This window comes from Marinobacter sp. F4206 (genome assembly GCF_019392195.1).
In the GTDB taxonomy this organism is placed as follows: domain Bacteria; phylum Pseudomonadota; class Gammaproteobacteria; order Pseudomonadales; family Oleiphilaceae; genus Marinobacter.
Map to the genome: position 1 here is coordinate 169,973 of NZ_JAHXKI010000004.1, position 57,671 is coordinate 227,643.

44 protein-coding genes and 2 tRNA genes (2 of these 46 running past the window's edge) are annotated in these 57,671 nt (G+C 57.0%); 32 read left to right on the forward strand and 14 right to left on the reverse strand.

Going from position 1 to position 57,671, the window contains the following annotated elements; all coding sequences use genetic code 11:
• The 3 genes in view from KZO34_RS16775 to der are tightly spaced (at most 58 nt apart) and all read left to right on the forward strand, a layout consistent with a single transcriptional unit that may run on beyond the window.
• On the forward strand, positions 1 to 457 hold the 3' portion of the coding sequence (locus KZO34_RS16775) for a YfgM family protein (RefSeq protein ID WP_219478003.1). It extends 197 nt beyond the left edge of the window; the window shows 457 of its 654 coding nt (coding positions 198-654); its start codon lies beyond the left edge, outside the window; it ends in the stop codon at positions 455 to 457.
• Complete coding sequence (gene bamB / locus KZO34_RS16780; RefSeq protein ID WP_219478004.1) at positions 457 to 1,629, forward strand: outer membrane protein assembly factor BamB; 1,173 nt, start codon at positions 457 to 459, stop codon at positions 1,627 to 1,629. Before KZO34_RS16775 ends, bamB begins: the two co-directional genes overlap by 1 nt.
• 58 nt (positions 1,630 to 1,687) lie before the next feature.
• The gene (der, locus tag KZO34_RS16785) at positions 1,688 to 3,109 is read left to right on the forward strand and encodes a ribosome biogenesis GTPase Der (RefSeq protein WP_219478005.1); all 1,422 of its coding nucleotides are present in this window, start codon (positions 1,688 to 1,690) and stop codon (positions 3,107 to 3,109) included.
• Positions 3,110 to 3,136: 27 nt separating this feature from the next.
• Here the strand turns inward: der and pta are convergent, their stop codons facing one another.
• Genes pta through KZO34_RS16800 form a run of 3 tightly spaced genes read right to left on the reverse strand, consistent with a single transcriptional unit; the run spans position 3,137 to position 8,951 of the window.
• Positions 3,137 to 5,290, reverse strand: a complete 2,154-nt coding sequence (gene pta / locus KZO34_RS16790) for a phosphate acetyltransferase (protein WP_219478006.1) — start codon at positions 5,288 to 5,290, stop codon at positions 3,137 to 3,139.
• A 26-nt stretch (positions 5,291 to 5,316) separates the two neighbouring features.
• On the reverse strand, positions 5,317 to 6,513 hold the full coding sequence (locus tag KZO34_RS16795; RefSeq protein ID WP_219478007.1) for an acetate/propionate family kinase: 1,197 nt from the start codon (positions 6,511 to 6,513) through the stop codon (positions 5,317 to 5,319).
• 20 nt (positions 6,514 to 6,533) lie between these two features.
• Positions 6,534 to 8,951, reverse strand: coding sequence for a bifunctional diguanylate cyclase/phosphodiesterase (locus KZO34_RS16800; RefSeq protein WP_219478008.1), 2,418 nt, complete (start codon positions 8,949 to 8,951; stop codon positions 6,534 to 6,536).
• Between the two features lie 241 nt (positions 8,952 to 9,192).
• Here KZO34_RS16800 and ccoM point away from each other — a divergent pair, with 241 nt between their 5' ends.
• Entirely contained in the window at positions 9,193 to 9,342 is a 150-nt protein-coding gene (ccoM, locus tag KZO34_RS16805) for a cytochrome c oxidase subunit CcoM (protein WP_219478009.1), read from the forward strand.
• A 38-nt stretch (positions 9,343 to 9,380) separates the two neighbouring features.
• Here ccoM and KZO34_RS16810 read toward each other — a convergent pair.
• From KZO34_RS16810 to KZO34_RS16820, 3 genes are all read right to left on the reverse strand, one after another.
• Positions 9,381 to 9,456: transfer RNA gene (locus KZO34_RS16810), tRNA-Glu, on the reverse strand.
• A 111-nt stretch (positions 9,457 to 9,567) separates the two neighbouring features.
• On the reverse strand, positions 9,568 to 10,470 hold the full coding sequence (locus KZO34_RS16815) for a TIGR01777 family oxidoreductase (protein ID WP_219478010.1): 903 nt from the start codon (positions 10,468 to 10,470) through the stop codon (positions 9,568 to 9,570).
• Positions 10,471 to 10,527: 57 nt separating this feature from the next.
• Positions 10,528 to 10,899, reverse strand: a complete 372-nt coding sequence (locus KZO34_RS16820) for a sirohydrochlorin chelatase (protein ID WP_219478011.1) — start codon at positions 10,897 to 10,899, stop codon at positions 10,528 to 10,530.
• 97 nt (positions 10,900 to 10,996) lie between these two features.
• On the opposite strand from KZO34_RS16820, the gene KZO34_RS16825 reads away from it, so the two are divergent.
• The 7 genes from KZO34_RS16825 (at position 10,997) to KZO34_RS16855 (ending at position 17,074) form a co-directional block, all read left to right on the forward strand.
• Positions 10,997 to 11,599, forward strand: coding sequence for a DUF924 family protein (locus tag KZO34_RS16825; RefSeq protein WP_219478012.1), 603 nt, complete (start codon positions 10,997 to 10,999; stop codon positions 11,597 to 11,599).
• Positions 11,600 to 11,705: 106 nt separating this feature from the next.
• On the forward strand, positions 11,706 to 12,437 hold the full coding sequence (locus KZO34_RS16830; RefSeq protein ID WP_219478013.1) for a TetR/AcrR family transcriptional regulator: 732 nt from the start codon (positions 11,706 to 11,708) through the stop codon (positions 12,435 to 12,437).
• 220 nt (positions 12,438 to 12,657) lie between these two features.
• The gene (locus KZO34_RS16835) at positions 12,658 to 13,308 is read left to right on the forward strand and encodes a murein L,D-transpeptidase catalytic domain family protein (RefSeq protein WP_257900496.1); all 651 of its coding nucleotides are present in this window, start codon (positions 12,658 to 12,660) and stop codon (positions 13,306 to 13,308) included.
• Positions 13,309 to 13,457: 149 nt separating this feature from the next.
• Positions 13,458 to 13,533 (forward strand) — tRNA-Gly (locus tag KZO34_RS16840).
• A 135-nt stretch (positions 13,534 to 13,668) separates the two neighbouring features.
• Positions 13,669 to 14,463, forward strand: a complete 795-nt coding sequence (locus tag KZO34_RS16845; protein WP_219478015.1) for an MOSC domain-containing protein — start codon at positions 13,669 to 13,671, stop codon at positions 14,461 to 14,463.
• An 8-nt stretch (positions 14,464 to 14,471) separates the two neighbouring features.
• Positions 14,472 to 16,409 carry an ATP-binding cassette domain-containing protein gene (locus KZO34_RS16850; RefSeq protein ID WP_219478016.1) on the forward strand — a complete coding sequence of 646 codons (1,938 nt, stop codon included), beginning with the start codon at positions 14,472 to 14,474 and terminating at the stop codon, positions 16,407 to 16,409.
• Positions 16,406 to 17,074 (forward strand): DUF6901 family protein, encoded by a 669-nt coding sequence (locus KZO34_RS16855; RefSeq protein WP_219478017.1) that lies wholly within the window; start codon positions 16,406 to 16,408, stop codon positions 17,072 to 17,074. Before KZO34_RS16850 ends, KZO34_RS16855 begins: the two co-directional genes overlap by 4 nt.
• A 61-nt stretch (positions 17,075 to 17,135) precedes the next feature.
• On the opposite strand, the gene KZO34_RS16860 is transcribed toward KZO34_RS16855, so the two are convergent.
• Positions 17,136 to 17,567, reverse strand: a complete 432-nt coding sequence (locus tag KZO34_RS16860) for a universal stress protein (protein WP_219478018.1) — start codon at positions 17,565 to 17,567, stop codon at positions 17,136 to 17,138.
• Positions 17,568 to 17,720: 153 nt separating this feature from the next.
• Complete coding sequence (locus KZO34_RS16865) at positions 17,721 to 18,539, reverse strand: hypothetical protein (RefSeq protein WP_219478019.1); 819 nt, start codon at positions 18,537 to 18,539, stop codon at positions 17,721 to 17,723.
• 443 nt (positions 18,540 to 18,982) lie between these two features.
• Between KZO34_RS16865 and fadB the strand changes: the two genes are divergently transcribed.
• From fadB to topA, 3 genes are all read left to right on the forward strand, one after another.
• The gene (gene fadB, locus KZO34_RS16870; RefSeq protein ID WP_219478020.1) at positions 18,983 to 21,130 is read left to right on the forward strand and encodes a fatty acid oxidation complex subunit alpha FadB; all 2,148 of its coding nucleotides are present in this window, start codon (positions 18,983 to 18,985) and stop codon (positions 21,128 to 21,130) included.
• A 33-nt stretch (positions 21,131 to 21,163) separates the two neighbouring features.
• Positions 21,164 to 22,339 carry an acetyl-CoA C-acyltransferase FadA gene (gene fadA / locus KZO34_RS16875; RefSeq protein WP_219478021.1) on the forward strand — a complete coding sequence of 392 codons (1,176 nt, stop codon included), beginning with the start codon at positions 21,164 to 21,166 and terminating at the stop codon, positions 22,337 to 22,339.
• A 270-nt stretch (positions 22,340 to 22,609) separates the two neighbouring features.
• Positions 22,610 to 25,246, forward strand: coding sequence for a type I DNA topoisomerase (topA, locus tag KZO34_RS16880; protein WP_219478022.1), 2,637 nt, complete (start codon positions 22,610 to 22,612; stop codon positions 25,244 to 25,246).
• Positions 25,247 to 25,295: 49 nt separating this feature from the next.
• Here the strand turns inward: topA and KZO34_RS16885 are convergent, their stop codons facing one another.
• Together KZO34_RS16885 and gltA are read right to left on the reverse strand one after the other, a co-directional pair.
• On the reverse strand, positions 25,296 to 26,171 hold the full coding sequence (locus KZO34_RS16885; protein ID WP_219478023.1) for an NAD(P)-dependent oxidoreductase: 876 nt from the start codon (positions 26,169 to 26,171) through the stop codon (positions 25,296 to 25,298).
• 156 nt (positions 26,172 to 26,327) lie between these two features.
• Complete coding sequence (gene gltA / locus KZO34_RS16890; protein ID WP_219478024.1) at positions 26,328 to 27,602, reverse strand: citrate synthase; 1,275 nt, start codon at positions 27,600 to 27,602, stop codon at positions 26,328 to 26,330.
• 477 nt (positions 27,603 to 28,079) lie between these two features.
• Here gltA and sdhC point away from each other — a divergent pair, with 477 nt between their 5' ends.
• The 13 genes from sdhC (at position 28,080) to rluB (ending at position 43,309) form a co-directional block, all read left to right on the forward strand.
• Complete coding sequence (gene sdhC / locus KZO34_RS16895; RefSeq protein ID WP_219478025.1) at positions 28,080 to 28,454, forward strand: succinate dehydrogenase, cytochrome b556 subunit; 375 nt, start codon at positions 28,080 to 28,082, stop codon at positions 28,452 to 28,454.
• Entirely contained in the window at positions 28,448 to 28,792 is a 345-nt protein-coding gene (gene sdhD / locus KZO34_RS16900; protein ID WP_219478026.1) for a succinate dehydrogenase, hydrophobic membrane anchor protein, read from the forward strand. The genes sdhC and sdhD overlap by 7 nt, the downstream gene beginning before the upstream one ends.
• A 3-nt stretch (positions 28,793 to 28,795) precedes the next feature.
• The gene (sdhA, locus tag KZO34_RS16905; RefSeq protein ID WP_219478027.1) at positions 28,796 to 30,568 is read left to right on the forward strand and encodes a succinate dehydrogenase flavoprotein subunit; all 1,773 of its coding nucleotides are present in this window, start codon (positions 28,796 to 28,798) and stop codon (positions 30,566 to 30,568) included.
• 14 nt (positions 30,569 to 30,582) lie between these two features.
• Positions 30,583 to 31,287: a succinate dehydrogenase iron-sulfur subunit gene (locus KZO34_RS16910; protein WP_219478028.1), complete on the forward strand. Its 705-nt coding sequence runs from the start codon at positions 30,583 to 30,585 to the stop codon at positions 31,285 to 31,287.
• 313 nt (positions 31,288 to 31,600) lie between these two features.
• Positions 31,601 to 34,438 (forward strand): 2-oxoglutarate dehydrogenase E1 component, encoded by a 2,838-nt coding sequence (locus KZO34_RS16915; protein ID WP_219478029.1) that lies wholly within the window; start codon positions 31,601 to 31,603, stop codon positions 34,436 to 34,438.
• 25 nt (positions 34,439 to 34,463) lie between these two features.
• Positions 34,464 to 35,684 carry a 2-oxoglutarate dehydrogenase complex dihydrolipoyllysine-residue succinyltransferase gene (gene odhB, locus KZO34_RS16920; protein ID WP_219478030.1) on the forward strand — a complete coding sequence of 407 codons (1,221 nt, stop codon included), beginning with the start codon at positions 34,464 to 34,466 and terminating at the stop codon, positions 35,682 to 35,684.
• Positions 35,685 to 35,719: 35 nt separating this feature from the next.
• Positions 35,720 to 37,162: a dihydrolipoyl dehydrogenase gene (gene lpdA, locus KZO34_RS16925; protein WP_219478031.1), complete on the forward strand. Its 1,443-nt coding sequence runs from the start codon at positions 35,720 to 35,722 to the stop codon at positions 37,160 to 37,162.
• A gap of 195 nt (positions 37,163 to 37,357) precedes the next feature.
• The gene (gene sucC, locus KZO34_RS16930; protein ID WP_219478032.1) at positions 37,358 to 38,524 is read left to right on the forward strand and encodes an ADP-forming succinate--CoA ligase subunit beta; all 1,167 of its coding nucleotides are present in this window, start codon (positions 37,358 to 37,360) and stop codon (positions 38,522 to 38,524) included.
• A complete protein-coding gene (gene sucD, locus KZO34_RS16935; RefSeq protein WP_219478033.1) occupies positions 38,524 to 39,396 on the forward strand; it encodes a succinate--CoA ligase subunit alpha in 873 nt (290 codons plus the stop codon). The genes sucC and sucD overlap by 1 nt, the downstream gene beginning before the upstream one ends.
• 118 nt (positions 39,397 to 39,514) lie before the next feature.
• Entirely contained in the window at positions 39,515 to 40,729 is a 1,215-nt protein-coding gene (locus KZO34_RS16940) for a tryptophan--tRNA ligase (protein ID WP_219478034.1), read from the forward strand.
• 55 nt (positions 40,730 to 40,784) lie between these two features.
• A complete protein-coding gene (locus KZO34_RS16945; RefSeq protein ID WP_257900497.1) occupies positions 40,785 to 41,618 on the forward strand; it encodes a segregation and condensation protein A in 834 nt (277 codons plus the stop codon).
• Between the two features lie 51 nt (positions 41,619 to 41,669).
• A complete protein-coding gene (scpB, locus tag KZO34_RS16950; protein WP_219478035.1) occupies positions 41,670 to 42,299 on the forward strand; it encodes an SMC-Scp complex subunit ScpB in 630 nt (209 codons plus the stop codon).
• Between the two features lie 38 nt (positions 42,300 to 42,337).
• Complete coding sequence (gene rluB / locus KZO34_RS16955; protein WP_219478036.1) at positions 42,338 to 43,309, forward strand: 23S rRNA pseudouridine(2605) synthase RluB; 972 nt, start codon at positions 42,338 to 42,340, stop codon at positions 43,307 to 43,309.
• 3 nt (positions 43,310 to 43,312) lie between these two features.
• On the opposite strand, the gene KZO34_RS16960 is transcribed toward rluB, so the two are convergent.
• Positions 43,313 to 44,239: a GGDEF domain-containing protein gene (locus KZO34_RS16960; RefSeq protein ID WP_219478037.1), complete on the reverse strand. Its 927-nt coding sequence runs from the start codon at positions 44,237 to 44,239 to the stop codon at positions 43,313 to 43,315.
• A 289-nt stretch (positions 44,240 to 44,528) separates the two neighbouring features.
• On the opposite strand from KZO34_RS16960, the gene KZO34_RS16965 reads away from it, so the two are divergent.
• The 5 genes from KZO34_RS16965 (at position 44,529) to KZO34_RS16985 (ending at position 54,930) form a co-directional block, all read left to right on the forward strand.
• A complete protein-coding gene (locus KZO34_RS16965; protein WP_219478038.1) occupies positions 44,529 to 45,212 on the forward strand; it encodes a GntR family transcriptional regulator in 684 nt (227 codons plus the stop codon).
• Between the two features lies 1 nt (position 45,213).
• The gene (gene smc, locus KZO34_RS16970; protein WP_219478039.1) at positions 45,214 to 48,714 is read left to right on the forward strand and encodes a chromosome segregation protein SMC; all 3,501 of its coding nucleotides are present in this window, start codon (positions 45,214 to 45,216) and stop codon (positions 48,712 to 48,714) included.
• A gap of 129 nt (positions 48,715 to 48,843) precedes the next feature.
• Positions 48,844 to 49,914, forward strand: coding sequence for a cell division protein ZipA (gene zipA, locus KZO34_RS16975; protein WP_219478041.1), 1,071 nt, complete (start codon positions 48,844 to 48,846; stop codon positions 49,912 to 49,914).
• A 74-nt stretch (positions 49,915 to 49,988) separates the two neighbouring features.
• Positions 49,989 to 52,022: an NAD-dependent DNA ligase LigA gene (gene ligA / locus KZO34_RS16980; RefSeq protein ID WP_219478042.1), complete on the forward strand. Its 2,034-nt coding sequence runs from the start codon at positions 49,989 to 49,991 to the stop codon at positions 52,020 to 52,022.
• Positions 52,023 to 52,212: 190 nt separating this feature from the next.
• The gene (locus KZO34_RS16985; protein WP_219478043.1) at positions 52,213 to 54,930 is read left to right on the forward strand and encodes a hypothetical protein; all 2,718 of its coding nucleotides are present in this window, start codon (positions 52,213 to 52,215) and stop codon (positions 54,928 to 54,930) included.
• Here the strand turns inward: KZO34_RS16985 and KZO34_RS16990 are convergent.
• From KZO34_RS16990 to KZO34_RS17000, 3 genes are all read right to left on the reverse strand, one after another.
• A complete protein-coding gene (locus KZO34_RS16990; protein ID WP_219478044.1) occupies positions 54,927 to 55,556 on the reverse strand; it encodes a CBS domain-containing protein in 630 nt (209 codons plus the stop codon). The genes KZO34_RS16985 and KZO34_RS16990 overlap by 4 nt on opposite strands.
• An 83-nt stretch (positions 55,557 to 55,639) precedes the next feature.
• Positions 55,640 to 57,517, reverse strand: coding sequence for a bifunctional tRNA (5-methylaminomethyl-2-thiouridine)(34)-methyltransferase MnmD/FAD-dependent 5-carboxymethylaminomethyl-2-thiouridine(34) oxidoreductase MnmC (gene mnmC, locus KZO34_RS16995; protein ID WP_219478045.1), 1,878 nt, complete (start codon positions 57,515 to 57,517; stop codon positions 55,640 to 55,642).
• 4 nt (positions 57,518 to 57,521) lie between these two features.
• Positions 57,522 to 57,671: the end of a peptidylprolyl isomerase gene (locus KZO34_RS17000; protein WP_219478046.1), read on the reverse strand. It continues 468 nt past the right edge of the window; only the last 150 of its 618 coding nucleotides appear in the window; the start codon falls outside the window, past its right edge; the stop codon is at positions 57,522 to 57,524.

Sequence of the window (57,671 nt, forward strand, 5' to 3'; positions counted from 1 at the left end):
GCAGGCCGACGAAAACAGCGGAGAGACCGTGAAGTTCGTGGCGAAAACTCTGCGGGAGGATTACTCCGACAGTGCCTATGCGGTCTACGGCAACCTGATTCTCGCGAAGCAGCAACTGATGGACGATGATTCGGCGGCGGCGATCGATTCCCTGACCTGGGCACTCGACCAGAGTGGTGAGCATCAGGCGTTGGCCCTGGTGGTTCGAAGCCGCCTGGCGCGCGCCCAGTTTGAGGCGGGACACTACGAGGATGCGCTGGCTACCATCGACTCCGCGACAAGCGCGGATGCGTTCGAAGCGATTTTTTCTGAGCTCCGCGGAGATATTCTTTTGGCGCAGGGCGACAAAGAAGGCGCACGTGAAGCCTATCTGGCAGCGCGCGAGCAGAGTCAGCAGGGTCGCAGTGGCCTCTTGCAGCTCAAGCTGTCGGATCTCGGTGTCGGGGAGGACGCCTGATGCGATTCCATCGCAACAGGTTTGTGCGTGCCGGACTTGTGAGCGGTTTGCTCGCTGTCGTGGGGCTGACCGGTTGTAGTACCACCGACACTTTTGAGCAGCCCGTTCCGGTCCCTGACATTGAAAGCTCCGTGGAGTTCAAGTCGGTGTGGAGCATGTCGGTTGGCGACGGTCATGACGAGGATTTTCTCTACCTGTCGCCCCTGAATACTGGCGATATCCTCTATGCGGCCTCTGCTGATGGCGAGCTATATGCGGTGCAGGCTGCCGACGGCAAGGTGGTCTGGGAGACCGAACTTGACGATCGAATTTTTGCCGGGGTCGGCGGTGACAGTGAGCGGCTTTATCTCGCCACGAGAGAGGCCGATCTTCTGGCGCTCTCCCGGGAGGACGGTAGCGAACTATGGCGTGCGCCATTGCCGACGGAAGTTCTTGCAACCCCCCAATCCAATGGCCAGTTGGTGGTTGCCCAGACTACCGATGGTCGCGTCCTGGCGTTTGATGCGACGAGTGGTGAGAAGCTCTGGCAGTACGACGGTGTGGTTCCGGTTCTGTCGATTCGAGCCGCGGCGGCGCCACTGGTCGGTGGTGACGTGGTCCTTGCATCTTTTGCCAACGGCAAGCTCATTGCGTTGAGTGCAGAGGCCGGCCAGCCAATTTGGCAGTATGAGGTCGGGCAACCCCAGGGGCGAACCGAACTGGAGCGACTGGTAGATATTACCGGCCAGCCGTTGGTGCTCGATTCGGCCGTGCTGGTCGTCGGGTATCAGGGCAAGCTGGCCCTGGTGGACATCAGGACCGGTCAGGAAATCTGGAGCCGTAAGGCATCCAGTCTGTATCCGCCGATGATCGGCAATGGTGAAATCTACCTGGCATCGGCCAACGGTGACATAGTGGCGTTGCGGGGCTCCGACCGCCGCGAACTCTGGGTCCAGGACCGACTGTCCTGGCGTCAGTTGACGCAACCCATGGTGGTGGACGATTACCTGGTTACCTCGGATTTCGAGGGTTACCTGCATATTCTCTCGCGGGAAGACGGCAGCCTGCAGGGGCGGCTCGAATTCGATGATGAGGGTATACGCGTACCGGCACAACGCCTGAGCAATGGTAACCTGCTCGTTTACGGTAACAGCGGTGACATGGCGGTTCTCAGGATCCGGCCCATTGAATGAACACTTTCCAGCCCGGTACAGCAACCGGGCTGTTTTCCTTTTTGCATAGCGACTTATTATGACCCCAGTAATTGCCCTGGTCGGCCGCCCGAATGTTGGCAAGTCGACCCTGTTTAACCAGATGACCCGATCCCGGGACGCCCTGGTCGCGGATTTTCCGGGACTGACCCGTGACCGGAAGTATGGTGAGGGCAACTATGAGGGTCAGCGATTCATCGTTATTGACACTGGCGGCCTGACCGGGGACGAACAGGGACTGGACGCGGAAATGGCCCGGCAGTCCTTGCAGGCGGTGGAAGAGGCCGACATTGTGTTGTTTCTGGTGGATGGCCGTGCCGGTCTGACGGCTGGTGATGAGACCATTGCCAACCACCTTCGGCGCTCCGGCAAGCAGGCCCACCTGGTCGTCAACAAAACCGACGGTCAGGATCCAGACATTGCGGCAGCAGACTTCTACAGTCTCGGCTTCGACTCGACCTTCCTGATTGCAGCGTCCCACAACCGTGGGATTCGGTCCATGCTCGAACTGTTGCTGCCGTCCGAGGAAGAGCGCGAGGAAGAGGATCGTGCCGATCGATACCCCGGCATCCGGATCGGCGTGGTGGGTCGCCCCAACGTGGGCAAGTCAACACTGGTCAACCGGATGCTCGGCGAAGACCGGGTCGTGGTGTACGACATGCCGGGCACCACCCGGGACAGTGTCTATATTCCCTATGAGCGGCAGGGGCACGAATACACCCTGATCGACACCGCAGGCGTTCGTCGCCGAAAAAACGTCCGGGAAACGGTTGAGAAATTCTCGATCATCAAGACCCTGCAGGCGATTGATGATGCCCACGTCGTCATCCTGGTCATAGATGCCCGGGAAGGGCTGGTGGACCAGGATCTTCATCTCATCGGCTTTGTCCTTGATGCCGGACGTTCGCTGGTCATTGCGGTTAATAAGTGGGATGGGATGGATCCGGAGGACCGCGCCAAGGTGAAGGAGCAGGTACAGCGCCGCCTGGATTTTCTGGACTACGCCGACAAACACTATATTTCTGCGCTTCACGGTTCGGGCGTTGGGGTGATGTACGAATCCGTCCAGGCTTGCTACGAGTCGGCCATGGCAAAGTGGCCGACGAATCGCTTAACCGCGATCCTTCAGGATGCCGTTGCCCAGCACCAGCCACCCATGGTTCACGGCCGCAGAATCAAGCTCCGGTTTGCCCATCAGGGTGGATCGAATCCCCCGGTGATTGTCGTCCACGGTAACCAGGTGGATGCCTTGCCAGGGGCCTATAAACGTTATCTTGAAAATACCTTTCGCAAGGTTCTGAAGGTAACCGGTTCTCCGATTCGCTTCGAATTCAAGGCGGGCGAAAACCCGTTCGCGGGCAAGGTGGATCGTCTCACTCCCCGTCAGAAGGTCAAGAAAGACAACGACCTGAAGAAGGGGAGGCGGATCAAGAAAACCCGTCAGAAAAGCCTGAAGCGGTAATCCCGGGCCGAATTTACCCGGCCCGACTCACTCCGATTTAGCCGCTGCCACCTGTTTTGCCTGAACCGCGGTTAGTGCGATGGTGAACACGATATCCTCCACCAGGGCGCCGCGGGACAGATCGTTAACGGGTTTCCTCAGGCCCTGAAGCATGGGGCCAATACTGACCACGTTCGCGCTTCGCTGAACGGCCTTGTAGGTGGTGTTGCCGGTATTCAGGTCCGGAAACACGAAAACCGTCGCCTTCCCCGCAACCTTGCTGTGAGGCGCCTTGCTCCTGGCAACGCTCTCGATGGCAGCGGCATCGTATTGCAGGGGCCCGTCGATGATCAGGTCGGGGCGACGTTCCCGGGCAATCCGGGTCGCTTCCCGTACCTTGTCGACGTCCTGACCGGTGCCGGATTCGCCGGTACTGTAACTGATCATGGCCACCACCGGATCGATACCAAACGCTTCTGCTGATTCCGCGCTCTGAATGGCGATATCGGCCAGTTCCTCCGCGTTGGGATCCGGATTAATGGCGCAGTCGCCATAGACGACCACCTGTTCCGGTAAAAGCATGAAGAAAACCGAGGACACAACCTTGGCGTGTTCGTGGGTCTTGATCAACTGCAGGGCAGGTCGGACGGTATTGGCGGTGGTATGTATCGCGCCGGATACCAGGCCATCGGCCTCATCCTGAGCCACCATCATGGTTCCCAACACCACATTGTCCTCAAGCATGGCTTCTGCCATATCCGGAGCCAGTCCCTTATGCTTCCGCAAGTTAACCATGGGCGCGATATAATTGCTGCGAACGTCGGCCGGATTGATAACCTCAATGTCGTCCGGCAGGGTCAACCCCTGATTGGTGGCTACGTTTCGGATCTCGGAAGGATCTCCAATCAAGACACAACGGGCCAGCCCGCGCTCGTGGCAGATGATTGCTGCCTGCACGGTCCGCGGCTCGCTGCCTTCCGGCAGGACGATTCGCTTGTTTGCTGCGCGGGCGCGCTCGGACAATTGATGGCGGAATGCCGGTGGCGACATCCGGTTCTGGCGCTGGACCTTCAGGTGCGCCTGGAGCCAGTCCGTATCAATGCGGGTGGCGACCATTTCCATGGCCTTTTCGATGCGATCCGGGTCGTCGACCGGAATCCCTGCCGAAAGATTCGCCAGCATATGCGCTGTTTCATAGGTGTTGTTCTCTGAACCCAGCACCGGCAGCCCTGTGTCCAGGGCCCGTCGGCACAGTTCGATGACTCGGGGGTCGGGCATCAGCCCGCCCGTCAACATTAGGCCGGCCAGCGGAACCCCGTTGAGGGCCGCGACCGCGGTGGTCACCACAATATCCTCGCGGTCTCCGGGGGTGACTAGCAGTGTTCCAGGCTTGAGTGTTTCGGTCATGTTGGGGATCGTTCTGGCGCAGACAGAGACGTTCTGGACACGACGGTTCTGCATCTGCCCCTCGCTCAGTACATCAATGTCAAGTTCACGGGCAATGTCTGAAACGCGCGGAGCCAACAAGTCCGGTTGCCACGGGATTTCCGCCAAGAGCCTGAAACGGTCTTCGCTGAACACCCTGCATTGCCGCCGGTAATCCGTTGTGTCCGGCGTCGGCGCCGACGACCGTTGCAGTGAAAGGCCGGATCGCTCTGGCTCACCGACCTTGTTGAGGATCACGGCAATCACGTCTGGATCGGAGGGATCGGCGAACAGCCTTGCCCAGAAGTCGAGTTCCTCGTCCAGCGTAGCGGCGTTGCTGTTATCCGGAGTGCTCACCAGGATGACTTCGGAGCCCAGATTGCGGGCGACCTCGACATTCAGCCGGGCAATGTAGGCTTCGCTCCGATCAGGGACAAGACCCTCAATGACCACGACATCCACGTCTTTTGCGACGCTCTGGTATTCACCGACAATATTTTCCATCAACAGGTCGGACTTGCCGCGATTAAGCAGGTGTTGGGCCTGTTTCAGGGAGATGGGGTCCGGTGGCTGCAGATGACTACGGGTGCGAACGAACTCAACCGAGGTGTCCTTGCCATCGTTGTGCAGGGTTTCTCCCTGATGGACCGACTGATGGAAAGGTTTGTAGAAGCCAACGCTGACGCCCACCCGCTCCAGAGCCCGGAGCAGGCCCAGGCAGACCGAAGTGAGGCCGGAGTTCATGGAAGTTGGTGCGATGAAGAGACTTTTTGCCATATTGGAATCCTGATAGGTGGAGGTGGTCACACCGTTTGAGTCGTTTCCGCGAGGCGGAGTGCTTCCCTGGCAATGACCAATTCTTCATTGGTGGGGATCACTAGTACCGGAAACCGGGAGCTGGCGCTATCGATGCGGCCGTCGCTGTATAGACCGTTGCAGTTATTCAGATCATGATCGAGCTCGAAGCCCAAAAGCCGGAGGTGGCTCAGGGTCTGATGTCTTACCCGGGAGCTGTTCTCACCAATGCCGCCGGTAAATACCAGGGCATCCAGGGTCGTTAAGGAGGCCATCATGGCGCCTACGTACTTGGCGAGCCGGAAACAGAAAACGTCGATCGCCAGTTCGGAGGGTTTGTGTCCGTGATCCGCAAGGTCGCACAGGGATCTCATATCGTTGGACTGGCCGGACAGCCCGAGCAGTCCGCTCTCTTTGTTCAGAACTTCATGAACTTCGGACGCGGGAATGCCTTTTCCGGCGAGGAAATCAAACAACCCCGGGTCAACATCGCCACTGCGAGTGCCCATGACCAGACCTTCCAGGGGGGTCAGGCCCATGCTGGTATCGACACTGATGCCATCGCGGATTGCGCTGATGCTGCAGCCATTGCCCAGATGTGCAGAGATAATCGATGTGGTTGCCGGGGTGCGATCGAGGAGTCGGGCGGCTTCCCGGGACATGAAATAGTGGCTGGTGCCATGGAAGCCGTATCGTCGTACCGCCCAGTCCCGGTAATAGGCCTCGGGCAGAGCATAGTGAAACGCTCTCGGTGGCAGAGTCTGGTGGAATGCTGTATCAAAAACGGCAACCTGAGGGACATGCGGGTACAGGTTGCGCGTCGCGGAGATGCCAGACAGATTTACCGGGTTATGCAGCGGCGCCAGTCCCGAGCAATCGGTGATGGATTTGATGACGTCTTCATCCAACAAGGCGGCTTCCCGAAAAGTTTCACCGCCGTGAACAACACGATGGCCAATAGCAGCGGGATCCTGCTTGAGGGTGCCCTGATTTCTGAAGGCGTCCATCAATGCCCTCAGGGCCGTTTGATGAGATGCACCGGAAGGCAGAGCGGTGGGCTCGTCGACACCCGCGATGCGGGCAAAGGCCTCGTCAGTGTCCAGTCGCTCAGCCAGAGCCGATACGATTTTCTCCAGGCGGCTGTTGAACACCGCAAGTTTCAGTGAGGAACTGCCGCAATTGACGACAAGTATGTTGGCTTCCATGGTTTCCAAGGTCCTGAGGATCAGATCTGTACGCGCTGATTGGTTTTGAGCCAGTTCTCGAAGTCACGCGCGGGCAGGGGGCGGCTGTAGAAGTAGCCCTGGGAGAAATCGCAGCCTTCCTGTTTGAGGAAATGGGTTTGAGGTTCCTCCTCGACACCCTCTGCAATGACGCGCAGCCCAAGGCTGTGGGCCATATTGATGATAGCGCGGACCAGGGACGCATCCTCGGGCTCCTTCATGACATCCTGCACGAACGACTTATCGATTTTCAGGGTGTCGAACGGATAGCTCTTCAGATAACTGAGCGCCGAGTAGCCGGTCCCAAAATCATCCACGGATAGTCGAATGCCGGCCCGGTCGAGTTCGCGAAGGATTTCCGCCGTTTCAATTGAATTGTCGAGGATCAGACGCTCGGTTATTTCCAGTTCAAGCTGGTCGGCCGCAAGGCCACTGTTCGACAGGGCGCGCATGACTGCGTCGGTAAAGCCCGGGTCGCGGAATTGCCGGGGCGATACGTTAACGGAGATTCCCACATCCCGTCCGGTTATCTTTTTCCACTCGACCGCCGCTTTGCACGCCTCTTCAAGAACCCATTCGCCGATGGGGATGATCAACCCGGTTTCCTCCGCGAGCGGAATGAAGCGGTCGGGCATGACCATGCCCATTGTCGGGTTGTTCCAGCGCAACAGGGCCTCGACGGAACACAGATTGCCGGAATCGGTATGGACGATGGGCTGGAAGTTCAGCTCGAACTCCTGCAGCTCGAGCGCCCGTCTCATGCGTGACTCCATTTGCAGCCGTTCGTGGGAAACTTCGGTCATCTCGGGTGCAAAGTGGGCGTAGGCGCTCTTGCCCTTGTGTTTGGCCTGGTACATGGCCGCGTCTGCATGCTGAAGCAGGGTTCCGCTGTTGTCGGAGTCGGTCGGGAAAATGGCAATGCCAATGCTGGTGGTGACGAACACTTCCTGGCCGTTAAGAATGTACGGCGGCTCGAACGTCTTCAGGATGCGGTCGGCTACCTGTGAGGAGGCATCGGGGCCGGTCAGGCCCGGCAGGATTACCAGGAATTCGTCCCCGCCGAGCCGGGCCACAGTACTGGTGCCCCTCAGGCAACTCGAAATTCGACGCGCGGCCTCAATCAGCAGGTTATCGCCGGCGTCGTGACCCAGGGTGTCATTGATGTGTTTGAAATTGTCCAGGTCCAGGAACATGACCCCGACCAGGGTGTTTTCACGCCGCGCCTGGGCCAGGGCCAGCTTGAGCCGGTCCAGCGCGAGCATGCGGTTGGGGAGGCCCGTGAGAATGTCGTAGTTCGCCTGACGCAATAGCTGTTGTTCGTAGCGTTTGCGAATACTGATGTCTTCCCCAAGAATCAGGTAGCCGGTGGCCTGGCCGGCAGCATCCTTGATGGGGGTGACGATCAACTGTTCCCAGAACCTTTCCCCGTTTTTCCTGACGCTGTTAACTTCGCCCTGCCACACGCCGACACGCTGTACCTGAAGCCGGATGGATTGCCACAGATGCCGGCTTTCGCGATTCTCAACATCGTTTTCGCCCAGTGATCCGGGGTGCTTGCCAATGATCGACTTGGCGTCATAGCCAGTCAGCTGAGTGAATTTCTGGTTGGCAAACTCGATTCGCCATTGACGATCGCAGATAAGAACCGAGGAGGGGCTCTGTTCGATGGCTTTGGAGAATTTGTGGATCTCGGCGGCATCCCGCTCCTGGCGAGCAAGATCGTCGTTCAGTCGCTCCCGCATCTGATTGATGGCATCGGTTACTCGCCCCAGCTCGTCATTGCGATTCGATGGCGTTTCAGGCCGGTCGAGGACTAGGGGGCGCGAGAGATTGGCGAGGCTGAAATCGCGTGCGTAGGCCGCCATGGTGGACAGATGTCGAGTCACGAAATGCTGGAAGATCAGGATGATCAGAATGGAGACGAAGAAGGTTTTCAGGAACTGGGTGGCCAGAATGATGCCGACCTTTCGTTCCATCTCCTTATAAACCCGTTCGAGGTCCGCGGTGACCGTCAGCTCGCCAAGCTTGAACATCTCATCACCCTGGTGGACCAGACTGAAGCTGTGGGAGCGGGTTTGGGAGCCTCGTGAAATATCGCCCATCACCAGCTCGGAGTCTGGCTCGATCCGCAACCTTAAATGCACGATGTCCGGGAGACTGAGTATCCCTTCCATTTGGGTTTGCAGCAGTTTCTGGTCCAGGGCCCAGAGACTTCTGGCCAGGCTGGACGCGTAGCCTGATTCGACAACCATCATGCGGTTATCAATTTGGGAGAGGTCTTTGCGATAGTCGGAGTAAATCTGGATGCCCGAAGCGATCAGGGTAAAGACCGAGCTGAACAAAAGTATCCACGCCAGCAGCCTGAAGGACAGGGGAGAGCTTTTTCGAAAACGTTGGAGCCGCGTCGACAGTTTTGGCATGCCGTGAACTTCTGCCACCCAGTCTGGTTTAGGGGAACGGAGGTGTCGTTACCTTTCCGACTATAGCAGCAGTTTCTTTTGATTGCCCTGCAAATACAGGAAAAATCGAGAGAAATGTGTCGGGGTTCAGTGTTTTGAGTGTGGTTTTCGAAACTGTTCCGTTGATATGGATCAATACCTCCGGGTCGAAGCCGGCGTAATCTGAACCCAATCAAGTAACTAATTGGTTGGAGAGCAAAAAATGTATATGGATGCTGTCGTTATCGCGGGGATTGTTGCTGTGCTGCTGGTACTGGGATTCTTTGTCGGCGTCGGGGTCTTTGTAATGAAAGACCAGAAGGCGCATGGCCGTGGGCCGGAAAAGCGGAAGCATGGCGGAAAGCCAGTCTGACAACCTTTCAGAAAAGGTTGCCATTAAAGGAAATGAAATGGCGTCCCCTAGGGGGTTCGAACCCCTGTTGCCGCCGTGAAAGGGCGGAGTCCTAGGCCACTAGACGAAGGGGACGCAACGTTTTCAAAACCTTGCCTCGTCGAGGTGGCGCGTATATTAAGTAAGGCTCCGGGGAGTGTCAACGCCTTTTTTGAAAAAAATACGTTGCGGGTCATCCGCTCCGCTTTACTGCACACAATCCGCCAGTGCCGTCTCGAGTTCGGGGTAGTGGAATTCGAAACCCTGTCCGGTCAGCTTTGCCGGGATCGCATGTTGCCCGGTCAGTAACAGGCGGGCCATTTCGCCCAGTGCAATCCTGAGAACCGGGGCTGGAGCCGGGAAAAGCGTCGGCCGGTGGAGAACTCTGCCCAGACAGCGAGTGAATTCGGCGTTGGTGGCCGGCTCTGGACTGACAACATTGTACGGGCCGGCAGCGTCCTTATTTTCAAGCATCCATATCAGTGCTCTGACAACGTCCTGTCGGTGCACCCACGGCATAAATTGTAGCCCGCTCCCCAGTCTGCCCCCGAGCCCCAGTTTAAAAGGCGGCACCATTCGGGCAAGGAAACCGCCTCCTGGACCTGCCACAACGCCGGTTCTGGATAGGCAGATACGGACCTTGTCTTCACCCAGCGCCAAGGCGGCATTCTCCCAGTCCCGGCACAGTCGATGAGTGAATTCGTCGTGGGGTGGGGTCTTTTCGGTAACCACCGACGACCCCTGGTCACCGTAAAAACCAACGGCAGAACCCGAGATCAGGACTTCTGGGAGCGTTTCCCAGGTGCGTATGACTTCCACAAGGGTTTCGGTTACACCGATGCGGCTATCGCGGAGTTGTTGCTTCCGTTTGTCTGACCACCGTTTATCGGCAATACCCTCGCCAGCCAGATTGATCACACCATGGAAGCCGGGGTGGGATCGGAGTTGCTTCAGATCCCGCGTTGGCTCAACCCGCCCGCAACCGGCTCTGACATCGTCGGCGGCCTGTCGGCTGAAGACGGTCAGGTCATAGCCGCGCGCAAGCAGCTCCCGGCAAAGAACCTTACCGATGAAGCCGGTGCCGCCGGTAATCAGAATGCGTTTACTCACCTGGTTTGTCCTCCATGGTCGTATCGCCTGTCGCAAGGTGCTCCATCAATTCTCTGTTCACTGGTCCGATGCGGCCAGTTGGTGAACCACGACGTCTTTGATGGCCTCTCCAAGTTGCGGGTTCTCCCCAATGGGCGGAGCGAGGTGAATGTGCACCTGGTGCGATTCCTCAAGGGCTTTGATCATGGCCGGAACATCCTTGCGAAGGTGTCGGCCGGCAGCAAGAAACAGCGGCACAATCGTGAACCTGGACACTCCGGCTGCCACACCTTCTGCCACTATGTCGTCAAGCGAGGGTTCCGCCAATTCCATATAGGCGATGCGGGAGTCCGATACCGCGTTCAGTGTCGGAGTGGCAAGATGCTCGAAAGTCTCACACCAGCGCTTGTCACTGCTTCCGTGTGCCAACAGAATAATGCGGTTGCTCATCAGCTCTCCTGAGTCATCGTAGTTCGGGGGTCCGTCGTAAATCTCCACCGCGCACGAGAGCGGTGTGCAGACCTTAAAAATAGCAGGGTGAGGGTTAATGTTCGATTGGAAAGAGATTCTGGATTTCTGGTTTGGAGAACTGGATGGTGAAGGGTTGCCGGACCGTGACCATCGTAACCGGTGGTTCCGGTCCGACCGACGGTTCGATCAGGAGATTCGCCGGCGGTTTCTTTCCATGGTTCTGTTCGCCTCGGAACAGGGCCTGGATCATTGGCGGAGTGAAGCGGGTGGAGTTTTGGCTGAGATCATCCTGCTGGATCAGTTCTCCCGGAATATCTTTCGGGGTGCGGCCATGGCCTTTGATCAGGACGTCCAGGCCCGAAAGCTTTGCAGGCAGGCAATGAACAAGGGGCAGGATATTTCTCTGGTGCCGGTTCAACGGGCATTTCTCTACATGCCGCTACAGCACTCGGAGCGTCTCGAAGATCAGCGGATATCTGTGGAGTGCTACGAACAGCTGTCTGCTTCTACGTCGGGTATTCTCGGTGATTTCCTGGAAAGCTTTGCCCAATCTGCGCGGGATCATTGTGCCATTATCGAGCGTTTCTCTCGCTTCCCTCATCGAAACAAAGTGCTTGGGCGAACCTCGACTGATGAGGAAAAAACCTACCTCTCCGGCGGCCGACGATTCGGTCAGTAAGCTAACCATTCCGGCGCGTCAGAATTGCAGAGCCTATCAAGTTTTGGGGTCTCACATTCCGTCATACTTTACAGGAAACCAGCGAAGAGCACTGATGGAACGGCACATGGCACAGGAACAGGCGGGGTCTGGCGGAGAATGGACTATCAGGTCAAATCTGAGCGACGGTGAGCAGTCGCCCGGCTACCGGGGGCGTCGGGTGGCAAGGGCAAAAAGCGAAGTACGCAGGCGTGAAATACTGGAGGCGACGTTGAGGATCGCTGCCCGGGACGGTATTCGCGGAATCAAACACCGTTCGGTTGCCAGAGAGGCGAGTGTCCCTCTCGCGGCCACAACGTATTACTTTCGTGACATCAATGAGCTGATCAGTGACGCCTTTCTGTTTTTCGCAGAAAAGGCCAGCGCTGACCTCCAGGCTTTCTATGACACGATAAACCTGGTTCTGGATAGCCATTCGCCAGAACAGCTATCCCGGACAAGCCCTGACCGCTGGAACATCGCCCGGCGTCTTTCGGCTATTGCTACGGCCTATTTGGAAAGCCAATTCAAGGAAGGGCGCGAGCGCATTCTTGCAGAACAGGTTTTTCTGATGGAGGCGTTGCGTGATGAGCGACTGGCGAAGCTGGCGCGAAGCTATCGCCAGGCCTGGATGGCTGGGCTGGAGCAACTGTTAAAACGCCTGGACTCACCTTTGCCCCAGCGGGATGCCGCGTTGATCGTGAACGTGGCTCTGGGTATGGGGTACGACATTCTTCTCGGCTTGCCCGAGGGCGAGGAAAATTCCCTCCAGAAAGCGGTCGACAGAATTGTCGATCTGGCCCTTGGCGTTGGTGTCTAGGAGTATCTGACACTGTATGTTCTTAACGATTTGTATAGCAATTGTACAACTTGAACGGCGCAACAATTTTGCCTGATAGAATGCGCGACACTTCTTGAGGGGTGGGTGCGCAATCCGCGTGCCCCCAGCGTTTTATTGGGGGAGCTGGATGTTCTGTTTGGGACGATGTTTGCGCCCTGGTCTCGCGATCGCACTCTGTACCGTTTTTCCATTGCCAACAATGGCCACCACTCTTGACGACGACTTGCTGGCGCGTTTGGCCTCGGCTGCCCCGATGCTTGATGGCGATGTGCTTCATAGCGCCTTCAACGCCTCCCGTTGCGCCGTCTCCTCTGGCGTCGAGATGCCTGAACGGTTGGCGGTGATCGATTTTTCGTTGCCTTCCGGCGAAGAGCGGCTTTGGATATTCGATCTGGCTCGCGGTGAATTGGTGCTGAGGGATCTGGTTGCTCACGGCGAAAACTCGGGTACGTTCCAGTCAACGGATTTTTCCAACATAGAGGGCAGTCATCAGTCGAGTATTGGCCTGTTTCGGGGTGCCGAATCGTATTACGGCAAGCATGGCTATTCACTGCGACTTGATGGTCTGGAACCCGGTTTTAATGATCTCGCCCGTCAGCGGGCTATTGTCATCCACGGTGCGGATTACGTGAATGAATCCTGGGTGACGAGGTACGGCCGGATTGGCCGGAGTCATGGGTGTCCGGCTGTCGACAATGAGGTTGTAGAGCGGGTGGTGGAAAATCTTAAAGGCGGTCAGCTGGTGTTCAAGTACTACCCGGACCAGGAATGGCTTCACAGCTCGGGTTTCCTGAATTGTAACGGTGGCGATGTGGCAACCCAGGCTGAGGCTGCCGGAAATCAGGGCTGACCCGATGATGCCAAGGCCAATTCTGGTCGTTCGATAACCAGTTTATGTTCAGGGCGAAAAGCACGATAAAAAAGTTAGGAAAAGAGGTTGACGCCCGCCGTCTGATCCGTAGAATACGCCTCCGTTGTCGGTATCAACCGTTCAGCATTGCGGGAATAGCTCAGTTGGTAGAGCACAACCTTGCCAAGGTTGGGGTCGCGAGTTCGAATCTCGTTTCCCGCTCCAGATTTTAAAACCCGGTTTCGAAAGAAACCGGGTTTTTTCGTTTCCGGAGCTCTCAAATTCGGCGTTACTCGGGCTGCTCAGGTATAATCGCCCCCCCAAAATGCTGCATGACGACAGATCTGGAGGCGCTCCCACATGAATGTTCATTCGCTCTGGGTTTATCCGGTCAAATCCCTCGCAGGTGTCGCAGTGCAGGAATTCGTGCTGGACGATTTCGGTCCGGCCGGGGATCGGCGGTGGATGATCATCGATGAGGATCGGAATTTCGTGACTCAGCGAAGCCAGCCTGAGCTCGCGACGATCCGTGTTTCCCGGGTTGATGGTGACGTAGAAGTCGAGATACCGGGGCAGGGCCGGCATCTACTCCGCCCCGGGAAGGGCTCCCTGAGAGCGTTGGTATGGCGAGATTGGGTTCAGGTCCTTGTCGCTCAGCCTGAGGTCAATGAAGCACTCAGCCGTTTTTGCGGCAAGCCCCGGAGATTTGTCTTCATGCCTGATCAGTCCTTTCGGAGGGTGGATGCCAGTCGTGTGCGGGATCTGCGTCGCGTCAGTTTTGCCGATGGTTTTCCCCTCCTGATAACAAACCGGGCCTCCCTCGAGGAGCTGAACGGGCGCCTGGATACGCCGGTGGAGATGCGCCGGTTCCGGCCGAACATGGTCGTCGATGGCGCCGGACCGTGGGAGGAGGATCATTGGCGGGCTCTTGGCGTGGGAGATATCTCGCTTGATCTGGTCAAGCCCTGTTCGCGCTGCGTAATGACAACCGTCGATCCGGATGCGGGTGTCAAGGATGGCTCTGTCCAGCCGCTAAGAACCCTGTCGCAATACCGGCGCACCGAGGATGGTGTCATCTTCGGCATGAACGCGATTCACGAGTCGGCAGGCCGGGTCCGGGTGGGCGATCCGGTCACAATCACCAAAACGGAGTAAAACCTAACGTGCCATTATTAACGTTGGATTCAGTGTCCCTGGCCTTCGGGATGCAGCCATTGCTTGATCAGGCAACGCTGGTCGTGGAAGCCGGTGAGCGTGTGTGTCTCCTGGGACGGAACGGGGAGGGCAAATCGACCCTGCTGAAAATCGTAAGTGGCGACGTTGTCTCCGATGGTGGTTTGGTGCGTCTGGAGGATGGCGCGGTGCTGGCAGTGCTTCCTCAGAACCTGCCGACAGAGGATGCTCGGACAGCTTACGATGTGGTTGCCGGTGCCTTTCCGGAAACGGGCGATCTGCTGACTGAATTCCACCGTCTGTCCCAACAGGCTGATGAAGCCAGTCTTGACCGGATGATGAAGGTTCAGGAGCGATTGGAGGCGCTGGATGGATGGCGCCTGGATCAGAAGGTCACCACCATTCTGGCCCAGTACGGTATCGATCCCGAGCGTCGCCTGGATACGCTGTCCGGAGGTTGGCAGCGCCGCGTGTTGCTGGCGAGAGCCTTGGTCGGTGAGCCCGATATTCTCCTGCTGGATGAGCCCACGAACCACCTGGATGTGCCCGCCATTGCCTGGCTTGAAGAAGCCCTCGGGCAGTTCCGGGGTGCAATGCTATTTGTTAGTCACGACCGGGCGTTTATTCGCCGCATGGCAACCCGGATTGTGGAATTGGACCGGGGGCAGCTTGTCAGTTTTGCGGCAAACTACGACAAGTATTTGCAGCTGAAGGAGAAAGCTCTCGAGGAGGAGGAGCGTCAGAATGCCCTTTTCGACAAGCGCTTGAAGCAGGAAGAGGCCTGGATTCGCCAGGGCATCAAGGCTCGGAGAACCCGCAACATGGGCCGGGTTCGGGCTCTCAAGGCCATGCGTGAGGAGCATCGTCAACGTCGGGTTCGTGGTGGAACGGCCAGCTTTGCCGTTGAAGATGCGGCGCGTTCAGGCAAGTTGGTGGTTGAGACCCGGGATGCCGGATTCGGCTATTCAAATCAGGCTGATATTATTCGTGAGCTGAACCTGACCGTCATGCGTGGCGACAAGATCGGGCTCGTTGGTGAAAATGGAACCGGGAAAACCACGCTCGTTCGTCTTTTGCTTGGGGATCTGGAGCCCACGGAAGGTTCGGTGCGGCTTGGAACCAATCTCCAGGTGGCGTATTTCGACCAGCTTCGCGGCGAACTGGATCTGACCAAAAATGCGCTCGACAATCTTTCGGAAGGCCGGGAATTTATTGAGATCAATGGCCAAAGTAAGCACGTTCTGGGTTATCTTCAGGAATTCCTGTTTACTCCCGAGCGCGCACGGTCGCCGGTCAGAGTCTTCTCCGGAGGGGAGAGGGCGCGGCTCCTGTTGGCCAAGCTGTTCAGTAAGCCAGCGAACATTCTGGTGCTGGATGAGCCTACCAACGACCTGGACGTAGAAACCCTGGAGCTGTTGGAAGAGCAGCTGGCGGAGTTCAAAGGGACCGTTATCGTCATCAGTCACGATCGTGAGTTTCTGGACAATGTCGTGACAGAAACGGTGTTTCTCGACGGATCGGGACGAGTCCGGGAGTATGTGGGCGGCTACAGCGACTGGCGTCGTCAGGGAGGCTGTTTTCCATCTGAGGCCACCGGTAATCGGCCGGATAAGCAGGACAAGCAATCCGGCTCCGATAACAGCGGTAAGTACGCGAAATCAGACGCCAAACCTGTGGGCCAGTCGACAAAATCAAAGCCCGCAAAGCTTAGTTACAAGCTTAAACTGGAGCTGGACGAATTACCGGGAAAAATTGAGGCATTGGAACAGGAAATTGCCCGACTGCAGAGTACAATCGCAGATGCAGATTTTTACTCAGGCCCACCGAACGAAGTCTCGGCCACTCTTGAGGAGTTGACGGATAAGGAAGCCCGTCTGGAGCAGGTGATTGAGCGGTGGATGGAGCTGGAGGAACAGGCGAGTCAATGAATGTAAATTACAGTTTCAGGTTTCAGGACGGGCGTGCCGTTGAATTCAAGGTGACCGATCAGCCGTCAAAAGCGTCGGGTAGTCAGCCTTCCTGGGTCAAACTGGAGCACTGCCAGTGTTCAAATTGCCCCCTGAAGTCAAGTGAGGCGGAAAACTGTCCGGCGGCAACTGAAATCCTGCCGGTGGTGGAGGCTTTTCAGGCTGATGACGCCTACCAGAAGGTTGAAGTCACCGTAACCGATGATCGTCGCAGCTATGTGAAACAGACGGCGCTGGAGGAGGCGTTGAGATCGCTTCTGGGGCTCAAGATGGCGACCAGCGGCTGTCCGGTTCTGGCTGAGCTTAAGCCAATGGCGATACATCATCTGCCGTTCGCCAACAGCGATGAGTTCATCATGCGGAGCGTGTCTCATTACCTGCTGCAGCAATACTTCGCCAAACGGAATGATCACGAGCCCGACTGGGAACTCAAAGGACTGGTGGAAAGGAATCAGCGGCTTCAGCTGGTTAATCAGGCCCTTTGGCAGAGGATCCACTCTGTCTGTAAGGGTGACAGCAATCTGAAGGCGCTCCTGAACTTCTTCTCCATGGCTTCAAGTGTGAGCTTTTCGCTGGAGAGTCAGCTCAGAAAGCTTGAAGCCAAGATGGGCGGGGAAGCGCAGTAAAGATGCCTGCTTGATCAATGCCAGACAGAAGCCCGGGAGAACCTCCCGGGCACTCACCTGATCAGTTGATCCGAACTGCCAGTACGTCACATTCGGTGCCGTGCAGAACGCCGTTGGCGGTCGATCCCAGCAATAGCTGAAATCCCTTTCGGCCGTGGCTCCCGACAATGATCATATCCACCTGCTGTTCTTTTGCCAGACGGTGAATTTCCGATTCCGGGCGTCCTACTGTGACGATCTGGCTGCTCTTGGGGATCCCGTATTGGTCGCCATAACTTGCCAGTTGCTCATGCGCCGCCTTGTCCAGCTGATCCTGCAGTTCGGTCAAGTCCATGGGGATATCGCCGCCGTAGGCGTAACCGACCGGCTCTACCACGTGAATAAGCATCAATTCGGCGCCATGGGCTTCGCTCACAGCCTTGGCCTTGTTTAGCACCTGGGGAGCTTCTTCGGTCAGGTCAATGGCAACTAACATCTTCTTGTAGGCGGACATCGCATCACTCCTTCGTGCGCGTATATATGTTCAGAATAGTACGTCGAATCTAATCCGAAAAGTGTAGCGGGTAACTGATGAGCATCAATAAACGAGGAGGAAAAAATGAATTCTGGCGGGTAATTACACCCGCCGGAGATGATTGGGAAGGGGTCAGGCGTTGCTCTGTAACAGCTCGATCGTGGTTGAGAGACCTTTGAGAATACCCTTGGAGTATCGATCGATTACGAAGCCAACGTTTTTCTCGTTGTAGTTGATGTAGGACCCACGGATGAACTCCCATTTCGAGGAAACGTCGTTCATTACGTCCTTGAGTTCGGGGGCTGAATCCCCCCGCATGACGGTCGCAAGCAGTTGATCGAATTCGCGGGCCTGCTCGTCGAGGGGTTTCTCAGTGGAGGAGCCCTGAAAAGTCTGGGATACGGACGAGTTCGTGCGAACCGAGTATTTCGCCATCATCTGGGCCATCTTGACCGCTGCGGATCGGGCCGCCTCGATCCGGGGGTTGGTTTCCGTTTGCCCGCTTTCCTGGGCTACCTGATAAAGATCCGTGGCCATGTTGTTCATGGTCAGTGCCTGGTTGGCCATGTCTGACACGAGTCGAAGGTCCGGGTATCCGGTTTTGCGAACGTCGTTGATGTTGCTGCGCATCAGGCCTTTGAACTTGTCAAATTCCTGGTTCAACCCTTCGATTTGCTCGGCCGACAGCACGCCGGTGGTGCTCTCGATAATGGTGTTCATGGCGTCATTGGCGGAATTGATGCCGACAACTATTTCGTTCAGCGTTTCGGTGTCTCCGCTTGCGCTGAAACGGTAGTAGGCGTCCAGCGCCATGTAGTTGTTGACGCGAAACTCGTGCAAGTCCGAGAGAAATCCGCCCGCTGTTTCCTGGGCGCGGACACCCATCGAGGTAATTGCGAGCAGAATCAGGGCGGTAACCAGGGAACGAACCCGCAGGCGCGTGTCTTTCATCGGATGGATCTCCGTAATGCTGTTTTATTATTGTGGACCAAAGTCGTAGATCGAAGTTAAAGTAACTTCGCTGGCCAATCAAGCGGTTTTGGCCGTCCCACGGGCGACAACTGTAAACAAGTATGAAATTTGAGAGATAAAGTTCAAGAATTTTCTCAGATGCATTCCGTATTTCCGGGAATTAGCAAAAAAGCTTTCGATGTTGGATGGGGCTCGGCCCCATCAGCAATGACTTTTCTGCCTGCCAAATAAGAAACAAATTGACAAACGTCCGTTTTTTTTTCATCGTGTGCCCTCACGATTCAAACGACTGTATGAATTTTTTGGATCGAACGATCGGGCAGTGACCGAAATCTCGCTGCACAAACAACCACCTGATTGCCGTGTTCAAGCCCGGCAAGGGTGGTTGGAAGCAGTTCCAAACACAGACTGGAGATCAGTTGATGATTTACGAAGGTAAAGCCATCACGGTTAAAGAGATCGAAGGCGGGATCGCTCAGTTGAACTTTGACTTGCAGGGCGAGTCAGTGAACAAGTTCAACCGTCTCACTATCGAAGAGCTGGGTGCCGCTACTGACGCAATCAAAGCGCAGAAGAACCTGAAGGGTCTGGTGGTTACCAGTTCCAAGGACAGTTTTATTGTTGGCGCCGACATTACCGAATTCACCGAGCTGTTTGCCGGCTCGGAAGAGGATCTGGTAGCCAACAATCTCAAGGCCAATGACGTTTTCAATGAGGTTGAAGACCTCCCGTTCCCGACCGTGACTGCCATTAATGGCATGGCGTTGGGTGGTGGTTTTGAAATGTGTCTGGCCACTGATTACCGCGTTATGGACAAGAAGGCCAAGGTTGGACTGCCGGAAGTAAAGCTGGGTATTTTCCCTGGCTTTGGCGGTACTGTGCGTCTGTCTCGTCTGGTCGGTGTGGATAATGCCGTTGAGTGGATCAGCGGCGGCACGGAAAACCGTGCCGATGCGGCACTGAAAGTGGGTGCAGTAGATGCGGTTGTTGAATCCGACAAGCTACTCGACGCGGCCGTTGGCATCATCAATCAGGTCAACGAAGGCAAGCTGGACAACCAGGCCCGTCGTGAAGAAAAGAAGGGCAAGATCAAGCTGAATGCCATGGAAAGCATGATGGCGTTCGAGATCTCCAAGGCCTTTGTTGCGGGCAAAGCAGGCAAGAACTACCCGGCTCCGGTCGAAGCCATCAAGGTGATGCAGAAGCATGCCGGGATGACTCGCGACAAGGCGATTGAGGTAGAAGCCAAAGGTTTCGCCAAGATGGCGAAAACCAACGTGGCTGCATGCCTGGTAGGTCTGTTCCTGAACGATCAGGAGCTGAAGAAGAAGGCCAAGGCGTGGGAAAAAGAAGCCAATGATGTCAACCTGGCGGCCGTTCTCGGTGCCGGCATCATGGGTGGCGGTGTGGCGTTCCAGTCCGCGCTGAAGGGCACGCCGATCATCATGAAGGACATTGCTCAGGACGGCATCAAGCTCGGCCTGGACGAGGCCAAGAAGCTGCTGGCCAAGCGTGTATCGAAGGGCAAGATGGACGCTAGCAAAATGGCGGACGTGCTCAACAGCATCACGCCGACCCTGAACTACGGCGATTTCAAGAACGTAGATCTGGTGGTTGAAGCCGTTGTTGAGAACCCGAAGGTAAAGGACGCGGTTCTGCGCGAGACCGAAGATGCGGTGCGTGAGGACGCCATCCTGACCTCCAACACTTCCACGATTTCCATCGATCTTCTGGCCAAGAACCTGAAGCGTCCGGAAAACTTCTGTGGCATGCACTTCTTCAACCCGGTGCACATGATGCCGCTGGTTGAGGTTATTCGCGGCGAAAAGACCAGTGATCGCGCCATTGCGACCACCGTTGCCTACGCCAAGGCCATGGGCAAGACGCCGATCGTCGTCAACGACTGCCCGGGCTTCCTGGTTAACCGGGTACTGTTCCCGTACTTTGGCGGCTTTGCTGGCCTGGTTCGTGACGGCGCCGACTTCCAGAAAGTCGACAAGGTGATGGAGAAGTTTGGCTGGCCCATGGGTCCGGCTTACCTGCTGGACGTAGTAGGTATGGACACCGCCAAGCACGCCAATGAAGTAATGGCCGAGGGTTTCCCGGATCGCATGAAGGACGAGAACAAGTCCGCTATTGATGTGATGTTCGAGAACAACCGTTACGGTCAGAAGAATGACAAGGGTTTCTACAAGTATGAAACCGACAAGAAGGGCAAGCCCAAGAAGGTTGTAGATGAAGAAGTCTACAAGCTGATTGAGCCTGTTGTTCAGGGTAAGAAGGACTTTGATGAAGAAGACATCATTGCCCGGATGATGATTCCGCTGTGTCTGGAAACCGTGCGCTGCCTGGAAGACGGCATCGTAGAGGATCCGGCAGACGCGGATATGGGTCTGATCTTCGGTATCGGCTTCCCGCCGTTCCGTGGTGGTGCCCTGCGCTATATCGACGACATGGGTGTAGACGCGTTCGTCGAGCTGGCAGACAAGTATGCAGATCTGGGTCCTCTTTATCACCCGACCGAGAAGCTGCGTGAAATGGCCAAGACTGGCAAGAAGTTCTTTGGCTAACCCTGAACGAGATTTCCGAACGGAGAAAGATCTATGAGCCTTAATCCGAGAGACGTTGTCGTCGTCGATTGCGTGCGGACTCCGATGGGTCGTGCCAAGAATGGTTGCTTCCGTAACGTGCGCGCAGAGACCCTGTCGGCTGCGCTGATCGAAGCACTGTTCGAGCGCAACCCGAAGCTCGACCCGAAAGAAGTTGAAGATGTGATCTGGGGCTGTGTGAACCAGACCAAAGAGCAGGGCTTTAACGTGGCACGGCAGATTTCCCTGCTGACCCGTATCCCTCATGAGTCTGCAGCCCAGACCGTAAACCGTTTGTGTGGTTCTGCCATGTCAGCCATTCATACCGCTGCACAGGCTATTCAGACTGGCAACGGCGATATGTTCCTGGTCGGTGGTGTCGAGCACATGGGTCACGTGCCCATGACCGAAGGCTTTGACCACAATCCAGCGGCTTCCAAGTATTCTGCCAAGGCCTCCAACATGATGGGCCTGACTGCGGAAATGCTGGCGAAGATGCACGGTATTACCCGTGAACAGCAGGACGAGTTTGGTGCCCGTTCTCATCGCCTGGCCCACGAAGCGACTGTTGAAGGCCGTTTCAAGAATGAGATTGTGCCCATCGAGGGTCACGACGAGAATGGCTTCAAGGTCTTGATTGAGCAGGACGAAACCATTCGTCCGGAAACAACTGTCGAGTCCCTGGGCCAGCTGCGTCCGGCATTCGATCCGAAGAACGGTACCGTTACTGCCGGTACGTCTTCGCAGCTGACTGACGGTGCCGCTGCAATGGTACTGATGTCTGCTGAGCGTGCGGAAGCGCTTGGCCTGAAGCCGATCGCCAGAATCCGCAGCATGGCCGTTGCCGGCTGTGATCCCGCGATCATGGGTTACGGCCCGGTTCCGGCCACCAAGAAGGCTCTGAAGCGTGCAGGCCTGAAAGTCGAAGATATCGACTTCTGGGAACTGAACGAAGCCTTCGCTGGTCAGTCGCTTCCGGTTCTGAAGGACCTGAAACTGCTGGGCGTGATGGAAGAGAAGGTGAACCTGAATGGCGGTGCGATTGCCTTGGGCCATCCGCTGGGCTGCTCCGGTGCACGTATCTCCACAACCCTGCTGAACGTAATGCAGGCCAAAGGCGGTAAGCTTGGTGTTTCCACCATGTGTATCGGTCTTGGTCAGGGTATTGCGACCGTATGGGAGCGTCTCTGATTCTCTGAGGAGGATTGGTAACGCACTCGCAGAAGGCCCGGCAGCACGCCGGGCCTTTCTGTTTGCGGGCTACTGTGGGTAGGTCCCGGTTTTTGAAAAAAGCAGGACAGAAACCTAATAATGGGTTGTCTTGCTATTCTTGACCCTGTAAAACAGTGAGCCTATACAGAATGGCGGCGAGTGTTTGTTTTCTAGCCGACTGATTTTACAGCGAGTTTACGGTTTGCTGATTTATTGACCGATTTATCGCCAAGGATACAGATCTCCGATATGGGTAAAAGTCTCGTAATTGTCGAGTCACCAGCGAAAGCGAAGACCATCAACAAATACCTCGGCTCAGACTTCATCGTAAAGTCGAGTGTGGGGCACATTCGCGACCTTCCCGTGAGTGGCAGCGGGTCCCAGAGCGATCCAAAAGAGCGTGCTCGGCAAGCTGCGCTTACCCGAAAAATGGACCCGGACGAGAAAGCGGCCCATAAGAAGCGCAAGGCCAAAGAGCAGTTGGTCGCTCGAATGGGTGTCGATCCCGACAAGAATTGGGATGCCCGCTACGAGATCCTTCCCGGTAAGGAGAAGGTTGTCAGCGAACTCAAGCGCCTTGCCAAGTCTGCCGACCATATTTACCTCGCGACGGATTTGGATCGCGAAGGAGAGGCAATTGCCTGGCACCTCCAGCAAACCATCGGTGGTGAACCTGAAAAATACCGTCGGGTGGTCTTCAACGAGATCACCAAGCGTGCCATTCAGGAAGCATTCAAAGACCCCGGTGCCCTCGATAACAATCGAGTAAATGCCCAGCAGGCCCGTCGTTTCCTGGATCGGGTTGTTGGTTATATGGTCTCGCCGTTGCTTTGGGCGAAGATTGCCCGGGGCCTGTCGGCAGGGCGTGTTCAATCCGTTGCGGTTCGCCTGATTGTTGAGCGGGAACGGGAAATCCGAAAGTTTGTACCGGAAGAGTTCTGGCAACTGCATGCAGACCTGGCATCCGCCCAGGCCGATCAGCCAGTTCGCTTTGAGGTCACCCGATACGCAGACAAGCCATATCGGCCGGTAAATGAAGGGCAGAGCAAAGAGCATGTAGGTCGTCTTAAAGCGGGAACCTTCAAGGTTGCCAAGCGCGAAGACAAGCCCACGAAATCAAGGCCATCGGCGCCCTTCATTACCTCGACGCTCCAGCAGGCAGCAAGTAACCGGATGGGGTTCAGTGTCAAGAAGACCATGATGCTCGCTCAGCGTCTGTATGAGGCGGGGTTCATCACCTACATGCGTACCGACTCGACCAACCTGAGCCAGGATGCGATTGCCGGTTGCCGGGATTACATCCAAAAGCAATTCGGGGAGCGCTACCTGCCCGAAAAGCAGCGTGTCTATGGCAGTAAGGAAGGCGCGCAGGAAGCCCACGAAGCCATCCGTCCAACTGAAGTCAGTCGCCGGCCCTCGGATATCAGTGGGCTTGAGAAGGACGCAGAGAAGCTCTACGACCTGATCTGGCGCCAGTTCATTGCCTGTCAGATGGCCGACGCGGAGTTCCTGAGCACCTCTATCGTGGTTGCCAATGGCGACTACGAGCTGCGTACACGCGGTCGAATTATCAAGTTTGAAGGTTTTCTCAAAGCCGCGCCTCAATCGGCGAAGAAAGACGAAGATGTGGCCTTGCCGGACATTCAGGTTGACGAAGTGCTGGATATGAAAAAGCTGGACCCGAGCCAGCATTTCACCAAGCCAGCGCCGCGCTACACCGAAGCGAGTCTGGTCAAGGAGCTGGAGAAGCAGGGGATAGGGCGTCCGTCCACCTATGCATCAATCATATCCACGATCCAGGATCGCGGTTATGTAAGGCTTCAGAACCGTCGTTTCTACGCCGAAAAAATGGGTGAGATTGTCACCGAGCGACTGTCCGAATCGTTCCCGAATCTGATGGACTTTGATTTCACCGCCCGGATGGAAGACGAGCTCGACGAAATTGCTGAAGGCGATGTTGAATGGAAAAAGGTGCTGAACGACTTCTATGGCCGGTTCCGTCAGCAGCTTGAAACGGCTGAGGGTTCCGAGGGTGATGGCATGCGTGCCAACACACCCACGGAAACCGATATTCCGTGCCCGAGCTGTGGGCGAAACATGCAGATTCGGGTAGCCAGTACCGGTGTTTTCCTCGGCTGTTCCGGGTATTCGTTGCCGCCCAAGGAGCGCTGTAAGACCACGATTAACCTGGTCTCGGGTGATGAAGTTGTCAGTGCCGACGATGATGTTGAAGGCGAGGGTGAAACGCGACTTCTTCGCAAAAAGCGCCGCTGTCCAAAGTGTGGGACGGCCATGGACAGCTACCTGATTGACGAAACCCGGAAGCTGCACGTCTGCGGTAATAACCCGGACTGTTCAGGTTACGAAGTCGAGCAGGGTACTTTCAAAATCAAGGGCTATGACGGGCCGACGCTGGAGTGCGACAAATGCGGTTCCGAGATGCAGCTCAAGACTGGCCGTTTTGGCAAGTATTTCGGGTGCACGAATACCGAGTGCAAGAATACCCGCAAGTTGCTGAAGAGTGGTGAACCGGCGCCGCCTAAAATGGATCCGGTTCCGATGCCGGAGCTGCAGTGTCAGAAAGTCGATGACACCTATGTGTTGCGTGACGGCGCGTCGGGTCTGTTCCTTGCGGCCAGTAAGTTCCCGAAAAATCGTGAGACTCGTCCGCCGCTCGTGAAAGAGATCAAGCCCCATCGCAAGGAAATTGATCCAAAGTACGATTTCCTAATGGAGGCGCCGGAGGCGGATCCGGAGGGCAATCCGACGGTCATTCGCTACAGTCGAAAGTCCAAGGAGCAGTATGTCATGTCGGAAAAGGATGGCAAGGCGACCGGCTGGTCCGCTTGGTATGTCAATGGCAAGTGGCAGCCAAAGGAGAAGTAGCTTGAAGCTGTCAAAAAAAGGGGGCTTTGCCCCCTTTTTTTATTTGGATTTACCGGAACTTCCGCAGCCTCTGAATCAGCGAGGACGTATCCCATCGGCGCCCGCCCATTTCCTGGACATCGCCGTAAAACTGGTCCACAAGGGCTGTCACGGGGAGTGAGGCATTTACCTTCCGGGCTTCTTCGAGACAGATTCCTAGATCCTTGCGCATCCAGTCCACCGCAAAGCCATGATCGAATTCGCCGTCGATCATCGTTCCGGACCGGTTTTCCATCTGCCAGGATTGCGCGGCGCCTTTTGAGATCACATCCACCACCTTGCGAACATCCAGCTCTGCCTGTTCGGCGAAGTGCAGGGCTTCGGACAGACCCTGAACAAGACCGGCAATAGCAATCTGATTGACCATTTTGGTTTTCTGTCCGCTTCCCGCGGGGCCCAGGAGGTTCACGGCTCGGGCGTAATGGTCCATCAGGGGTTGGGCTCTGGCGAAGTCGGAATCCGAGCCACCGCACATTACTGTCAGCTTCCCATTTTCAGCACCCTGCTGGCCGCCTGAAACGGGGGCGTCAATAAAGCCCTGCTTTTTGGCGGCGGCTGCGGCCGCCAGTCGTTCAGCAATGCCGGCCGACGCGGTGGTGTGGTCAACCAGGATGGCGCCTTCGGGTGCGTTCGCAATGATACCCTCGTCGCCCTCGAACACCTCGACCAAGTCTTTGTCTGCGCCAACACAGGTCATGACAAAATCCGCGCCTTCCACTGCTTCGGCAATTGTCTTGCAGGCCTTGCCGGGGTACTCGCCGGCCCATTGTTCCGCCTTGGCGATTGTCCGGTTCCAGACTCTGACGTTGATGCCGGCCTTCGCCAGGTGCCCGGCCATCGGGTAACCCATCACCCCAAGGCCAATGAAAGTTGCAGTGGTTGTCATAGCGGACTCCTGAAGTTGTGATTCGGTTTTTGTGATTTGAAGTTATCACAGTCGCGCGGTCGTCTCTGTTAGAACTTTAGTGTAGGGGCTACCACAAAAAAAGGCCGCTGAATTCAGCGGCCTTTCTCTGGTTGCTCAGTCTAGCATGCACCGGGCTTACTTCTCCGGGTAGTCCCTTGCCTCGGAGCCGGTATACAGCTGGCGCGGGCGGCCGATACGGTAGTTGCCGCTGACCATCTCGTTCCAGTGAGAGAACCAGCCAATGGTGCGAGACAGGGCGAAGATGACGGTGAACATGGACGTCGGGATTCCGATGGCTTTGAGGATCAGGCCGGAATAGAAGTCCACGTTCGGGTACAGTTTGCGCTGAACGAAGTACTCGTCTTCCAGGGCGATCTTCTCCAGGCGCTGGGCGATCCGCAGGAGCGGGTCGTTTTCCAGGCCCAGCTCGGTCAGAACTTCGTGAGCGGTTTCCGCCATGACTTTGGCGCGCGGGTCGAAGTTCTTGTAGACGCGATGGCCGAAGCCCATCAGGCGGAACGGGTCATCCTTGTCCTTGGCTTTGGCGATGAACTTCTCGATGTTGGACTCATCACCAATTTCAGCCAGCATGTCCAGAACGGCTTCGTTGGCACCACCGTGAGCAGGGCCCCAGAGTGCTGCAATGCCTGAGGCAATGCATGCGTAGGGGTTGGCGCCGGTTGAGCCGGCCAGGCGTACGGTGGACGTGGACGCGTTCTGTTCGTGGTCGGCGTGCAGGATAAAGATCTTGTCCATGGCCTTGGCCAGGATCGGATTTGGCTTGTATTCCTCACAAGGAACGCCAAACATCATCTGCAGGAAGTTCTCGGAATAGGACAGGTCATTCCGCGGATACATGAACGGCTGGCCGATGCTGTACTTGTAGCACCAGGCTGCAATGGTCGGCATCTTGGCGATCAGTCGATGCGCAGTGATGTCGCGCTGATGCTCGCTGGTGACGTCCATCTGGTCGTGGTAGAACGCAGACAGTGCGCCAACCACGCCACACATGATGGCCATCGGGTGCGCGTCACGACGGAAGCCGTGGAAGAAGTTGCGCATCTGGTCATGCAGCATGGTGTGGTTCTTGATGGTATCGTGGAATTGCTTGTTTTCTTCTGGAGTCGGCAGTTCGCCTTTCAGTAGCAGATAGCAGACTTCAAGGTAGTCAGAATGCTCGGCAAGCTGTTCAATGGGGTAGCCGCGGTGCAGGAGAACGCCGTTTGCACCGTCGATGTAAGTGATGGCAGATTCGCAGGCTGCTGTGGATACGAACCCTGGGTCATAAGTAAAAACGCCTTCCTGGACCAGGCCTCGTACGTCGATAACGTCAGGGCCGACGGTGCCGGAATATACAGGTAACTCAATGGACTTATCACCCACCGAGAGCGTGGCTTTCCTGTCGGTCATGGTGCTCTCCTATATGTCAGCTTGTCAGCTTAATCTGCATTTATAGATGCGCTAGAAGGCGCGTATTATCGCAAAACTGGCGGCAAAATATAGGGCGTTGGCTTTTTTTGTCAATGGAAGAGTCCAGAATTGGCAGTTTTTGGCCGCCTCTGTAAATCAGTGATATCCCGAATAACGTTGATTGTGCGGCAGAATAGCTTTTGTCAATAGTCCATATAGCTGCCTTAAGCCCCTGAATTCCGTGGGTCCAGCCGTGTTGCGCGTTTGTAATTAGCGGGGGTACTCCTTATAATCCGTAGCCCGGAATCGGGGATATACCTTGCTTCAGCAGCGCCTGGCTGCCGGTGTTCAAGCGTATAGTCCTTCCTCCTGAGCCAATCGTGTGCCGGTCTCGTATCAGCACGCTGATCCTTACATACCAACTATCCGCAGCCGGTGTTCCGGTATCGTGGAATCAAGAGAGAGTGTGAGAGCGCTGTGAATAGTAAACGACCAGTAAATCTCGATCTCGGCAAGTTTCATTTTCCGCTGCCAGCCATTACGTCCATTCTGCACCGCATCAGCGGCATCATCATTTTCGTTGGTGTTGCGTTCATGCTTTACGGACTTCAGCTTTCCCTGTCCGGGGAAGGGGGCTTCAGTCGTGTGAGTGAACTGCTGGACAGCTTCCTTGCCAAGCTGATTATCTGGGGCATCTTATCTGCTCTGCTGTACCACCTGGTTGCAGGTATCAAGCACCTGTTCATGGATATGGGCATTGGTGAAGAGCTGGAAAGCGGCCGCCTCGCCGCGAAGATCACGATTGTGGTTTCCGTCATTCTCATCGTTCTGGCAGGAGTCTGGGTATGGTAAACAGCGTCACGAATCTGGGTCGCAGTGGTGTTTTTGACTGGCTGATCCAGCGGGTAACCGCCTACGTACTTGCTTTATATACAATTTTCCTGCTCGGCTTCATGGTAACTACTGATGTTAACTATGAAACCTGGTCGGCTCTGTTTGGTCAGACCTGGTTCCGTATTTTTACCCTGATGGCGCTTCTTTCCATTGGTGCGCACGCCTGGGTTGGTCTCTGGACAGTGACCACGGACTACATCAAGGCCATGGGGCCCAGGTTTATCGTGCAGGCGGCGTGTGGTTTGACCATGTTCGTGTACGTGGTCTGGGGTATTCAGATTCTTTGGGGGCTTTAATCGATGGCTAACATCAAGACCATGTCTTATGACGCGATTGTTATCGGTGGTGGCGGTGCCGGTATGCGTGCCGCCCTGCAGTTGACCGAATCCGGCGTCAACACTGCTTGTATCACGAAGGTTTTTCCGACGCGTTCTCACACTGTGTCGGCCCAGGGCGGCATTACCTGTGCCATTGCAAGTGCCGATCCCAACGATGATTGGCGCTGGCATATGTATGACACCGTCAAGGGTTCCGATTACATCGGTGACCAGGACGCAATCGAGTACATGTGTTCCGTAGGTCCCCAGGCGGTTTTCGAGCTTGAACACATGGGCCTGCCGTTCTCCCGTACCGAGCAGGGCCGTATCTATCAGCGCCCGTTCGGTGGCCAGTCCAAGGGGCCGGATAACCCCACGCAGGCGGCGCGCACCTGTGCCGCTGCCGATCGTACCGGTCATGCGCTTCTGCACACCCTGTATCAGGCAAACCTCAAGGGGGGCACGACCTTCCTGAACGAGTGGTATGCCGTTGACCTGGTGAAGAACAGCAAAGATGAAGTGGTTGGCGTTGTAGCGATTGAAATCGAAACGGGTGAGGTGGCCTACATCAAGTGTAAGGCGACTGTGCTGGCAACAGGCGGCGCTGGCCGTATCTATTCCTCGACAACGAACGCCCTGATCAACACTGGCGACGGCATCGGCATGGCGCTGCGCGCCGGGTTCCCGATGCAGGATATGGAAATGTGGCAGTTCCATCCGACCGGGATATACGGAGCCGGCACACTGGTCACAGAAGGTTGCCGCGGTGAGGGTGGCTATCTGATCAACGCCGAGGGCGAGCGGTTCATGGAGCGTTACGCTCCGAACGCGAAAGACCTTGCTGGCCGTGATGTCGTGGCCCGCTCCATGGTCATCGAGATTCTCGAGGGTCGTGGCTGTGGTCCGGACAAGGATCATGTTCTGCTGAAGCTGGATCACCTGGGTGAAGAAACCCTGAACCTGCGTCTGCCGGGGATCTGTGAGCTGTCCCGTACCTTCGCCCACGTGGATCCGGTGAAAGAGCCAATTCCGGTGGTCCCGACCTGCCACTATATGATGGGCGGTATTCCCACCAACGTGGGTGGTCAGGCGTTGACCCAGGATGAGAACGGTAACGACAAGCCAATCCCCGGTCTGTTTGCTTGTGGTGAAGCGGCGTGTGTGTCTGTTCATGGTGCCAACCGTCTGGGCGGCAACTCGCTGCTTGATCTGGTTGTATTCGGTCGTGCGGCCGGTCTGCACATCGAAGAGCAATTGCGTGGCGGGTTCGAAGTAGATGGCGCCAGCGAAGAAGACATCAAGCGTGCCATGGCGCGCCTGGATCGTCTGAATGGCGCCTCCGAGGGCGAGAGCGTTGCCGAGGTCCGCAAGGATCTCCAGAGCTGCATGCAGCTGTACTTCGGTGTGTTCCGCGATGGCGACAGCATGGAAGAAGGCCTCAAAAAACTGGAAGCGATTGGTGAGCGTGTTCGCAACACCAAGCTGGCTGATACCAGTAGTGCTTTCAACACCGCGCGTATTGAGGCTTTGGAGCTGGACAACCTGTACGAGGTTGCGCTCGCCACTGCCATCTCCGCGTATGAGCGCAAAGAGAGCCGTGGTGCGCATGCCCGTAACGACTTCACCGAGCGTGACGACGAAAACTGGCTCAAGCACTCTCTTTATTTCCCGCTGGACAAGCGTGTTGGCAAGCGTGACGTAAACTTCGCGCCCAAGACCGTCGATACCTTCCAGCCGAAGATCCGGACTTACTAAGGGGGACGCAGACAATGTTGGTAAGCCTTTATCGTTATAACCCGGAAACCGATAACGCCCCTTATATGCAGGACGTTGATCTGGAGCTTCCGGAAGGCAAGGACCTGATGGTTCTGGATGTTCTGAACCTGATGAAGGAAAAGGATCCGTCGGTTGCCTACCGTCGTTCCTGCCGTGAGGGCGTTTGCGGCTCTGATGGTATGAATATGAACGGCAAGAATGGACTGGCCTGCATTACGCCTGTGTCTCAGGTCGTTAAGGGTGACAAGCTGGTCCTGCGTCCACTGCCGGGCCTGCCGGTTATCCGGGACCTGGTTGTCGATATGAGCTTGTTCTACCAGCAGTACGAGAAGGTCATGCCGTACCTGGTGAACAACACGCCGGCTCCGGCAATTGAGCGCCTGCAGTCACCGGAAGACCGGGAAAAGCTGGATGGCCTGTACGAGTGTATTCTCTGTGCCTGCTGCTCCACTTCCTGCCCGTCCTTCTGGTGGAATCCCGATAAGTTTATCGGTCCTGCCGGCCTCCTTCAGGCCTACCGCTTCCTGGCTGACAGCCGGGACACTGCCCAGGCAGAGCGTCTGGCTAACCTGGATGATCCGTTCAGTGTTTTCCGCTGCAGGGGTATCATGAACTGCGTGAGCGTCTGCCCGAAAGGTCTGAACCCCACCAGGGCAATCGGTCATATCCGGAACCTCCTGCTGCAGCGCGCCACATAAGCAGCAGCTTTCCGAGTAGACGCTATACTGTTCTGACCAGGTTAAGCACCCCGAAGGCCCTGCAACGGCGCAGGGCCTTCAACCAAAGGCTTATATTCAAAAGTCTTACCCGGGTGCACACTACGCATGCCGTGACGAGAGCTTAAAAGGTTATCGCATGGTTTGCTGAGTATAAAAACCACCGGGGAAAGGAAAACATCCATGTCGGGTGTGGTGGCCAAAGTCGATCCCGTAAAAACCCGTATTGACTGAGATTTACCCCTGGCCGACCATATCGGGCTCCCCCGCACCAGCCCAAGGTGAGCTATTCAAAATGCACGAAAGCATCATGGAGCAGTTATGGCAGACTTCCCACCTGCAGGGTGGAAATCTTGCCTATGTTGAACAGCTTTTTGAAACCTACCTGACAGACCCCAATGCCGTCCCCGAAGAGTGGCGAAGCTACTTCGACAAGCTTCCCAGTGTCGATGGTTATCACGGTCGTGACGTTGCCCACTCCTCCATCCGTGAGCAGTTCGAACATATCTCCCGTAATCAGCGTTTTCTCGCCACCGGCGGTGTTCCTGCCAGTGCGACGACCGACGCCGACAAAAAGCAGATTCGTGTTCTCCAGCTGATCAACGCTTACCGTTTTCGTGGCCATCAGGAAGCGAAGCTGGATCCACTCGGTGTCTGGCAGCGCCCTCAGGTGGAGGACCTGGATCCGGCATTTCATGAGCTTTCGGACTCCGACAGCGACTTGGAGTTCCAGACCGGATCCCTGAATTTCGGTTCCGAGACCATGAAACTCGGAGATATTGTTGATGGCCTGCGCCGCACCTATTGCGAAAGTATTGGTGCTGAGTACATGCACGTCGTCGATACCCGCATCAAGCGGTGGTTTCAGCAACGCATGGAGCCGGTCCGCTCCCGCCCGGGCTACGAAGAGAAGACCCGGAAGCACATTCTGGAACGCCTGACCGCTGCCGAAGGCTTGGAGAAGTATCTTGGGTCACGGTATCCGGGCGTAAAACGGTTTGGCCTTGAAGGCGCCGAGAGCCTGATTCCCTGTCTGGATGAGCTGATTCAGCGGGCTGGCTACTATGGCGCGAAGGAAATCGTTCTGGGTATGGCACACCGCGGCCGCCTGAACGTTCTGGTTAATACACTCGGCAAGAACCCGAAAGAGCTGTTCGACGAATTCGAAGGCAAAAAACTGGCAGATTCCGGCTCCGGTGACGTGAAATATCACCAGGGCTTCTCCTCGAACGTGATGACGCCGGGCGGCGAGGTGCATCTGGCCATGGCGTTCAACCCGTCGCACCTGGAGATTGTGTCGCCGGTGGTGGAGGGCTCGGTTCGTGCTCGACAGACTCGCCGGAATGATGACGATGGTACGCAGGTCGTGCCGATTATCATGCACGGTGACGCTGCATTCGCGGGTCAGGGCGTGGTAATGGAAACCTTCCAGATGTCCCAGACCCGGGGCTACGGTGTTGGCGGTACCATCCATATCGTCATCAACAACCAGGTCGGTTTCACCACCAGCAAGCAGGAAGACGCACGGTCCACCGAGTACTGCACCGATGTCGCCAAAATGGTTCAGGCGCCGATCCTGCACGTTAATGCGGATGATCCTGAAGCGGTGATGTTTGCCACCCAGATGGCAATGGACTACCGCAACGAATTCAAGAATGACGTGGTTATTGACTTGGTGTGCTATCGCCGCCGTGGTCATAACGAGGCGGACGAGCCGGCGGCGACGCAGCCGGTTATGTACGAAAAGATCCGCAAGCTCAAGACCACCCGGAATTTGTATGCTGAGCAACTGGTTGCCGCCGGTGTTATCACCGAGGAAGAGGGCAAGCAGATGGAGAATGACTACCGTGACGCCCTGGACGACGGCGAGCACGTGGTCAAATCCCTGGTCAAGGAGCCCAACAAGGAGCTCTACGTTGACTGGACGCCTTACCTGGGGCACGAATGGACCGCCAAGTGCAAGTCCAGTGTGGCTCTGAAAACGATCCAGCGTCTGGGTAAAAAGCTGACCTCGGTGCCAGAAGGCTTCAGCATCCAGCGGCAGGTTTCGAAGATCGTTACTGATCGCGAGAAAATGACGGCCGGTGCCTTGCCGATCAACTGGGGGTACGGCGAAGTGATGGCCTATGCGACCCTGTTGGATGAGGGGCACCCTATCCGGATTACCGGTCAGGACGTCGGGCGTGGCACCTTCTCTCACCGCCACGCAGTACTGCATAACCAGAAGGGCGGTTCGACGCACATCGCGCTCGAGAAGCTGTCTGACAATCAGCCGAAGTTTGAGATCTACGACTCACTGTTGTCCGAAGAAGCCGTAATGGCTTTCGAGTACGGCTATGCGACCACGGCGCCGAGTGGCCTCATTGTCTGGGAGGCCCAGTTCGGTGATTTCGCCAACGGTGCTCAGGTGGTAATTGATCAGTTCCTGACCAGCGGCGAGCACAAGTGGGGCCGTTTGTGTGGCCTGACTCTGCTGCTTCCCCATGGCTATGAGGGGCAGGGTCCTGAGCACAGCTCCGCACGTCTGGAGCGCTTCCTGCAACTGTGTGCCGAACACAATATTCAGGTTTGCGTCCCGACCACGCCTTCGCAGGTTTTCCACATGCTGCGCCGGCAGGTGAAGCGTCCGCTGCGCAAGCCGCTGGTTGCCATCACCCCGAAGAGTCTGTTGCGCCATAAAGAAGCAACGTCCGATCTTGATGATCTGACCTCGGGTACGTTCCAGACGGTGTTGCCGGAGAAGGAGCCTTCCGATCCCAAGAAGGTAACGCGCCTGATCATGTGCAGTGGCAAGGTGTATTTTGATCTGCTGGAGAAGAAGAAAGCGGACGAGCGCGAGGACGTGGCAATTCTGCGTATCGAGCAGCTGTATCCGTTCCCTGGCGACGATCTGGACGCACTGATTGGCCAGTACACCAAGCTCAAGCATGTGGTGTGGTGCCAGGAAGAGCCTATGAACCAGGGTGCCTGGTATCCGAGCCAACACCACATGAGGAATGCGCTTCAGCGCCTGAATCCAAAACTGTACCTCCAGTATGCCGGTCGCGATGCCTCCGCTGCCCCCGCTTGTGGACACATGTCTGTCCACATCGAAGAGCAGAAGAAGCTGGTAAACGACGCGTTTGAAATCTGACGAGCTACCGAACTAAGGATCCGTAATGTCAACTGAGATTAAAGCCCCCGTTTTCCCGGAGTCGGTCGCAGAGGGTACCGTTGCGACCTGGCACAAGCAGCCGGGTGAAGCCTGTTCACGAGATGAACTGATTGTCGATATTGAAACCGATAAGGTTGTACTGGAAGTTGTCGCCCCGGCAGACGGCGTGATCGAAGAGGTCGTCAAAGGCGAGGGCGATACTGTAGAAAGCGGCGAAGTCATCGGCAAATTCAAGGAAGGGGCTGCGGGCGAGTCCAAGCCTGCTGAGAGCAAGAAGGAATCCGCACCAGAAGCCGAAGCTCCGAAAGCAGAGTCCGCCGCGTCCGGCGACGCCATCCTGAGCCCGGCCGCGCGCAAACTGGCCGAGGAAAACAGCATCGATCCCAATGCCATCAAGGGCACAGGGAAAGACGGTCGGGTCACCAAGGAAGACGTGCAGAACCACGTCGACAGTAAGCCATCCGGCGGCACTGCTGCACCGCAGCCGGCCGCGCAGATGCCGGAAGTCAACGTTGCCTCCGGTGAGCGTCCCGAGAAGCGAGTTCCGATGACGCGCCTGCGTGCCAGCATTGCCAAGCGTCTGGTGAACGCCCAGCAGAGCGCGGCCATGCTGACCACCTTCAACGAGGTGAACATGGCGCCGATCATGGAGCTGCGCAAGCAGTACAAGGAAAGCTTCGAAAAGCGCCACGGTATTAAACTTGGCTTCATGTCCTTCTTCACCAAGGCGGCCACCGAGGCTCTGAAGCGTTTCCCGGCCGTTAACGCGTCTATCGACGGCAACGATATGGTCTACCACGGTTACCAGGACATCGGTGTCGCCGTGTCGACGGATCGCGGGCTGGTCGTTCCGGTTCTTCGCGACTCGGATGCCATGGGGCTTGCCGATATCGAGAAGAAAATTGTTGAGTACGGCACCAAGGCCAAAGAAGGCAAACTGGGCATCGAGGAGATGACCGGCGGTACCTTCACGATTACCAATGGCGGTATTTTTGGCTCCCTGATTTCCACGCCGATCCTGAATCCGCCGCAGACCGCGATCCTGGGCATGCACAAGATCCAGGAGCGCCCGATGGCGGTCAATGGCAAGGTGGAAATCCTGCCGATGATGTATCTGGCGCTGTCCTATGACCACCGGATGATCGATGGTAAGGAAGCGGTGCAGTTCCTTGTAGCGATCAAGGAAATGCTTGAGGACCCGGCGCGTATTCTGCTGGACGTCTGAGCTGACACTTAACGAATCAGAAAACGGGATCAAATATGTCTGATAAGTACGACGTAATTGTCATTGGCGCCGGCCCCGGTGGTTATGTTGCCGCCATCAAAGCGGCTCAACTGGGTCTGAAAACGGCTTGTGTTGAGTCCTGGACATCGACCGATGGCAAAAGCCAGGTGCTCGGTGGCACCTGTCTGAACGTGGGCTGCATTCCCTCGAAGGCGTTGCTGGAGATTTCTCACAAGTTTGAGGAAACCACCCACGACTACGAGATGCAGGGCATCATCGCGAAGGATGTCAAAATGGACATCGCGAAGATGATGGAGCGTAAGAGCGGCATTGTTAAGCAGCTCACTGGTGGCATCGCCGGTCTGTTCAAGGCTAACGGCGTAACCTCCATCCACGGCCACGGCAAGCTGCTTGCCAACCGCAAGGTTGAGGTGACAGACAAGGATGGCAAAGCCACCACCTACGAGGCGGAGAACGTCATTCTGGCCTCCGGCTCCAAGCCGATCCAGATTCCGCCCGCGCCGTTTGATGGTGAGCACATTGTGGATTCCGAGGGTGCGCTGGAATTTTCCGAAGTGCCCAAGCGCCTGGGCGTGATCGGTGCCGGTGTTATCGGCCTGGAGCTCGGTAGTGTGTGGGCACGGCTGGGCTCCGAAGTCACGGTTCTGGAAGCCCAGGACACCTTCCTGCCTGCCGTTGATCAGCAGGTTGCCAAGGATGCGATGAAGCAGTTCAAGAAGCAGGGGCTGGACATCGTGATGGGTGCCCGTATGACGGGTGCTGAGGTTAAGCGAAAGCTGGTGAACGTGACCTACGAGGATTCCAGCGGCAAGCATGAAGCCAAGTTTGACAAGCTGATCGTCGCGGTCGGCCGTCGACCTTACACTGATAATCTGCTGTCCGAGGACGCAGGCGTGCAGATGGACGAGCGCGGTTTCATCTTTGTCGACGACAACTGCAAGACCGAGGCGCCAGGCGTTTGGGCAATCGGTGACGTGGTCCGTGGGCCGATGCTGGCGCACAAGGCCTCTGAAGAGGGCGTGATGGTTGCTGAGCGTATTGCCGGGCACAAGCCCCAGGTCAATTACGACTGCATTCCCAACGTTATCTACACGGCGCCGGAAGTGGCCTGGGTTGGCATGACCGAAGAGCAGCTCAAGGCGGAAGGTGAGGAATACAACGTAGGCACCTTCCCGTTTGCCGCCAACGGTCGTGCAATGGCGGCCAACTCGGCGTCCGGGATGGTCAAGATCATCGCTGATGCGAAAACAGACCGGATTCTCGGTTTCCATGTGGTCGGTCCCCAGGCGTCAGAGATTGTTGCCCAGGGCGTGATTGCCATGGAGTTTGGTTCCAGCGCTGAAGATCTGGCCCTGACCTGCTTTGCGCATCCGACTCTGTCAGAGTCTGTGCATGAAGCGGCCCTGGCCGTTGCCGGTGGCGCGATTCACGTCGCCAACCGTCGCAAAAAGAAGTAACGCAAGCCAGGAAGCAGGGGCGCCAATGACGGCGCCCCACTGCCATAAAACGGCTGGCTTCCGGTTGCGCTCAAGGCGGGTTGAGGTGATCCCCGGCCCGCCAAACGGAATTCGCAAGAGCAGTTCCCGGCAGGGGACTTGCGCGGGTTCATTTCCGTACGTGGTTATCCTCCATCAATAAGCGGGACACTAACTATGAATTTGCATGAATATCAGGGCAAACAGCTTTTCGCTGAGTATGGCCTGCCAGTATCTGAGGGCGTTGCCTGCGATACTCCTCAAGAGGCGGTAGCGGCCGCTACCGAAATCGGCGGTGACGCTTGGGTCGTCAAGGCACAGGTGCACGCTGGTGGCCGAGGCAAGGCCGGCGGTGTGAAGCTGGTCAAAAGCAAAGATGAAATTCGTGAGTTTGCCGAGAAATGGCTGGGCAAGAACCTGGTGACCTACCAGACTGACGAGCACGGCCAGCCGGTCAGCAAGATTCTGGTTGAATCCCTTACTGACATTGACCAGGAGCTGTACCTGGGCGCCGTTGTTGATCGCGGCACTCGTCGCATCGTGTTCATGGCCTCCACCGAAGGTGGTGTTGAGATCGAGCAGGTAGCTGAAGAGACTCCGGAAAAGATTCTCAAAGCCGAAATCGATCCGCTGGTTGGTGCACAGCCATACCAGGGCCGCGAGTTGGCGTTCAAACTGGGTCTTGAAGGCAAGCAGATCGGTCAGTTCACCAAGATCTTCCTGGGTCTCGCCAAGCTGTTTGAAGAGCGTGATCTGGCGCTGCTGGAAATCAACCCGCTGGTTATCACTCCGGCCGGTGACCTGCACTGCCTGGACGCCAAGATCGGCGTGGACGGCAACGCACTGTACCGTCAGAAGAAAATCCATGAAATGCACGACCCGTCCCAGGAAGATTCTCGCGAGGCCGAAGCGGCCAAATGGGAACTCAACTACGTGGCGCTGGAAGGCAACATCGGTTGTATGGTTAACGGTGCCGGCCTTGCCATGGGGACCATGGACATCATCAAGCTCTCCGGTGGCCAGCCGGCCAACTTCCTGGACGTTGGTGGCGGTGCGACCAAAGAGCGTGTATCCGAGGCGTTCAAGATCATCCTGTCTGACGACAATGTGCAGGCCGTTCTGGTTAACATCTTCGGCGGTATCGTTCGCTGCGACATGATTGCAGAAGGCATCATCGGTGCGGTCAAGGAAGTCGGTGTTAAAGTGCCGGTCGTTGTGCGCCTTGAGGGCAATAACGCCGAGAAAGGCACCCAGGTACTCCAGGACAGTGGCCTGAACATCATCGCGGCTACCAGTCTGGCGAATGCCGCAGAGCAAGTCGTTAAAGCCGCAGGGGGTAAATAATGAGCATCCTGATTAACAAAGACACCAAGGTTATCTGCCAGGGCTTTACCGGCGCACAGGGTACCTTTCACTCCGAGCAGGCGATTGAGTACGGCACCAAGATGGTTGGCGGCGTAAGCCCGGGCAAGGGTGGTACTGAGCACCTGGGCCTGCCCGTGTTCAACACTGTCCGTGAAGCAGTGGAGAAAACCGGCGCAGAAGCCACCGTTATCTATGTACCGGCTCCTTTCTGTAAGGATGCGATCATCGAAGCGGCGGACGCTGGAATTCAGCTTATTGTCTGCATCACCGAAGGCATCCCGACCATCGACATGCTGTACGCCAAAGAATACGTTGACCGTAAAGGCGTTCGGATGATCGGCCCGAACTGTCCGGGTGTGATCACCCCGGGTGAGTGCAAGATCGGCATCATGCCGGGCCACATTCACAAACCCGGTAAAGTGGGTATTGTGTCCCGTTCCGGCACCCTGACATACGAAGCGGTCAAGCAGACGACCGATTTCGGTTATGGCCAGTCCACCTGCATCGGTATCGGTGGTGACCCGATCCCGGGTTCCAACTTCATTGATATCCTGAAGCTGCTGCAGGAAGATCCGCAGACCGAAGCCATCGTCATGATCGGTGAGATTGGCGGTACCGCGGAAGAAGAGGCAGCTGCCTTCATCAAGGAGAACGTAACCAAGCCGGTGGTGTCCTACATCGCTGGTGTAACTGCGCCTCCTGGCAAGCGTATGGGCCACGCCGGCGCCATCATCTCTGGTGGTAAGGGCACAGCCGACGAAAAGTTTGCCGCTCTGAACGATGCCGGTGTTAAAACCGTGCGCAGCCTGGCCGAAATTGGCAAGGCGCTGAAGGAAGCAACTGGCTGGTAAGTCAGGCTTCTTTCAGGAAACCCCCGTTTCTGCCCTGCAGAGCGGGGGTTTTTTATTTATAATGCCGGGTCGCCTGAACTATGATGGCGGTTCCCATTCAAAATAAGGAGTTCGTGCTTTGAGTTCTGTAGATTCCCAGCAAAGGGTTCTGTCCGGCATGCGTCCGACCGGCAAGCTTCACCTTGGTCACTACCATGGTGTGCTGAAAAACTGGGTGAAACTCCAGCACGAGTTCGAGTGCTTTTTCTTTGTTGCCGACTGGCACGCGCTCACAACCGAGTACGACAACCCCTCCGGGATTGAGCAAAGTGTCTGGGATATGGTGATTGACTGGCTTGCAGCGGGGGTTAACCCGGGTTCCTCGACCATGTTTATCCAGTCCCAGGTGCCTGAGCATGCGGAACTGCATTTGTTGCTGTCCATGATCACACCGCTTGGTTGGCTGGAACGGGTGCCTACCTTCAAGGATCAGCAGGAAAAGCTCCGCGAGAAAGACCTCGCAACCTACGGTTTCCTGGGTTACCCGTTGCTGCAGAGCGCCGACATCCTCGTGTACCGGGCCGGTAAGGTGCCGGTTGGTGCCGATCAGGTGTCCCACGTTGAGATTACCCGCGAAATTGCCCGTCGCTTCAACCACATCTACGGTCGTGAGCCCGGCTTTGAAGAGCAGGCGGAAGGCGCCATCGTGAAGATGGGCAAGAAAAATGCGAAGCTCTATCGCACGCTCAAGAAGCGTTATCAGGAAGAGGGCGACCTCGAAGCGCTGGAGACGGCCCGTGCGCTACTGAAGGAGCAGCAGAACATTTCTCTGGGCGACCGCGAGCGCCTGTATGGCTACATCGAGGGTGGTGGCAAGGTTATTCTGCCGGAGCCGCAGCCCCTGCTCACGCCCGAGTCCAAGATGCCGGGGCTGGATGGTCAGAAAATGTCCAAGTCCTACAACAACTACATCGGTCTGCGTGAAGAGCCGGACAGTGTGGCCCAGAAAATCCGGACCATGCAGACGGATCCTCAGCGGGTTCGACGCACCGATCCTGGTGACCCTGACAAATGTCCGGTCTGGGATATGCATCAGATCTATTCCGACACCGATACCCAGGATTGGGTGCAGAACGGATGTCGAAGTGCCGGAATTGGCTGTCTTGACTGTAAGAAACCGCTCATTGACGCCATTGTTGAAGAGCAGCGACCCCTGCACGAGCGTGCGCGGGAGTATGAGGGCAACCCCGATCTGGTCCACTCTATCCTGCAGGAAGGGCGAGAGCATGCGCGTGATGCGGCCCGGGATACGCTCGAGGAAGTGCGTGCAGCGATGGGCTTGCATTACCGCTAGCCTGACCCTGCGGGCGCAGACGTGAGGCCATCGAAGGGTTTCCGAGGAGAGGCATATGACGGACGAGTCAACTGGCACGGTAGTGTCGGGTACTGAAGACGGCGCTGCAGACTCGTCGGCACTCGCTCGCGTCTCGGGGAAACCCGTTGTTGATCTCCCCAAGGATCTTTATATCCCACCCGATGCGCTGGCGGTGTTTCTTGAGGCCTTCGAAGGGCCTCTTGATCTGCTGCTTTACCTCATCCGCCGCCAGAATATGAACATTCTGGATATTGATGTCAGTGAAATCACCCGTCAGTACATGGATTACATCGGCGCCGTTGAGGCCATGCGTTTTGAACTTGCCGCCGAGTATCTGGTGATGGCGGCGACTCTGGCGGAGATCAAGTCCCGTATGCTGCTGCCGCGTCAGGAGAGCGACGACGAGGAAGAGATTGATCCACGGGCCGAACTGATTCGGCGTCTCCAGCAATACGAGCGGTTCAAGAAGGCTGCCGAGGATATTGATGAAATTCCTCGCCTGGAGCGGGATAACTTTCTGGCATCCGCGGCATTGCCAAAGCTGCCCTCCAGTCAGCCGCACCCGGATGTCGATCTGCGGGAAATGCTGCTGGCGCTGCAGGGGGTTCTTCAGCGCGCCGACCTGTTCACCAGTCATCACGTAGAGCGGGAAAAGCTGTCAACCCGTGAGCGGATGTCGAGCATTTTGTCTGTGCTTCAGGACGATCATTTTGTCTCCTTTGAAAGCCTGTTTACGGCCGAGGAGGGCAAGCTGGGGGTGGTTGTGACCTTCCTGGCAACCCTTGAGCTGGTCAAGGAGCAGTTGATCGAGGTGGTGCAGGCAGAAGTTCTGGGGCCGATTCATGTTCGGGCCAGGGCCGTCAGTTGAGCAGGGCGTCCGGCCGGTAACGAAAAGCTGTGGGGGAAGCGGGTAACCGTTATGAATGAAGAGCATCTGTTACGTATTCAGGCTATTACCGAGGCCGCACTGCTGACGGCTGGCAAGCCGCTTTCACTTGAGCAGTTGCGTGAGCTGTTTACTGAGGATGAGCGCCCGGCCCGGCAGGTCATGGAGCACGTGATGATGCTGCTGGAGTCTGCCTGTGAGGGCCGGGGATTCGAGTTGAAAAAGGTTGCCAGCGGCTACCGCCTTCAGATCCGGGAGGAATACGCGCCCTGGGTCGGGCGCCTGTTCGAGGAAAAACCTCAGCGTTATTCCCGCGCCCTGCTTGAAACTCTCGCGTTGATTGCCTATCGGCAGCCAATCACGCGGGGTGAGATTGAGGATATCCGTGGCGTTACGGTAAGCAGCAATATCATTCGGACGCTGCTTGAGCGAGAGTGGGTCCGTGTCGTGGGCCATCGGGATGTGCCCGGTCGTCCGGCCATGTACGCGACAACCAAACAGTTCCTGGATTATTTCAATCTCACCGGTTTGGACCAGTTGCCCCCGCTCTCAGAAGTGCGGGACCTGGAGGAAATCGGCCGTGAGATTGAAAAAAACATGCAGGCGGAAATTGAATTCGAGTCGCCAGCAGCCGGCGAGTCGGATGAGCAGACACTTCACTGAAACCATCAAGGTTTCAGGCAGTTACTAAGGATTGATAGATGGGTTCAGAACGCCCGAAAAAGGCGGCCAAACCGGCCGGTGACAAAGCCAGCGAAGGTGGGCCGGAGCGCATACAAAAGCTCCTTGCTCGCGTGGGAGCGGGTTCACGACGTGAAATAGAAGGCTGGATGGAAGCGGGGCGACTAACCGTTAATGGGCATGCAGCCTCCCTCGGGCAAAAGGCAACAGCCGAAGACCGGTTTGAGCTGGATGGAAAGCGGCTAGATGTGTCCGGAGCCGCCGATCTCGTTCGCCGGGTCCTGATTTATAACAAGCCGGAGGGTGAAGTCACCACGCGGAAGGATCCAGAGGGTCGGCCAACGGTTTTTGATCGCCTGCCTCGTCTGAAGGACCACCGCTGGATTTCCATCGGACGGTTGGACATCAACACGACCGGGCTTGTTCTGTTCACCACCGACGGTGAGCTGGCAAACCGGCTGATGCACCCGTCGCGCCAGATTGACAGGGAATACGCGGTGCGAATTTTTGGTGAAGTCGACGACGCCATGATAGAGCGGCTGATGGAGGGCGTCTTGCTGGAAGACGGCATGGCGAAATTCACTGACATCAGTCCGGCGGGTGGTAGCGGTATTAACCGCTGGTTTCACGTGACCCTGCTGGAAGGCCGAAATCGGGAAGTCCGGCGCCTTTGGGAGTCTCAGGGTGTGCGGGTCAGTCGCCTGAAACGGGTGCGTTATGGTCCGATTTTTCTGCCGAGCAGACTGACACTGGGCAAATGGGAAGAGCTCGACCAGAAAGCGGTCGATATCCTGAGCCGGACCGTGGATCTGGCGACCGTTGAAATTCCCCAGAAAACACCGAACGAAAAGGCTGCTCAGGATCGTCAGCGCAGAAAAAGCCCCGGCAGGAGCCAGAAGCGCAGTGGCAGCCGGTGGCAGGTCAGTGATTCCCGCCCGCCGAAGCCGGCCGGAAAGGATAGCGCTGGCAAGCGGCGGAGTCCCCGAAAATAGCCGCTAACGGATGGAGGCAAAGACCCGGGTACAATTTCGCCCCTGACGTTTGGCCTGATACAGCGCGTCGTCTGCCCGGGCCAGCCATTGCCCGGGCGCTTCTCCGTCAAGATGCATAGCAACACCGCAGCTGGTCGTTATCGACAGTTCTGTGCCACCGCAATCAATAACTATTTTCGTAATTGCCTCGCGAATTCGCTCTGCGACATCTCTCGCGTCTTGCTCTCCAGTGTGGGGAAGAAGAATGGCAAATTCCTCGCCGCCAAAACGGTAGACGCTGTCGGACGTTCTGAGTGAGCGTTCCAGACACTCCGCTGCCAGTTGCAACAGGTGATCGCCCACCACGTGGCCATGGTTATCGTTAACGGATTTGAAATGATCCAGGTCGCACAGGATCAGCGAGTACTTTGCATGGTGACGGTCTGAAAGCTGGCTGGAGCGCAGCAGGGCTTCGTCCAGTGCCCGCTTGTTGGGGATTCCGGTCAGCGCATCTGTCAGTGAAGCTTTTTCGATCGTGATGTACTGGCAGGCATTGCGCAGCGGACAGATGGCCGCGCCAAGAATGGTTTCCACACCCTCGAGTTCCTCGTCGGAAAATCTCTGCCGGCGATACAGGGTAAGCATTCCATAGGACACGCCCTCCAGTTGCAACCGATATTCGCAGCGGTGCTGCCCGCCAAGGCCTGTCGCGAAGACGAAGTCCTCTCGGGCAACTCGGTGTCGGTAGTGGAGGGAATCGAAAGGAATGATATCTCCGAGCTCCTCCGCCAGAATGCCCAGCTGGGTTTCCAGTGAAAGCGTTGTCGACAGACGGCGCGTCAGTCTTGTGAGTACGTCCGACGGATTGTTCCAGTCCTGCAAGGCCTGCCTGAGCGCGGCGAGCTTGTGGGGCTGCGAGGCAGGTCGTTCAAGGGAGGGGATGTGTTTCACGAAGGTCACTCTGTCGTCAGGGTTTACGGCGTTACCAGAACATGACTAAGCACTAAGTATGCCTACAGTAAAAAAAGCCTTTAAAACAATAGGTAGTGACGAGAACGTAGAGGTTCGGTTAGGAGGGGCGCGGGTCAGGTGGGGGTTCCGTCAATTTATCGGCAGGCGATTGCCGCCCGGCCAGGAAGGCGATTCCGATTTATCGGGAAAGGGGATTGGGCTGGCAGATGCCTGTGGTAAACTCTTGCGCTTGTACCTACGCCGTCTGAAGAAGTGAGCGACACGATCTATGAGGTTTCAGGCCCCGGAAAGTCTGTCTGAACAAATCGCCCAGCACCTTGGCCAGCGGATCATTACCAGAGATCTGACCCCCGGTGAACGAATCCAGGAACTCAAGGTGGCCGGCGAACTCAACGTCAGTCGGGGTTCTGTTCGTGAGGCCCTGTTGATCCTTGAGCGACGGCATTTGATTGAGATATTTCCGCGCCGGGGCGCGGTCGTATCGAAGCTGACGCCTGAGAGCGTCAACAGCCTCTACGATATATACATTGACCTGCTCTGCATGCTGGGGCGGAAGGTTCTCGAGCGTTGGTCCGGAAGGGAACTTGGCGGTGTCATGAGCCAGGTTCAGGAACTCCAGGCTGTGATCGATGCCCTCAATTCAACCGGCACAGACGCCGCAGAAAAGGTCATTGACGCCGGCTTCGGGGTAATGCGCTATGCCTACGGGCTGGTGGACAATCCGTTCCTGGAAGAAACCCTGGAGAATTTCAGGCCGGCAATCAGTCGGACCTATTTCGTGGCGCTGGAAAACTTCCGGGACGAAATAGGCGAAACCGCGACTTTCTTCAGACAACTTGCCGATGCCGCCGTCAGCGATAATCCGGCTCAGCTACAGTCTGTGATTCAGGCGTTCGGGGAGCACCAGCGCCAGCAGGTTCTGACGATTCTCACGGAGGAGGCAAGCGCCTGATATGCGCCTGAAGTCCATCAAATTATCGGGTTTCAAATCTTTCGTTGATCCAACGACGGTACCGTTTCCTTCCAACATGACCGCCGTTGTCGGTCCCAACGGTTGTGGAAAATCCAACATTATCGACGCCGTTCGCTGGGTGATGGGCGAAAGTTCTGCCAAATACCTGCGCGGCGAATCCATGACCGACGTTATCTTCAATGGTTCCAGCGCCCGCAAGCCGGTCGGTCAGGCCTCGATTGAGTTGGTGTTCGACAACAGCGATGGATCTGCTCCGGGCGAATTTGTCCGTTTCAATGAGATCTCCGTGCGCCGGCGGGTATCACGGGAAGGCCAGTCCGAGTATTTCCTGAACGGTTCCAAGTGCCGGCGTCGGGACATCACTGACCTGTTCCTCGGTACCGGGCTCGGGCCTCGTAGCTACGCCATCATCGAGCAGGGCATGATTTCTCGGCTGATTGAGGCCAAGCCAGAAGAACTCCGAATATACATCGAAGAAGCCGCTGGCATCTCAAAGTACAAAGAACGTCGGCGGGAAACCGAGAACCGGATCCGTCGAACCCAGGAAAACCTGGAACGGCTTACAGACTTGCGGGATGAGCTGGGACGGCAACTCCAGCACCTTGAACGTCAGGCGGCAGCGGCCGAGAAGTACAAGGCTTACAAGCACGACGAGCGTCAGAAGAAAGCGGAACTGACGGTTCTGCGCTGGCAGTCCCTGGATAACGACCTGCAAACCTGGCGTGGCCGGATCCGGGATACCGAGTTGGAGCTAGAAAAGCTGTTGACCGAGCGGGTGAACCTGGAGACGTCGCTGGAATCCCTGCGCGAGAACCACCTGGACAGGACAGAGCATTTCAATAAGGCCCAGGCCCGTTATTACGAAGCCGGTGCGGACATTGCCCGAATCGAGCAGAGTCTTGAACACCAGCGCGAGCGGAGTCGCCAGACCGCCGCAGAGCTTGACCAGGCCATGGCCAATCAGCGTGAACTGGCCCGCGAACTCGAGCAGGACGAAGACAAGCTTTCGGGGATCCAGGAAGAGCTCGACATGATGGAGCCGGAGCAGGAGGCGCTGACACTGCGTTCGGAGGAATCCGGCGAAAAACTGCAACTGGCTGAAGACGCCATGAGCGAATGGCAGCATCAGTGGGAAGACTTCAGCAGTCGTTCTTCAGATGCGCGACGTCAGGCCGAATTGTCCCAGTCCCGCATCCGGTCACTGGAGGAGGCCATCGAGCAGCTCCGGAACCGGTATCGAAAGCTGCAAGATGAACAGGCATTACTGGATAGCCAGATGGACCGGGCCGAACTGGAAGAGCTGCAGGAACAACAGGAAACCCTGGAGCTCCAGAGAGAGGAAGCGTCGGAACGCATTGCGACAATCCAGGATGATCTGTACGAAGCGAGGCAGCAGCAGCGAGAGGCTGAACAGGCCGCTGATGAAGAGCGCCAGAGGGTTCAGAGCCTCAGGGCATCGCTCGAATCACAGCAGGCACTGCTTGATGAGCAGCTTGGAGGGCAGGATGACGCCTTGCAGGGCTGGTTGTCCGAGCACGGGTTGACGGATTCGCCCCGTGTAGCCAGTCAGCTACAGATCGAGAACGGATGGGAATTTGCAGTGGAACAGGTGATTGGGCGATTTACCCATGGCCTGTCGCTGCCGGGGATCGACCATCTTTCGAAAGCCATGGATTCTGCACCGAAAGGCCTCGCTTTGGTCAATTCTGGTCCGGAATCTGCCAGTGCATCCGAACGTGATGGGCTGGCTGCAAAGGTATCCGGTGTTCCGGCCGTGTCTGCGCTGATGGCGGGCATCAGCACGGTCGAGACTCTCTCGGATGCGCTGGGCTTGCGGTCCGGGCTGGCGGAACGGGAGAGCGTTATCACACCTGAGGGTGTCTGGGTGTCCCGTGACTGGGTACTGATGCCGGATTCCGACGCCGGTCAGGTTGGTGTTATTGAGCGCCAGAAAAAGGTTAGCGAATTAGACGAGCAGCTTGCCCAGGCCGAGGAGTCTCTGGCGCTGGCGACCGAGCGGCTGGACGGTCTCCAGGAAAGGGTAGAGCGGGCTGAGGCGGCACGTGACGATGCCCAGGCAAGTCTCAGTGAGGCGGATCGGGAATTAAGCGGGTTGTCCTCGAAAATCAGCGGGCTCAGAGCACGGGCCGAACAGATTGATGCCCGTTTGCAGAGTATTCGCGAAGACCTGTCAGACGTGTCGCTCAACCTGGAGGACCGGGAAGAGAGTCTGCAGGAAGCCCGGGAAGAGTGGCAGCAGGCACTGGCCTCCACCGAAGACAGCGACGAAGAGAAAGAGCGATTGCTCGAACAACGGGACGGCCTGCGGGAAAATCTGGACCGGCTCAGGCACGATGCCCGGCACGATCGCGATCATGCGCACCAGTTACAGCTGCAGTTGCAGTCCCTGAACAGTCAGCGGGATGGCCTCCGGCAGACCATCGAGCGCATGCAATTGCAGAAAGAAAGGATTGAGGAGCGCCTGGAGATACTGCGGGAGTCCCGGGAACGTGCTGAGGAACCCATTGAAGACCTCCAGATGCAGCTTGAAGGCCTGTTGGACAGGCGTTTGGCTGAGGAAGACAAGCTGGGGGCCGCCCGGGATGCGCTTGAGGAAATCGACCGGGAGGTCCGGGAAAAGGAACAGGGCCGAAGCCGGATTGACCACCAGATACAGGAAATACGGTCAAAACTCGAGAAACTGAAAATGGAGTCCCAGGCGCTGGAGATCCGGTCTGGGAATCACATTGAACAGCTACAGGAGCTGGATGTGAAGCTTCAGGAAGTCCTGGAGCAGCTGCCCGAAGGTGCCAACGAAAAAGATTGGGCTGACGAGCTGGAGAAAATTGGTAACCGGATTCAACGCCTTGGGGCCATAAACCTCGCCGCGATCGAGGAATACCAGGTGCAGAGTGAAAGAAAGACCTATCTGGATAGTCAGAATGACGATCTGATGGAGGCTCTGGAAACCCTGGACAATGCGATTCGCAAGATCGACCGGGAGACCCGTCAGCGCTTCAAGGAAACCTTCGACCAGGTGAACGGGGGGCTTCAGGCGCTGTTTCCAAAGGTGTTTGGTGGTGGCAATGCCTACCTGGAGCTGACCGGGGAAGACCTGCTGGAGACGGGGGTGGCGATCATGGCGCGTCCGCCCGGCAAGAAGAACAGCACGATCCACCTCCTTTCCGGTGGTGAGAAGGCGTTGACCGCGATTGCCCTGGTCTTTTCCATCTTCCAGCTTAACCCTGCACCGTTCTGTATGCTGGATGAGGTAGATGCCCCGCTGGACGATGCCAACGTTGGCCGTTACGCCAATATGGTGAAGGAAATGTCCAAACAGGTTCAGTTCATCTACATTACCCACAATAAGATTGCCATGGAGCTGGCCGATCAGTTGATGGGGGTTACCATGCACGAGCCGGGGTGTTCCCGACTGGTTTCGGTTGATGTGGAGGAAGCTGCCGCGCTGGCTGAAGCGTGATAGCCGGCGCTGCGCAGAAATTCATCAAGGATGACAATAACGCCATCTGGCCCGGCTGTGCGTTGTATTCATTACGGGCTTTTCTTAGAGTAACAGTGTTACCCGATCCGCAAACAGGACAGCAGGACTATGTCACTTAGGGAATGGTTAATCGCCATCGGTACCCTCGTCATCATCGGTATTGTTATTGACGGCATCCGCCGTGTCCGTCGAGCCCGCAAGGAATCCATGGCCATCTCATCCGGTATGGGGGCGGATGAGCTGGAGGAATCGCCACTGGACGACCATTACAACCCGGAACTGCCCAATGGCGGAGCCCGGACAATCTCCCGAGATACTCTGGAAGAGCGTGGCTATGTAAAACGGGAAAGGTCCGATCGCTTCGGCACGCCCAAACCCAAGCCGACACGGCCGGTTACTGCCACAGCCAACACGACCAGGGAGCTGGAGCCGCCTGCTGAGCCAGAGCCTGAATCTGAGAACGTATCCTGGGAATCGGGCTTTTCAGCCCACGATGACGCCTATTCCGAGCCAGACACCGGCTGGACAGCCGCCGATGATGATATGGACGGGGATGATGCCATTGTCGGGGAGCCCCGGGGGGGCTCTGCCGATGATAACGCGGACACGGGGGAGAGCAGCTCGGAGCCAACTGCTGAAGCTGCCGTGCCGCCAACTGTAACCACCGAGGTGGAAGAAGACACGGCGCGACGTGATCCGGTCGATCGCAAAGGCGGGCAACCGCTTGCCGGTGCCAATCGACCGGAAGCGCGTGAGGTGGTGGTGATCAACGTTCTCGCCCGAACGGGTGAGGACTTCAGTGGTGTTGCTCTTAAGAAGCTCTTCGAAGCCTGCGGGCTTGAGTATGGGGATATGGACATCTACCACCGGCACGAGGCGGCAGATACAACCAGTCCGGTCCAGTTCAGTGTTGCCAATGCCGTGGAACCGGGCACGTTCAGGCCGGAAGACATGCCTCGGTTAACGACGCCGGGGATCAGCTTTTTCATGAGTCTGCCGGGCCCATCCAAAGCGCTCCAGGCGTTTGACTTCATGCTCGAAACTGCCCAGTGCGTGGTTCGAAATCTTGGCGGGGAACTGAAAGACGAGCGTCGCAGTGTGATGACCCCGCAAACCATCGAGCACTGTCGTCAACGTATCCGGGAATTTGACCGTAAACAACGGTCGCAACGAGTGTGACGCATTCGTGATCGATCGATGGACGATGCCCGGATTGTTCCGGGCATTTTTTTGACAGGTGAGAGTGCAAATCCATGAGCAAAGCCACGCCCGAGATTGTTCAGCGTGTCGAAGAACTTCGGTCTTTGATTGAGGATCACAACTACCACTATTACGTGCTGGATGATCCGCGCATCCCCGACGCCGAATACGACCGTTTGTTCCGGGAACTCCAAAAGCTCGAAGCAGATTACCCGGAGCTGGGGTCTGAGGATTCACCCACCCGGCGGGTTGGCAGCGCCGTGGAAACCAGTTTCGACGAAGTGGTTCACCGGATTCCGATGCTGTCTCTGGATAATGCCTTTAATGAAGAGGAGCTGCGTGATTTTGACCGCCGGGTCCGCGAGCGCCTGTTGACGGACAAGGACATCGAGTATGTCTGCGAACCCAAGCTCGATGGATTGGCCGTCAGCCTTCACTACGAACACGGTTCCCTGAGGACGGCGGCGACCCGGGGCGATGGTTACGCCGGTGAAGATATTACCTCGAACATCCGGACCATTCCTTCGGTGCCGCTCAAACTCCGCGGGGAGGGCATTCCTGACCTGGTTGAGGTGCGGGGCGAGGTATACATGCCGAAAGCCGGGTTTGAGGCGCTCAATCGGCGGTTGGCGGAGAGGGGTGAAAAAACCTTTGTGAACCCGCGAAATGCGGCTGCCGGGAGTTTGCGCCAGAAGAAGTCCACGATTACCGCAAAACGGCCGCTGGAAATGTGCGCCTATAGCGTAGCGGTGACGGATGAACGCCAGCTTCCTGACAATCATTGGGCAGGTCTGCAACAGGTGAAGAGTTGGGGATTTCGCATCAATCCGGAAATGCGGAAGGCTGAGGGGGTAGAGGAGTGCCTGGCGGCGTATCGGGAACTGATGGCGAAGCGGGATTCCCTGCCTTACGAAATTGACGGTATTGTCTTCAAGGTTAACAGCCTGGAGGCGCAAAACCGGCTGGGTTTCGTGTCACGGGCGCCCCGGTGGGCGATTGCCCACAAGTTCCCCGCCCAGGAAGAATTGACGGTCATCGAGGACGTTGAGTTTCAGGTTGGGCGGACCGGGGCTGTCACGCCCGTGGCCCGGTTGAAGCCGGTTTTTGTGGGCGGAGTGACGGTCAGCAACGCCACTTTGCACAACATGGATGAGATTCGCCGCCTGGATGCCCGGATCGGCGATACCGTCTTTATCCGCCGGGCTGGTGATGTGATTCCCCAGGTGGTCAAGGTAGTGCCTGAGAAACGACCGGCTGACGCTCGCGAAGTGGCGTTGCCGGAACACTGCCCGGTGTGTGATTCGGATGTTATTCAGATCGACGGCGAGGCCGTTGCCAGATGCTCCGGGGGACTCTATTGCCCGGCCCAGCGAAAGGAAGCAATCCGGCATTACGCGTCCAGAAAGGCACTGGATATTGAAGGGCTTGGCGATAAATGGATCGATATTCTGGTAGGTCACGAATTGGTCGAGACGGTAGCGGACCTGTACCGGTTGAAAAAACAGGATCTGACTGGCCTGGAGCGGATGGGGGACAAGTCGGCGGGCAACCTGATTGCCGCCATTGATGGATCCCGCAGACCGGTACTTTGGCGTTTTCTATACGCGCTCGGTATCCGGGAGGTTGGTGAAGCGACGGCGAAATCTCTGGCCTCCCATTTTGGTAGCCTGGAGGCCATCGCCGCCGCGGACGAGGAGTCCCTGCAGCAAGTGCCCGACGTGGGGCCCATTGTCGCGGGACACATTCGCAGCTTCTTCGACCAACCCCATAACCAGGAGACCCTGTCAGCGTTGAAAGAGGCAGGCGTGGCATGGCAGGAAGAGGAGATAGTTGAAGGTGAGAAGCCCCTGCAAGGCCAGACCTGGGTGCTGACCGGGACACTGTCCGAAATGACGCGCGACGAAGCCAGGGAGAAGCTGGAAAGCCTGGGGGCGAAGGTGGCCGGCAGCGTGTCTAAAAAGACCGCCTGTGTGGTCGCAGGCGAGGCGGCGGGCTCCAAACTCGCGAAAGCTGAACAGTTGGAAGTGCCGGTTCTTGATGAGCAGGGAATGCTGGCGCTTTTGAAGGAACACGGTCTGGAGGGTTAGCCGGCCTTTTTGACGTTTATTTCAGGCCAGTCGGGCATGGACGCCCGTCGGCGGATGAATCTGAGAACTCGCGCAGATCCCGGATTCCCTAAATTGGCTACCATGGCGTTGTTCTGTAACGGTGTGTAATCCGGCTTTTGTGGGAAAGCCCAGGCACTGCCATAACAACAACGTTTAAACGGATTTTTTCATGCGCGCCGATTTAACCTCACGCATTGTTTCCGCCATCCGCTTTATCGGTTTGACCCTGATCGCCCTGGGACTGGTCGCGTGCAAAACCGAGAAGGCTGCCGACCAGCCAACCATTCTTGGTATTCCTCCATCCACTGCGTATCTCGGGGTGGAGTATTACTACAACTTCGGCGCTTACGGCGGCGAGAGTATTCTCGATTATTCCCTCACCAACGCACCCTCCTGGCTCGCGCTGGAGGACACCAGCAATAAGGCCCGACAGGGGGTTATCATGCGTGGCGTCCCGGGGTTGACCGGTGGCAATCGTGGCGACCAGGACCTCGGGAAGGAACAAGACATTAACCTGGTCACAACCGACGGCCGAATGTCTGGCGTGCAGCCGTTTGATATCGAAGTAAAGTACAACCCGCTGTCCCTGGAAGTGGAGACTTTTACCGAAGGTGAAAGCCCGGAAGTGGCCGATACCCGTCGTGAACGGTGTGATCCGCCAGACCTCGAACCCGCCGGTGAGCATAGCTTCACGATCAACCAGTATGACGAAGATGGCAACGTTACCGGCACCAAGGATGTGACCAGCCCAACACGCCCGGTGTTCGCGAAGGTGATCCTTGATCGTCCCTCGGTGACTCGGGTAAGCGTGGCTTTTGAAGTGACCTCTGAGTACGACCCGAGCGACTGTGATTCCGGGTTCGATGATCCCCACCAGCGTTGCGATTACAGTGAGGCAAACGTCGGAGACGCCAATGTCGGTCAGGACATTGTTGCTCTGGGCAGCAACAGCGAAGCCAGGCTTGAGGAACTCGAGTACCTGACTTACCGGGAGGATGGACTGGGCGGGCTTCTGACTCTGGAACCTGGCGTTACCGAGTGCTATATCCGGCTGGAAGTGATCGATGACACCTTCCCGGAGCCCTCAGAAGTTGCGCGCCTGACCCTGACGGAAGTCCGTAATGGGCTTGCTGGATTGGGCGAGAATAACGAGGGCACTGAGATAAACCTGGTGATTGATGACGATGAACCCGTCCTTACGCTGGAGACAACGGCGGGCGGTACTCGTGACGCTCTGAACATCAATGGCATGCGCCAGTATGTCGGTATTTTATCCGGTGACCGCGAAGGAGCCTTTCGCGCCCGGCTGAGGCATTCGGAGGACTCTACCGCAAGACTGGGTTCGGAGTTCGTTATTGAACAGGAGCAGTCAGAGGGTGTTTGGATTGAGAACGATGAGCTGGTCTTCCCAGAGGCGGTGGATGAGCTTCGTTTCCGTATTCGGGTTTTGACGGACACCTATACCAACACCGGGCTGAATGACCGTTTTATTCTCCTGGGACTGGATGAAGCGTACCAGGCAGGGCGTGAAAACTACGCTCGCGTTTCGGATGAAAACCTGCTCCGGGTCAGTCTTAACGAGTTGACGTCGGCGCTCGTGCTGAACGGTTCCGATGGTTTCGTGGCGACAGACTTCGCCATTGCACATTCCGGCAGAGCCTTTGTCACGGGGTATGACAGCCTCGCTAACAACCGGGTGTTGGTGAAAATTTATGACCAGAAAGGCAACCTGTTGCAGGACATTGGCATTTCAGAGGCCGGGGATGTGCTTGACTCGCCCGAGCCGGTAATCGGTACGGTTCTGCGAAAGGTGTCGGAAGGGGCTGTCAAGGTGGACCGTTTTGAGTTTGCCGTGGCCTACAGTTCCGATGTGCCAGGCGCCGAGGCGAAGGGCGGGCAGGATGTCGTTGTCTCACGCTACTGGTTTGATACGGCGACGGCCGGCGGGGCGTACGTAAACAGCTGGAGCATCAGAACCGGTACCAGTGGCGACGATATCGCCCGGTCGGTTGGCATCAATGCCGAAGGAGGGTATGTATCGGTAGCTGGCGAAACCACGGGTACCTGGCCGGACCAGGAGCGGGCCGGCGCCGTCGACAGCTTCCTGCAACGGATCGATACCCGCCTAGACGGTGAAGACGAGATCCCTGTACTGGCATGGACCCGCCAGATCGGTTCATCCGCCGATGATTCTGTCGCCGGCGGAAGCTCTGTCTCCATCGCGCCACTGTTGTTCGGTTCCGCTGCGGGTGCAGTCAACGGCAAACCGGTGCTTGGTGGTACCGACGCCTTCTTCTACAGCGTGTCCAGCGCAGAAAGCACGGTTTCCGTAAAGCAGGTGGGGACAGACGCCGACGAGCCCATATCTGATGGTGTGTACGAGAACAATCTGCTCTGGCTAGTGGGAACCGGCACCGGGGAATACTCGGTCAAGGAGAGTGATGAGGGAGACAGCACTCTCGCCCGCAATCCGGTTAACAGTTGGGCCGGGTTTGTGTTTGCTTATTCGTCCGGCGGGGTGCTCAATCGGGCGTTCTCCGTAAACGATGAGGATGATATGTCCCTGGATCGTTTCGAAGCGGTCTCCTTGTTCGACGGTGATGTTGTGGTGGGCGGCGCCACTGATGGAAAATTCAGGGCAGATGCCACGCCAGGAACCGGCGAGCAAGCAATTCTGGCCAGGGTTTCACTGATTGAGGTAGATGAAAACGCCGAAGAAACGCCATTCAGGAACCAATGGCACTATCAACTGCCGGCGGACGACTCAGAACTCCTGGCGCTGGCCAACTATCGCGACGATGAAATTGTTGCCCTGGCGCGGGGCGATTCTGATTGGCTGTTGCTCGTGTTCAGTCCGGAAGGGAGATTGCTGTCTGCGCTGAATTAAACCGTACCCTCATGACCACTGGTGCTGGCGTATAGCCTGAGGTAATCGGTGCTGGTAACAATGCCCGAGGGCTCGCCGCTGGCATCCACGACCAGAGCCGCACTGAGCTGGTGAGCCAGCATTAGCCTTGCTAACTGGTGGGCATCGGTTTCTGGTGACGCTGTAAGAAAGGCCGGTAATTCAACATAAATCATGCTCTGGCTCAAACCATCACCCGGGTTGGTGTGGAGCCAGCCCAGCAGCCATCGCAAGTCCACTAACCCCGCAATGTTGTCTTCAGAGGTGACTACCAGATGGTGGACGCCGTGTTCATCCATGCTTGTGAGGGCGTCGGAAATGGTCGATGCGGCCGGCAGGGAATACACGGCCGGAGAGCAGATATTGGACACTGGCAGGTAAGGCCGCTGCGCCCTTGGCTCACCAGAAGCCGCCCCGTATTCTGCCAGAGCGCGATGGCGACCGGAATGGGCAGCCTGCTGAAACTCCGCATCCGTTGCTTCGCTGTGGCTTGGGCTGATGGGGGGGCTTTCCGACAGCTCAGTGACGTCACCCACTCTGCGCCCCCGGAAAACCTCCGGTAATCGAGTCCCGACAGGGCGGCCGGGTTCGCTGACGAAGATTGACATGGCTTTGGTTCCCCACGATGACGACAAACATTACCAGCTTATCGGCCATTATTCTGAATTCTTCAGTTTACTACGAACCCGGATCATTTTTGTGCATTCCGATGAATGCGGCGGCTCGCGAGGCGGCGGGAGAGGCGAGCCGGCAGACATTCCGGTTGTCCCGAAAGTCGGTCTGCGAGGTATTCAGCCAGCAAAGGCGCATAAGTAAGTCCTTTGCTGCCCAAGCCAGTGCAAAGATACAGTCCCCGTACCGTCTTTCCCTCGGCATCCTGTAATTCGTCGGCAACCGGCTGATAATCGTGAGTCGTACATCGGAAACCAACCCTGCCTTGCGTCGATGTGCCGGTGGCGGATGGCCCAGCCAGAACACCCGGTAGCATGGTGTTCAGTTCCGACAGGTTTTCCTGGTTGCTTGTCGCTGTCGGGCTCGGGTTCATATCCCGGAGATCAAAGGAGGCGCCGGTTACGGCAATGCCGGCATGAGCGGGGTTGAGGTACCTTGGGCCACATATCACAGCCCTTGGCGCCCGCACGGTTTCCTCCTCCAGATGGGTAACCTGGCCACGAATGCTCTTGAAGCGGAAGCTCCCTTTAATTGGAAGCAGTTCCGGGGATTCATGGCCGGCACAGATGACTACCCGATCTGCGACTATGTTGTCTCCCGCAACTGAAGAAAGACACCATTGCCCCTCGACGGGCGCGAGTCTTGTCACCTTGAAATCAAAGGCCCGATTGATACCTGGATGCTCGGCAAGTGTCCTGCAGAGATTGGAGGGCTCAAGCCAGCCACTGTGGGGAAACCAGAGTCCTCCGGTTTGCGTGGGAACCCCCGTCAGCTGACTGGCGCGCTCCTGGCTAACGGGATACAAAATCTCGACCGGGTAATCATTCCTGCCAAGGAATCGTTGTTGACGATCATGCTCCTGTTCATTCCAGGCGAGTTGGAGTAGCCCTGTCGGGTGCCAGTATTGATCCCGGTAGTCGGCGTATCGGCGTTGACTGAACAGCAGGGCTGACAAAGCCAGTTCCGACTGATCGTTGAAATCTACACCAAGCTTGACGTAAGTGGCCCCTTGTCGATTCCCGGAGGCGCCCGAACCCGATGTGGACGATGAATCGATCAACGTTACGGCTATCCCGCGTTCCGCCAGGTTGTGAGCCAGCAAACAACCGGCGATGCCTGAACCAACGACGGCCACCGAGCCTTGTGCCGCTTGGTGTTCGGTGCCTGGTGCAAGTGGTAGATTGCCAGTCAGCATGTCCCGTTTGCGCCCATACCCCCGGGTTTTCTGCATCTCGAAACCGGCTGACGCCAGAGCCCGGCGAATCCTGCCAACAGACGTAAAGGTGGCCAGCGTGGTTCCCGGCTTGCTGTGAGTCCGGATTTCAGCCATTGCCTTATCAAGCCACATCTCCGGATTCATGGAGGGCGCAAAGCCGTCCAAGAACCAGGCGTCTGCCCGGAAATTCAGCGTTTCCAGGGCCTCAAGAACGTCCCCAAAATACAGGGTCAGGCGAACACGGCCGCCATCGAACAGGATGCGGTGTACGCCCCGGGTCAGGGGTGGGTAGTGGTCAACAAGTTGCGACGCAAGGGGGGAAAGCTCGGGCCAGAGCTCAAGGGCTCGGGAAAGGTCTTCCCGGGATAGCGGAAAGCGCTCCACGGAGACAAAATGCAGCGTCGCAGCATGCTCCGGACGTCGCTCCCGCCATGCCTGCCAGGCAGCCAGGAAGTTGAGTCCCGTGCCAAAGCCGGATTCTGCGATGACAAAGCACCCGCCAGCCGGAACCGAGTTGAATCGGTCGGGCAACCCGTTGTGAGCGAGAAAGACGTAGCGGCTTTCGGCCAGCCCGTTGTCCCGGCTGAAATAGACATCGCCGAACCTGCTCGATTCCGGGACGCCATCCCGCCACTGTATTTCCGCCGATTCAATCCTCGGTGGAAGAAGATCTACAGTCATGACCTTACCTGGCTTGCTCCAGTACCGACACGCTCTCAATCACCACGGGGTCTGCCGGTACATCCGCCATACCTTTGGAATAGCCCGTGTCGACGCCACCGATGGCGTCCACGACACCCATGCCTTCGGTTACTTTGCCGAATACCGCATAGCC

Coding starts and splice junctions, on each gene's coding strand:
- bamB (WP_219478004.1), top strand. CDS start 457: ATGCGATTCCATCGCAACAGGTTTGTGCGTGCCGGACTTGTGAGCGGT.
- der (WP_219478005.1), top strand. CDS start 1,688: ATGACCCCAGTAATTGCCCTGGTCGGCCGCCCGAATGTTGGCAAGTCG.
- pta (WP_219478006.1), bottom strand. CDS start 5,290: ATGGCAAAAAGTCTCTTCATCGCACCAACTTCCATGAACTCCGGCCTC.
- KZO34_RS16795 (WP_219478007.1), bottom strand. CDS start 6,513: ATGGAAGCCAACATACTTGTCGTCAATTGCGGCAGTTCCTCACTGAAA.
- KZO34_RS16800 (WP_219478008.1), bottom strand. CDS start 8,951: ATGCCAAAACTGTCGACGCGGCTCCAACGTTTTCGAAAAAGCTCTCCC.
- ccoM (WP_219478009.1), top strand. CDS start 9,193: ATGTATATGGATGCTGTCGTTATCGCGGGGATTGTTGCTGTGCTGCTG.
- KZO34_RS16820 (WP_219478011.1), bottom strand. CDS start 10,899: ATGAGCAACCGCATTATTCTGTTGGCACACGGAAGCAGTGACAAGCGC.
- KZO34_RS16825 (WP_219478012.1), top strand. CDS start 10,997: ATGTTCGATTGGAAAGAGATTCTGGATTTCTGGTTTGGAGAACTGGAT.
- KZO34_RS16830 (WP_219478013.1), top strand. CDS start 11,706: ATGGCACAGGAACAGGCGGGGTCTGGCGGAGAATGGACTATCAGGTCA.
- KZO34_RS16835 (WP_257900496.1), top strand. CDS start 12,658: ATGGCCACCACTCTTGACGACGACTTGCTGGCGCGTTTGGCCTCGGCT.
- KZO34_RS16845 (WP_219478015.1), top strand. CDS start 13,669: ATGAATGTTCATTCGCTCTGGGTTTATCCGGTCAAATCCCTCGCAGGT.
- KZO34_RS16855 (WP_219478017.1), top strand. CDS start 16,406: ATGAATGTAAATTACAGTTTCAGGTTTCAGGACGGGCGTGCCGTTGAA.
- KZO34_RS16860 (WP_219478018.1), bottom strand. CDS start 17,567: ATGTCCGCCTACAAGAAGATGTTAGTTGCCATTGACCTGACCGAAGAA.
- KZO34_RS16865 (WP_219478019.1), bottom strand. CDS start 18,539: ATGAAAGACACGCGCCTGCGGGTTCGTTCCCTGGTTACCGCCCTGATT.
- fadB (WP_219478020.1), top strand. CDS start 18,983: ATGATTTACGAAGGTAAAGCCATCACGGTTAAAGAGATCGAAGGCGGG.
- fadA (WP_219478021.1), top strand. CDS start 21,164: ATGAGCCTTAATCCGAGAGACGTTGTCGTCGTCGATTGCGTGCGGACT.
- topA (WP_219478022.1), top strand. CDS start 22,610: ATGGGTAAAAGTCTCGTAATTGTCGAGTCACCAGCGAAAGCGAAGACC.
- KZO34_RS16885 (WP_219478023.1), bottom strand. CDS start 26,171: ATGACAACCACTGCAACTTTCATTGGCCTTGGGGTGATGGGTTACCCG.
- gltA (WP_219478024.1), bottom strand. CDS start 27,602: ATGACCGACAGGAAAGCCACGCTCTCGGTGGGTGATAAGTCCATTGAG.
- sdhD (WP_219478026.1), top strand. CDS start 28,448: ATGGTAAACAGCGTCACGAATCTGGGTCGCAGTGGTGTTTTTGACTGG.
- sdhA (WP_219478027.1), top strand. CDS start 28,796: ATGGCTAACATCAAGACCATGTCTTATGACGCGATTGTTATCGGTGGT.
- KZO34_RS16910 (WP_219478028.1), top strand. CDS start 30,583: ATGTTGGTAAGCCTTTATCGTTATAACCCGGAAACCGATAACGCCCCT.
- KZO34_RS16915 (WP_219478029.1), top strand. CDS start 31,601: ATGCACGAAAGCATCATGGAGCAGTTATGGCAGACTTCCCACCTGCAG.
- odhB (WP_219478030.1), top strand. CDS start 34,464: ATGTCAACTGAGATTAAAGCCCCCGTTTTCCCGGAGTCGGTCGCAGAG.
- lpdA (WP_219478031.1), top strand. CDS start 35,720: ATGTCTGATAAGTACGACGTAATTGTCATTGGCGCCGGCCCCGGTGGT.
- sucC (WP_219478032.1), top strand. CDS start 37,358: ATGAATTTGCATGAATATCAGGGCAAACAGCTTTTCGCTGAGTATGGC.
- sucD (WP_219478033.1), top strand. CDS start 38,524: ATGAGCATCCTGATTAACAAAGACACCAAGGTTATCTGCCAGGGCTTT.
- KZO34_RS16945 (WP_257900497.1), top strand. CDS start 40,785: ATGACGGACGAGTCAACTGGCACGGTAGTGTCGGGTACTGAAGACGGC.
- scpB (WP_219478035.1), top strand. CDS start 41,670: ATGAATGAAGAGCATCTGTTACGTATTCAGGCTATTACCGAGGCCGCA.
- rluB (WP_219478036.1), top strand. CDS start 42,338: ATGGGTTCAGAACGCCCGAAAAAGGCGGCCAAACCGGCCGGTGACAAA.
- KZO34_RS16965 (WP_219478038.1), top strand. CDS start 44,529: ATGAGGTTTCAGGCCCCGGAAAGTCTGTCTGAACAAATCGCCCAGCAC.
- smc (WP_219478039.1), top strand. CDS start 45,214: ATGCGCCTGAAGTCCATCAAATTATCGGGTTTCAAATCTTTCGTTGAT.
- zipA (WP_219478041.1), top strand. CDS start 48,844: ATGTCACTTAGGGAATGGTTAATCGCCATCGGTACCCTCGTCATCATC.
- ligA (WP_219478042.1), top strand. CDS start 49,989: ATGAGCAAAGCCACGCCCGAGATTGTTCAGCGTGTCGAAGAACTTCGG.
- KZO34_RS16985 (WP_219478043.1), top strand. CDS start 52,213: ATGCGCGCCGATTTAACCTCACGCATTGTTTCCGCCATCCGCTTTATC.
- KZO34_RS16990 (WP_219478044.1), bottom strand. CDS start 55,556: ATGTCAATCTTCGTCAGCGAACCCGGCCGCCCTGTCGGGACTCGATTA.
- mnmC (WP_219478045.1), bottom strand. CDS start 57,517: ATGACTGTAGATCTTCTTCCACCGAGGATTGAATCGGCGGAAATACAG.